The organism is Flavobacterium sp., assembly GCF_027490375.1.
Classification (GTDB): Bacteria; Bacteroidota; Bacteroidia; order Flavobacteriales; family Flavobacteriaceae; genus Flavobacterium.
In genome coordinates this window covers 1-45374 of sequence record NZ_JAIXYH010000048.1, presented here as the reverse complement: position 1 = coordinate 45374, position 45374 = coordinate 1, and the positions used below count along the sequence as shown (strand labels likewise).

Below are 45374 nucleotides of genomic sequence, written 5' to 3'. Positions count from 1 at the left end.
CCTTTAAGATCGAAATAATCTGTTCCTCTGAAAATTTTGATGTCTTCATACTGTTTTTCTTTTAAAAGGTTAATTTAACTCTATTTTTAACCTGTTCAAAAAAACCAGCCACTTACCGAGGCTATTATTCAAAAAGAGTACACCTCGATTCACAAAAGTGTCTATTGGAAATTTAAAAAGGAAGCCAAGAATTACTACTATTCGAGCAGTGCCCGCGAGGATTACAACTTTAAAGAAATTGTTTTTAAAGAAGTGTATCCGCTGTATGGACAAATCGATATTAAAGGATCGTCGGAGAATCGAATCAGTGCTATTGTTGCCGACTTAAAAGCACAGATTAATCAGATTATTCAAATTCTAGATGTGATAAACGCCGATCGGAAAATCAGTATCATTGAAAAGAAGCAATTCGAATTGACCAGCTTTTTAGAGGAACTCGAGCAGCCTTTTAAAAGCGAATTAGAACAAATCATTCATCATTATATTGAAACCGAAATTCATACATTTTTGCAGAATTCGGCTTCTAATCAAGAAATAAAAAGTCGGATTGAAGCGTATTTCGAGAAAATCGACGTAAAAACGGGAATCTTTTATCAAACTCGGAAAGATTTTGAAGATGCTATTATGAGCATCAACAAAAAAATGGCCGCCATTTTAGATGCCAAACAAGAACAAGCGCAAGAGATTTTTCCGCATTATTACGAACGTTTTAAAACCGATGGCGTTGAACACAATTTGTACATCGGCGCTTCGATTGAGCCTAACCGTGAATATAACGACATGTATCTGCAAAATCTTAGGTTGTGGCAACTCGAAACGCTCTGCGAAATGGAACTTGAGCATCACAAATTAAAAAGTTCATTACCTTATAATTTAGACGTAACCTCGCTGATTTTAGTTTTTAGTTCGCCGATTTCGGTACGCTTTAGGATGGATGAAAAACGCTTTGACGTTGATGGATCTTATAATGCACGCTATGAAGTTGTTAAAAAGCGAATCGACAAAGCGTATGTAAAAAATTCGAATGAACGAATTACCCAAAAAGAGAAAATCACAATTGTGTATTCCAACGCTGCTGAAGAAAAAGAATACATCAAATACATCAAATATTTACAGCACAAAAATATTCTTGAAGCCGACATTGAAAAATTAGAAGTCGAAGATTTACAAGCTGTTACCGGTTTAAAAGCACTACGCGTTAAAGTAAAACACCAAGAAAATACACTTGTTCAAGAAACCGAAGTATTTGTAACTAACTTACTTAAAGAACGTCTCGACTCTAAATTCTCCTATCACAATTTAGAACATACTAAAAATGTAGTTGCGGGTATAGAAACGCTTTGTAAAGCCGAAGATTTAGATCCCAAAACAACAACTATTTTGCTACTAGCAGCTTGGTTTCATGATGCTGGCTATGTTGAGTGCACAAAAGGACACGAAGAGAAAAGCGTTTTACTAGCGCGTGATTTCTTACAAGACAAACAAGTAACAAACGATATTTCCGACAAAGTAGCCGACCTTATCATGGCAACGCAATTTGATTATACACCAACAAACCAACTGGAATACATTATTAAAGATGCCGATAATATGCATCTCGCAAATCCGGATTATCCGCATACGTTAGAGTTGCTGCGAAACGAGTGGGAACTGTCTGGAGATAAAGCATTTTGCGATAGAGATTGGTATCGTTTAAACGTGGATTTTCTGAAAAATCATCAATACTATACGCCCTACGCTCAAGCCAATTGGCAAAAGTTAAAAGAACTAAATTTAAACCTCATACAACGACAACTAAAAAACTACTCAACACATGGAAGTCACTAATCCGCACGATAAAGCAACATCATCGGAAATTTCAACGGAAAACGATAAAGGCAAAAAGAAAAATAAAGTACCGAAAACAGAACGAGGCATTGATACGATGTTTCGAACAACGCTAAACAATCACAACAACCTCAGCGGTTTAGTGGATAATAAAGCCAATATTTTACTCTCGGTTAATGCCATTATTATATCCGTTTCGCTCACTACCATCATTCCTAAACTCGACAATCCATCCAACGCACATTTAATCATTCCTACCTTAATTCTCATAGTATCAAGCGTTATCGCTATAACTTTTGCGATTTTGGCCACACGCCCCACAATAACTGGCGGAAGTTTCACTAGAAAAGAAGTATATGAGAAAAAAGTAAATCTGCTTTTTTTCGGAAATTTCTATAAGATGTCCTACGAAGATTACAGTTGGGCCATGAACGAATTGATCAAAGACAAAGATTACGTTTACAATTCGATGATTAAAGATTTGTATCATCTAGGTATCGTTTTGGAAAAGAAATACCGATTGTTACGCATCGCCTACACCATTTTTATGTTTGGTATTATAATTTCTGTTATTGCATTTTTAATTGCATTCCAATCGAGATAACGCCACTTTTATGAAAAAAGTTATCCTGATTCTTTCATTGCTTTCCATACTAATTCAAGCTTGTGCCACGTACCAGCCGCAGTTTAATGCGAAATACATTCAAGATGTAAGTAAAGAAAATGAAAAAATAGCCCATACGTTCTTCCTTGTTGGCGATGCAGGGAATGGTTTGTTGAAAGACAGTTTACCTAGCGTAAATGCGCTAATCTCTCGGTTAAAAAAAGCCGACAAAAACAGCACGCTTATTTATCTGGGCGACAACATTTATCCCTTGGGCATGCCCGCAGATACTGCTGTCGCGAGAAAAGATGCAGAAAACAAACTTCAAGAGCAAATTGATGTCACGCACGCATTTCAAGGAAAAACGGTATTTATTCCGGGAAACCACGATTGGTACAGTCAAGGAAATGAAGGTTTAAAAAGACAGCAAGAATATGTTGAAAAACAACTCGGAAAAAAATCGTTTTTACCCAAGAACGGCTGTCCGTTGGAAAGCATCGATATCACCGACGACATCACCCTAATAATCGTCGATTCTCAATGGTATATCACAAATTGGGATAATTACCCAACGATCAATGAAAGTTGTGAAATAAAGACTCGAAATCAGTTTTTAGATGAATTTAGAAGCGAAATAAAAAAAGCGCGCGGCAAAACCACCATCGTTGCCATTCATCACCCGATGTTCACCAATGGTTCTCACGGCGGAAAATACGCTTTCAAAAGCCATCTTTCTCCCATTCCAATTCTCGGAAGCTTGAAAAACCTGCTTCGCAAAACAACCGGAGTAAGTAATGCCGATATTCAAAACACGCATTACAATGAACTGAAAAAGCAATTGGTTGCCGCCGCACAACAAAACGAAAATGTTGTCTTTGTTTCCGGCCACGACCATAATCTGCAATACCTCATCAAAAACGATATTCCACAGATTGTCAGTGGATCTGCTTCAAAAGTATCGCCAGTAAAATTAAGCGATGGTGGAATCTACGGACACGGAGTACCTGGATTTGCTGTTTTACAAGTCTTTGAAAACGGACGTTCGGAAGTACAATTCGTAAACGCAAAAAATAATACCGTTGAATTTCAAACAACCGTAATTAAACCAAAGCAACAATCGTACACAGTTAACGCAGTTTCGAAGTTTCCAGATTCTATACAAACAGCAATTTACACGGAATCCGAAACAGCAAAAAGCGAGTTCTACCACTTTCTTTGGGGAAATCGTTACAGAAAATACTACAGCAAACTTATTACCGCAAAAGTAGTAACGTTAGACACCTTGCTTGGCGGATTAACGCCCGTGCGGAAAGGTGGAGGAACACAATCGCGATCGCTACGCTTGAAAGCCAAAGACGGCAAACAGTATATTATGCGTGCGCTCAAAAAAAGTGGTGCACAGTACATTCAAGCGTCGCTGTTTAAGAATCAATACGTTCAGAAAGATTTTGAAAATACAGCTTCCGAAAATTTGGTAAAAGACGTTTTCACAGGTGCGCATCCGTTTGCGCCGCTCGTAGTAGCCGAATTATCTGAGTCGTTGAATATCAGTAAATTAAATCCTAAATTATACTACATTCCCAAACACGAAGCGCTGGGTGCTTTTAGTGCAGAATTTGGCGATGAACTGTATCTGTTTGAAGAACAAGCCTCCGACGGTAATCTTTCCATAAATGATCCGAACTTTACAGGCGCCGTTTACAGCACTTACGACGTGTTTGAGAAAATTCACGAGAATGAAAATCAGATGGTCGACGAAAAGGAATACATCAAAGCCCGACTTTTTGATATGTTAATCGGCGATTGGGATCGACATCAAGATCAATGGCGTTGGCTCGAATTTAAAGAAGCTAACAAAATCGTTTTTAAACCTTTACCTCGCGATCGAGATCAGGCTTTTTCAATCATGTCCGACGGTTTTGTACTCGGCGCAGCTGTTCGTTTAATCCCGATGGCCAAGCTTCTACGAAAGTATGAAGCCGATTTAACAGACGTTAAAGGCTTTAATTTAGAACCATTTCCGCTCGATAAAGCATTTATCCGCCATCTGAACAAAAACGACTGGAATGAGCAAGTAGCGATTATTCAAAATTCGATTACCGACGAAGCTATCGATGAAGCATTTTCAGCCACTCCCAAAGAACTAAACGACGAATCGGTATCCAAATTGAAAGATTTATTGAAAAAGCGTCGAGCCAATTTGCAAAAAATAGCCGATCGTTACTTTCAATTTCTTAGTCGTTACGCTGTCATTATGGGAACGAACAAAAAAGACATTATCCGCATTCGCAGTTTGAACAATTCTGAAGTCGAAGTTTCTTTGCAACGAAATAAAAAAGATAAGAACGGAGAAACGTACTTTAAAGAAGTTTTTTCGGCAAACCAAACGCGCGAAATTTGGATTTATGGTCTCGACGATGACGATGTTTTTGAAGTAATTGGAAAGAGTAAGCAAATAAAAATCAGACTCATTGGTGGTCAGAATAACGACACCTATATTATTCCAAACGGAAAAAATGTGGTGATTTACGATTACAAGTCTAAGAAAAACGACGTCGATCTGGCAAAAAATGCAAGTCTGCGGCTAAGCGATTCCTACGATGTAAATACGTTTGATTTTAAGAAAGTTAAAAAATCTCAAAACCAGCTGATTCCGATTTTAGGTGCAAACCCAGACGATGGTTTAAAAGTGGGATTCAACAACACATTTACCAATTATGGTTTCGAACGCAACCCGTTTACAAGCCAACATCAACTCAAAGCAGCCTACTATTTTGCTACTTCGGGTTACGAAATCTTGTACCGATTCGAATTTGCAAACGTCATAAAAAATATAAATCTCGAAGTAAATACCGGATTGCAAAGTCCGAATTTTACCTTAAACTTTTTTGGCTACGGAAACGAAACGCCCAACTTTGACGATGATTTCGGGTTAAATTACAATCGGGTAAAAGTTCGGAGTTTACATGTCAATCCGCAGTTAAAGTGGAAAAGTCGTTCGGGCGTTGCATTAAGTTGGGGCGCATTATACGAAAATGTGGAAGTGAATAACACCAGAGGCAGGTTTGTGGAAAACAATTCGCAACTACCAAGCTATTTATTTGAAGAAGTACAGTTTTTGGGAACTCATTTTGCCTTTAATTTTGAGAATTACGACAACAATGCCTACCCAACTATTGGAATGAAAACCAGTGTACAAATCGGACACAAAAGCAATTTAGATAACAACAGCAGAAGCTACAGTTACCTAATTCCGGAGGTTAGTTTTACGCACAAGCTCGACGCCCAAGGAAGATGTGTATTGGCAACCAAATTAAAGAGTCATATTAACTTTGGAGACGATTTCGAATTTTACCAAGCGGCGTCTATTGGTGGGAACGACGGCTTGCGCGGATATAGAAATCAGCGTTTTATCGGAAAACAATCCTTTTATCAAGATACAGATATTCGCTACAGCTTTAGTTCGATGAAAACCCGACTCATTCCGATTCGACTAGGTGTTTTTACTGGATTCGATTACGGACGCGTCTGGTTTCCAGCAATCGATTCCGAACAATGGCATAACTCGTACGGAGGCGGATTTTTCATCAATGGAGCTGAACTACTTTCGGCAAACGTCGGATTATTTCATTCGTCAGACGGTTTTCGAGCCGCATTTTCATTAGGTTTTCAATTTTAAAGCTATGCATACCTTAAAAAATATCGTTTTACTCGCTGCGCTCACTGCGCTTCCTTCTTGTGAAACGAAAACCGAAGCTGTAGTGCTCAAACAAATAGCTCAATTACCCAAGGAACTTAAAGAAATTTCGGGAATTGCCTTTTCAAATCATAAACTTTATACGCTCGAAGACAGCGGAAATCCGAATGAAATTACCGTAATCGATACACTAGGTCGAATTTTACAAATAAGTCAGATAAAAAATGCTACCAATACCGACTGGGAAGATCTGACGTTTGATACCCATGGAAATTTGTACATCGGCGATTTTGGAAACAACGACAACGACAGAAAAGATTTGGCAATTTACAAGATTGATAAAAACGATTTGCAAAAGAAGGAAATAGAAACGTCGTATAAAGTATCTTTTAATTATCCCGAACAAAAGGATTTTCCGCCAAAGAAGAAAGATTTACTTTTTGATGTCGAAGCCTTTTTCGAGTATCAATCGCATTTTTATTTATTTACGAAAAATCGAAGTAAAGGATTCGACGGCAGCAGTTATGTATATAAAATTCCGAACACAGCCGGACATCACGAGGCCAAACTTATCAAAACCATAAAAACCTGCGGAGATTACCACAATTGTGCCATTACCAGTGCCGCAATTGCGCCCGACGGCTCCAAATTTGTACTCCTCTCCCACTCCAAACTTTGGCTATTCAACGCGTTTCCACCAGAAAATATAGCCGACGGAAAAATGACGGAAATCGACTTACGACATTACTCGCAAAAAGAAGCTGTTTGTTTTAAAAACAAGAGTCAAGTTTTCATAGCCGACGAGCGTGTCAAAAAAGTGGGTGGGAATTTATATGAGACTTCGCTAAAAAAATAAATAGAAAACACTGCTTAGTTGTAAATTTATTTCAAACTAGTAGTTGGGCGCTACCCGTCCCCTACCTACGCCCACCTTCGGGTCAGGCTTTACGTTACAACCCACTTGCTTGTTGGCGTTTGCGGAGCGTTGGCAATGGCTCATTTCAATCGCCAATTCCAACTGCCGCGCACAGCCAACAAACTGCGCGGGGTTTCCACTGCAATCCTTAGCGCGGGCAATCGTTACCGCAAGCATCCATTCTATTCATTTTTAGAACCAGGAATAAAATCGAGCGCAATCGAATTCATCCAGTAGCGCTTGTCGATAGATTCTGGGATGTATTTGATTCAATCAAAACAAAATAGAATGATTGCAATACGCAGAATTTGAATTCTATAAAACGTACAATTTTTACTTTTACTTGCTGCTAGAAATACTCTAATTGCAACTCGGCTTACTTTTCTGGCTTGTTTTCCTGCTCCAAACGATAAGTTTTTCCCCACTCACCCATCGACTGTAATATGGGAGCCAACGTAAACCCAAACTCGGTAATGGTGTACTCCACTTTTGGCGGAATTTCAGCATATACTTTTCGATGTATAATGCCATCTTCTTCCAATTCTCGTAATTGAGACGTTAACATCGATTGCGTGATTCCTTTAACCGATCGTTTTAACTCACCAAAGCGCGCTGGCGACGTTTGGTAAATAGCATTAATCAAAATCGGTTTCCACTTTCCTCCTATTACATGCATCGTTGCAGTAACGGGACAACTTTCTTCATCAAAAACAATATTTTTTTCATTCATAAATAACTGATTTTCAATATTAGTATTTTTTATATAGTATATTTTAAAAATAATAGTACTTGTACAAAGTATTATATGTATTTAATTTTGAAGTACAAATATAATTTGAAATAACATGATAAAACAAACAATTTTAATTACAGGAGCTAGCAGCGGTTTCGGATTTTTAACAGCAAAAACACTTGCACAACACGGACATACTGTTTTCGCTTCTATGCGTAACTCGGATTCTCAAAACAAAACAAAGAAGGATGAACTACTCACTTGGTCGAAAGAGCGTTTTCTGGACATTCGAGTTATTAACCTAGATGTTACCTCCGACTCAAGTGTAGCAGCAGCTAAGCAAGAGATTTTATCTCAAACTGATGGGAAAATTGATGTTATAATAAATAATGCAGGCATCTATGGCGGGGGAATTCAAGAAACGTTTACCATCGACGATCATAAATTGTTTTTCGATGTAAATGTTTTTGGTAGTGTGCGAGTAAACAATGCCTTCCTACCTGTACTTCGCGATCAAGGAAGCGGACTAATCATTCAGATATCAAGTGTGCTCGGCAGAACTATAATTCCGTTTGGTGGAGTATACGATGCTACTAAATGGGCGGTTGAAGCACTCTCAGAAAATTTGGCGTATGAACTAAAACCCTTAGGAATTGATGTTGCGATCGTCCAACCAGGTCCGTTTCCTACTGAGATTTTTCAGAAAAACTTTACTCCGGGCAATAGCTCTTTAATCGAAACTTATGGTAAGACTAATGAAATTATGATGGAGCTTTTTAATAATGTGACTGCAATGATGTCGTCTGAAAATGTGCCCAACAAACCGCAAGATGTTGCTAATGCTATACTAACTCTGGTAAACAAACCTACGGGTCAACGCCCGCTTCGAACCGTTGTAGATAAAATGATGGTTGGCACCGCCGAAATCATCAATGACACGGCCAGCAAAGTGCAAGCAGATATATTGCAAAATTTTGGACTTAGTGAATTATATCATTCCAATTAAAAAAAAATTTAATGAGCAATAAAATTTTAGTAACAGGTGCAAGTGGTAATTTGGGCAAAGCTACTTTGAATTATTTGGCAACACAAGTAGCCCAAACAGATCTTATTGGTTTGGTGAGAGATAAGGAAAAAGCAAAAGACTTACAAGAAAATGGAATTGAACTTCGTGTAGGTGATTATGACAACTACGATTCATTAGTAGCCGCTTTCACAGGCATAGACAAAGTTTTATTAGTATCTGCCGTAGCTTTTGTTGACCGCTTTGCGCAACATAAAAATGTTATCGATGCCGCTAAACAATCAGGCGTAAAGCATTTAGTTTTTACAAGTGTGCAACGTAGCAATAAGTTAGATTTTGTTATCGAGGGCAATACCCAAAGCGACATTGATACGGAAAATTATTTAAAAAAATCTGGGCTTAATTATACGGTACTTAAAAATGGATTGTATGCCGAAACTATTCCTCTCTACTTAGGTTTTGCTTTTCTTCAATCAGGAGCAAAAATAGCATTGAAAGAAGGTGATGGTAAAATTGCTTTTGCCACAAGGAATGACCTTGCTGAGGCCGCTGCCAAAGTTCTTTTAACCAACAACTATCATAATAGTGAGTTATTGCTCACAGGTGGAGAAGCGTTGACTTTTTCGGAGGTTACCAAAATTGCAAGTGTGGCAACTAATAAACAAGTATCCTATACACCAGTTTCCAAAGAAGATTATTTGGCTCAATTTGTGGCAAACGGCTTTCCTGAATTCTTAGGTCAATTTTTATATCGTTGGGTTCAATCTTTTGAAGCAGGAGTGTTCAGTGAAGTATCGCCTGATCTAGAAATGATATTAGGAAGAAAACCTACATCGGTTAAACAGTATTTATCTACTCTTTTTTAACTCTGAATAAATGAACAATATCGAAGTTGTAAAAAAGATGTATCAACTATTTGCAGAAGGCGATACAGAAAAAATCAAAGCAATTTTTGACGAAAACCTGAAATGGAATATGATGGTTGGGTTTCCTAATGGCGGACAGTACATTGGTATTGAGGCTGTGTTTGAAAATGTATTCGGCTATTTGTCAAAATATTGGGACACTTGGAAGGCTATAAGCACCAGATACATTGAGACCGAAGAGGGTGTTTTTGTAATAGGCCATTATGAAGGTACTTACAAAAAAACAGGAAAGGCGGTTAAAGCCGATTTTGCTTCTGAGTATAAAGTAAAGGACGGAAAAATCACTGAGTACAACCAGTATACCGACACTGCATTGGTAATTGATGCAATGAAACAAACAATTTAACAACAATTTACAGATGAAAGTAGCAATCTTAGGAACAGGAAATATGGGAACGGCTTTAGGAAAAGCCTTAGCCCCCAAACATCAAATTATCTATGGATCAAGAACTCCACAAAGTAAGCTAGAATGGGCTGCATCTATTGGCAAAAACGTACAAGTAGTTTCGCAACAAGAGGCCATAGATACTGCTGACATTACGCTTGTAACTTTAAACTGGCCTGGAAATACAGTGATAGAAACTTTAACATCGCTCAAAAATCTTAATGGTAAGATAATGGTTGATGTCACTAATGTTTTAAAACCCGATTATTCTCCTTTAAAATTTGAGAATAGCGATTCGGGCGCAGAAGAAATACAAAGGCATTTACCTGACTCAATTATAGTAAAAGCATTCAACACCGCATCCGGGTTTAGCATCTTAAACCAGTCTTTGCAATTTGGCGACAAAACAGTAAATGGTTTTTATGCTGGAGATAACCAAAAGGCGAATGCAATTGTTGCCGAATTACTTAAAGATGCAGGTTTTAATCCTTTGTACTCAGGTGGCTTAGCCAATGCCATTTTCTTGGAAAGTCTCGGTCAGTTTCTAATTGCTCTGGCTTTCCAACAGAACTTGGGAGTAGATATTGGTTGGACATTACTTACACGAACTTAAACAATATTTAATTAAGAGAATTTAAAAATTAAAATAATGAAAAGTTTAAAATCAACGATATTAATAGCATTTCTCACTTTAGTAAGCGGTTTAGTTGCAAATGCACAAAATGTGGTAGCTGTAAACTATAAAAAGGTAGAAGTAGATGGGTACAACATCTTTTACCGAGAAGCAGGGAGTAAAAGTAAACCTGCGATAGTATTACTCCATGGTTTTCCTTCTACATCTCACATGTATAGAGATTTGATAACCGATTTGGCAGACAAATATTATGTGGTGGCTCCTGACTACATAGGTATGGGGCAAAGCGATGCTCCGTCAGTAGACAGGTTCAATTACTCTTTTGAAAACATTGCATCAAATACTGCTAAGTTTATAGAAAAGATTGGACTTACAAAGTATTCTTTGTATTTATTTGACATTGGTGGCCCCGTTGGATTTAGAATTGCAGTAAACAACCCTGAAAAAATTCAGTCTATAATTGTTCAAAACACAACTATTTATCCTGAAGGTGCAGATGCTACTGTTGCAAAACCAGTATTTGACTATACCTCAAACCCTAATCCGGAAACCGAAAATGGAGCAAGAGCATTTTTCCAATTAGAAGTAATCAAATCTCTCTATGTAGGTTGGGCTGCAAATCCTGAAACGGTAAGTCCCGACAGTTATCTTCTTGATTACTATTATGTATCTAAACCTGGTGCTGACCTTATTTTATTGTCAAATTTAAGGGATTACAAAAGTAACTTTGACTTCTTTCTAAAAGCACAAGCCTACCTTAAAAAGTATCAACCAAATTTATTGGTTATTTCAGGTAAACGCGACAAAATATTTATCGAATCGGGTAATAAATATTTCTTAAGAGATGTTCCCACAGCTCAGATTAGCCCAATAGATGCAGGACATTTTTTGTTGGAAGAAAAACACGAGGAAGCCGCGAAAATTATCAAAACTTTCTTAATAAAACGTAGCATTAAATAACAAAGAACATGAAAATAACACTCACAGGTGCCGCTGGTAACATTACCAAACCCTTAGCAGAAAAATTACTAGCACAAGGCCATAGCGTAACTGTAATTGGTCGTAATGCCGAAAATTTAAAACCTTTAACTGATATCGGTGCCGAGACAGCTATTGGTAGCATTGAGGATGATGCTTTTATTGCAAATGCATTTAAAGGAGCGGATGTAGTTTACACCATGATACCCGTACCCTACCACAGAACAGATTGGGTGGAATATGGCGAATTAATTGGAGAAAATTACAGAAATGCAATTGCAGCCAATGGAATAAAAAAAGTAGTAAACCTAAGTACATACGGAGCTCATAAATTGGAAGGCATTGGTGCCATCAATTCTATAGGTCAGCTTGAAAAATCGTTAAACAAGTTGAATAATATAGAAGTCATTCATTTAAGAGCGGGGTATTTCTATAGTAACCTGTTTCGTCAAATTGATACCTTAAATGCAATGGGCGTAATAGGAGCCAACTATGGATCAGCAGATGGTAAAATGATATTTGTTCACACGCAAGACATTGCAGACGTTGCTTTTGAAGCCATTACTAATTCAGCATTCCCATCTAATGAACCTTACTATGTTGTGAGCGACATTAGAACATGGCATGAAGCTGCTAAATTAATTGGCAAAGCTATTGGCAAAGACTTGAACTGGACCGTTTTTAGTGATGAACAATTTGGGGCAGGCGCCAAACAAGCGGGATTTCCTGACTTTATGATTGCAATTTTAATTGAAATTGGTCAAGGTATTGCTACGGGTAAATTTACGGAACACTATTTCTCACTTAACAGCAAGCCTGCACTAGGTAAAACCAAATTAGAAAATTTTGCTAAAGAGTTTGCAGTTCTTTACAATTCATAAAAAATAAATCAAGAACCTCACCCTGATTATTTATCGGGGTAAGGTTTTTATGTAAACGCATCATGATACAAAATTTGCTAATCACAACTTCAATCCGTAATTGGGATGAACAAAATAAACGGTTATTATCTTTGGTGAATGTGCTGAATGAAGACCAACTAGAAAAACATATTGCACCAGGAAGAAACTCCGGAATGTATTTACTTGGGCACTTAACAGCGATCAATTATAATATGATTTCACTCTTTGGTCTAGGCGAAAATCCTCAAGCTGAGTTAGATACTATATTTCTGATTAATCCAGACAAAACCATTCCTCATAACTACAGAACGGATGGGCTGAAAGAATTACTAATAGACAGTATTCAACTATTGGAAGAGAAAGTTAAGGTCCTAACAGAGGCGGACTGGCTCGACAGGCACAGTAACGTTTCGGCAGCCGATTTCAAACTACAACCACATCGCAACAAAATAAATGTGCTAATCAATAGAACACTGCATTTGGCCTACCACTATGGGCAATTTTCTCTTTTAAAATAATGCCTAAAATAAGTACAATTACATATCCTTCTTGATCAAAATTTTATCTTTTATTAACTGCCAGGTAAAAGAGTTACAACGAAAGAACAATTTTTAAACTAATTTTAAAGAAATTAATTCATATCAATATTTGCAATGAATATGCTCATATAGCTTTAATTCCACTGAATATTGAAATCTTAAATGTATTCTAAAAAAAAATTAATTACCTGTCCAATATTGAAATAGTCGATCGTCATTAAGACATAAAATAAAATTTTAACCATAAAAACAACATTATGAAAGAATTTATGATGATTTTCGGAAGCGAAATAAACGAATCGTTTGGACCTTCACCTGAACAAATGCAAGCAAACATTCAAAAATGGATGGATTGGTTTGGTGGTATTGCAGCACAAGGGCGCATTGTAAATGCCAATCGTTTAAGTTTTGAGGGAAAAACATTGAAATCTAATAATGTTATTTCTGATGGCCCTTATGCAGAAGTAAAAGAAATTATTGGTGGTTACGTAGTTGTTAAAGCTGCTAACATTGATGAAGCTATGAAATTGGCAGAAGGCTGTCCGATTCTTGATCACGGTGGGCACGTTGAAGTAAGAAGTATCATACCAATGAAGGGTTAATTTGAACGAGGCGGCATTAATTCCACAACTTTTTAAAACAGAGTACAGAAAAATAATTTCAGTACTCTGTAAGTTGTTTGGTATTGTTCATATTGAAATTGCCGAGGATATTACAAATGATACTTTTTTATTAGCAGCAGAAACTTGGGAGTTAAAAGGTATTCCCGAAAATCCAACCGCCTGGCTTTATGCTGTTGCTAAAAACAAAACCAAAGACTACTTTAAACGACATAAAACATTTTCTGAAAAAATAGTTCCTGATTTTACTTCTAGACAAAACAAAACAGTAGATTTTGATGTTGATTTATCTCCTAAAAACATCACTGACAGTCAATTGCAAATGATTTTCGCTATTTGCAATCCAATAATTCCGGCAGAGGCACAAATTGGTTTAGCTTTAAGAATCCTTTGTGGTTTTGGAATTGAAGAAATTGCCCAGGCATTTTTAACCAATAAAGAAAGTATCAATAAACGCTTGTATAGAGCAAAGGAGAAACTACGAGCAGAGAATATTAAAATTGAACTACCAAGTGAAGACGAAGTTTACTCGAGACTAGAAACCGTACTCACAACTATATACTTGCTTTTTAATGAGGGGTACCATTCAAGTACGCAGAAAACTTATTTGCGAAAAGAGTTATGTTTGGAAGCAATGCGTTTAACTTATTTTTTGATTGAAAATGAAATAACAAACAAACCAAATGTGAACGCTTTAATGGCGTTAATGTGCTTTCACGCTTCGCGTTTTGAAGCAAGAACAGATCTGGTAGGAGAGCCAATTTTGTACGAAGAACAAGACAGAAGTTTATGGAATGAAGAACTTATTGCAAAAGGAAATTTCTACTTAATACAAAGTGCTCAAGGCAACGAATTAAGCAAATTTCACCTAGAGGCAAACATTGCCTACTGGCATAGTAGTAAAATTGAAAACCCAAAAAAGTGGGACTCTATTTTACAAGCCTATAATCAACTTTTGTTAATTGAATATTCACCAGTAACAGCACTAAACAGAACGTATGCGTTGGCACAAGTGAAGGGCAAAAAAGCTGCAATTGCTGAAGCAGAAAAGTTGAGTCTAAATGACAATCATTTCTACTTTTCCTTACTTGGTTATCTGTATACAGAGCTTGATAATAAAAAAGCTATTTCGTTTTTTGAAACTGCTCGGCACAAAGCCAAAAATGAAATTGACAAATCATTATTAACTAGAAAATTAAAAGACCTCGAAAACAGAAGCAACAACTAATGGAGATGTTACCATTATCGAGGTACCATACCGTATTAACCGCTAAATTGCTTCTTACGAGCTTAAAACTCCCTTTGTGATTTAGTGCTGAAAATCGTCGCAAAGCGTAAAAACGAGTATGACCCTTGTGAAGTAACCTGCGACATTTACAATTTAGTTGCCTTATTAATCAAACAGTAATGAACGTTGCTTTAGATTAATCCGATCGGGATAGTAGTTCATCACGAAAAATGAAGCGTGCATGGCAGTAATTGAACCGCTTTTTTTTCTCTTAATCGTTCTCCAAAAAAAGCTACAAAAGATCTTCAAAAAAAATAATTCAATTTTTTGTCCAATTATTAAAAAGTCAATCGTAATAGAATTGTTACTAGCAATTAAACATTTAAAAAAACAAAAACAATGAAAAATCTAAAAGCATTTCTATTTACGGTAGCAATCATGACTATGACTACGATTGGCAGTTTCGCACAATCAAAGGACTACGGAAAAACGGAAAAATTTATGTTGGTTTTCAGAGGCGGTAATACTCACCCTCAAAACGCCTTTTCAAAAGAAGCTAAAGAATACATTCAATACTGGATGACATGGATGCAAGATCTTGGTGAAAAAGGGATCCTTGTAGGCGGTGAAAATCTTGAGCGCACTGGTAAACAGGTAAGCGGAAAAAGTAAAGTCGTGACAGATGGTCCTTTCATCCAAGACAAAGAAATGATTAATGGTTATCTTATCATTAATGCAAAAGACATTAACGAGGCTATAGAGATAGCAAAAGGGTGCCCTATTTTTAAAGAGAACGGAAAAGTAGAAGTTCGTCAAGTTCATAAATTGGATAACTAACATCAGTCTAGATTTCCTTATACCCACAACTCTTTGGTATAACTAAGAAAAATAAACAATTAAATCAAAAAAAATGGAAAAGTTTATGTTTTTATTCAGAGGCGGTGACACTCATATTTCCACAGCTAATTCACAATCCGCAATGGACATCATTCAAACGTGGAATGATTGGATGCAAGGACTTGCAGAAAAAGGAATTCTTGCTGGAGGCGATGCACTTCAAGTATCTGGCAAGCATGTGAAAGGTTCAAAAAAAGTAGTTTCGGATGGTCCTTATGCTGAAGGAAATGAAATGGTTGGCGGCTACTTAATCGTAAATGCAAAAGACATTAACGATGCCGTAGAAATTTCAAAGGGGTGCCCAATTTTTAAGGAAGATGGTAGCTTAGAAGTTCGTCCAATTCAGAAACAAAATTAATATGCGATTATCAATCCAAATACTCAAAACTCATACTTTATTAGCTAATCATTCACAAAACAATTAAACAAAAATTAAAATGGAAAAAATCTATGAAGCAGAAGTGACAACTTTAGCAGGTCATAATGGTCACGCAAAATCATCAGACGGATTATTAGATTTAGATGTACGATTCCCAAAAGAAATGGGCGGAGCTGGTAATGCTACCAACCCAGAACAACTTTTCGCAGCAGCTTGGTCGGCTTGCTTTGGCACTAGCGTTAGCGTTGCCGCCGGAATGGAAAAAGTTCAAATAGGTTCAGTTCATGTAACTGCAAAAATCGCGGTTTTACAGGAGAACGGAAATTTTGATCTCGGTGCACAATTGCTCGTAAAAATTGACGACGTGGATTACAATACGGCAAAAAGATTGGTAGAAACTGCGAAATCAATTTGTTCCTACTCTAAAGCAACAAAAGGAAACATAAATGCCACTTACGAAGTGGTAGCAAACTAATCGAAAACACAACAAAACCATGAAACAAATAATTGTAAATGAATTTGGAGCGCCTGAACAATTAGTCCTCCACGACGTACCAATGCCCACTGCTGGCGACGGACAAATAGTTATTAAAGTAGAAGCCGCGGGAGTGAATTTCTCCGACGCCATGCAAAGAAGAAATCAATATGTCTTTCCTGTTCCTTTACCTTATTTACCAGGTTTTGAAGTAGCAGGAACTGTTACCGAGCTCGGAACCGGTGTCGAAAATATTTCTATAGGTGATCGCGTTGTAGCCATGCTTCCAAACGGCGGTGGTTACGCGGATTATGCAGTTACCGCTTCTTATTTAGCAGCAGTAATTCCGCCTAGCATTTCCTCACAAGAGTCATTGGCGTTACAAGTTCAAGGATTAACTGCGTTTTTAATGTTGAAAAACAGAGCGAAACTACAAGCCGGACAAACCGTACTTATTCATGCCGCGGCCGGTGGCGTAGGAACACTACTGGTTCAAATTGCAAAAGAAATGGGCGCAAGCAAAATAATTGCAACCGCAAGTACGGCTGAAAAATTAGCCCTAGCCAAATCATTGGGAGCCGACGTACTGATAAATTATACAGAAGATAACTGGCCGAAAAAAGTACTGGAAGCCACCGATGCTATAGGAGTTGATTTAATAATCGATTCAACAGGAGGTGAAATTTTGAGAGCTAGTGTTGGTTGCCTCGCACCTTTTGGCAAGCTGATTAATTTTGGAAATCCAAGCGGTGGGTCTACAACAGTTCAAGCATTTACACTTGTAAATCACAATCAATCGCTGCTCGGTTTTGGTTTAGCTAGCTACTTTTCGAAACCCGATTTAATGCAGGAAGCCTACCACTATCTGTTTTCCCAAACGGCTGTGGGAAAACTAAAAGTACACATCGGACAAACCTTTTCTTTAAAAGATGCTGCCGAAGCGCATCATAAGTTAGAAAACAGAAAAACGACCGGGAAAATTGTTCTTATTCCCTAAAAAACTAAAGTAAAACAACTTAATCTTAATAAATATGGTAACTACATTAAATTGGTTTGAAATCCCAGCAACAGATTTCGAAAGAGCAAAAACTTTTTATGCAAAAGTTCTAGATGTGCAAATTCACGACGACCCGAACCGGCAATACGCCTATCTGCCCGCTGATCCTCAAACAGGCGGATTTGGCGGAGCAATCGGTATCGGAGAAAACTTTGTTCCTTCCACAACGGGTACAACTATTTACCTTGACGGCGGAAACGACCTTTCCATACCGTTAAACAGAGTAGAAAGTGCCGGCGGAAAAGTAATTTTACCGAAAACTGCCATAGGTGGCAACGGCTTTATTGCACTTTTTATCGACTCAGAAGGAAACAAAATTGGTTTTCATTCCATGGGATAAGACAAACTACTTCTCTGTTTTAAACTAAAGCTGATAGGACTGTTTACAACACTTCTATCAGTTTTATGGTTTTATCTGGGATAGAAATTCACAGTTCGTTTAAAACATCCTAATCGAAAATACGACTTCTCATAATTTATTTCTTAGAAAAATCTAAGATGCAGGTATTTGTCTTCTGCTCTATAAATTATCAAGCGAAAATCTTAATTCCAAAAAATTCGAAGCCAATTATTGAGTACATGATTTGTCATCGAATACATATATATAGCTTTTCTTCCCAGTACCATTTAGCTGTACCATTCGAAACAATGATTTATAGTGTTCGTTGCAGTTACCATAATTTTATTTGGGTTCATTTCAAAACCAATAAAAATCTCGACGCAAGCAAATACAAAACGAGAACAATTACACGGATAAAAATCCGAACGCAACTGCAACCAAAAATCTCCTTTGCATTTTTTCGATTTTATAGCTTCTTGGCTGCGTTTCGGGTAATCTTTTTAATGCGCTTTTTTAAATCATTCATTAACTCCAAAAGAGCACTTTCACACATAGGTAGCACTTCTTGTGGCTCAATCATCGGAACCATTCCGAGCGAAGTGGCGTTTTGCTTCGACCGTGCTCTTTCTCTAACAACAAATACCTTTTCACCTTCTTTGTTGTACAAAGAAATTCGAGTCGTAGCCAGCACCTTCATATTATAAACACCAGCAATTCCATACGTTCTGTCAAACGAAAAATCAACGTTAACAAATAGCACTCCATCAGCCTTATCCGCAAACATTTTTGCTACCGCCACCTCATTTTCTTTACCCATAAAGCCCTCATAAATATACTTGTAACCTTTTATGGTAACGGCAAAGTAATCAAACAACTTCTTAGATTCATACTTTGGCTGAAAGTTGATATAATCCGGATTCTCGACAACTTCATTCTCCGGAAGTAAATCAAAGGGGAAATCTGCTGCATACTCATTAAAAAATCGATCGTGGTACTGCTCTAAAATTGGAGCCAGGTTAAAATCCTTATTTTCATTTACATCTAAAATTTCCTTAGTAAGCAACTCTGTAGCTACATCAAATCCTAAATGAACCGATTTGTTTGTATAAAACGTAACTACAGCAACTTTCTTCTTTTGTGAGAAAATCGCCTGCGGAATGGAAGAAATTAAAATTAAGCAAAGAAAGATTAGCCTCATATTTTGTTTTACTTTTTCAGCAAATGACGTAATTATTTTTTAATCTCAAAACTATTCTTTTTCTTGATTTTGGGCGCTCCCCGACCCTGCCTTGAACCTGCCTCGGGTCAGGCTTTTCGTTTCAACCCACTTGTTTGTTGGCGTTTGCGGAGCGCTAGTAATGGCTCATTCCAATCGCCAATACCAACTGCCGCACACAGCCAACAAACTGCGCGGGGTTTCCACTGCAATCCTTAGCGCGGGCAATCGTTACCGCAATTGTGCTCTAAAAACGTTTATTACTGTTTTATATCGTACTCGCGCATCAATTCAAATCCATATTGCCGTAAAGCATCAATAATCACGATCGACTTTAAACCCCGTTCTGTAATCGAATACTCGACACGAGGCGGCACTTCGGCAAAAACTTCTTTGGTAATAAATCCATCGGCTACCAATTCCTTCAACGCTTTAGAAAGCATCCGATCGGAGGCATGCGCCAAACTACGCTGCAACTCGCTAAAACGCCACTTTTTGTCTTTTAACCGCCATAAAATGGGCATTTTATACGTTCCACCTATCTTACTCAGAGCAAACTCCACCGGATTGTGAAACAAGTGATTGTCTTTGATAAAATCGGGCATACTTACATCTTTGTTAGTTACTTACAAATATACGTAGTCGTAACTAACCATATAAATAGACTCTAACTTTGTTTTGCCTAATCACAATAAAATATCAAATGAAATTCCAAAAAGAGGTGTATAAATACGTGCATTATCACGGTGCACCATCCCAAGGTAAAATTCTCATGGTTGCAAGCTCGCCTTCAATTAGCGAACAAACGGGTTGGCCCATCGGGTTTTGGGCCGCCGAATTAACGCATCCTTTACACGTATTTCAGGAAGCAGGATACGAGATCGAAGTAGTTTCAACAAAAGGCGGAAGACTAGAAATGGATACTTACTCCAACCCCACCGACGCCAGTGGATATGCAGCACACGATATTATCACGTTGGGGTTTCTACAAAAAGAAACATTCAGCGCTATGCTTACTAACACCAAATCAATCGCAGAAGTTAATCCCAACGATTACGACGGCATTTTTCTTGTAGGCGGCCAAGGTCCGATGTACACTTTTCGAGCTAACCGCGATTTAGAACAACTGTTTGTTGCATTCTACGAAAGCGGAAAAGCAGCAGCGGCCGTTTGTCATGCAACTACACTACTACTTGAAGCTCGAAAATCGAATGGCGATTTATTAGTTTCGGGGAAATCGTGGACTGGATTTGCTGATGCAGAAGAAGATTATGCAGATCAAGCAGTTGGAATGAAAATTCAACCTTATCGTATTGAAACCGAAGCGCGAAAAATAACTGGAACTACTTTTAAAGTGGCCGCGCCGTTTAGTTCGTACGCCATTGCCGACGGAAATCTAATCACGGGTCAGCAACAAAACAGTGGTGCAGCAGCTGCAACACTGCTTGTAGAACTTCTTAATCAAAATCAACAAACTAATTAAAAATGAAATTAGCCTTTATCGGAATCGGAAATGTAGGCTTTGCATTAGCCAACCGGTTGCAAAAAGCGGGACATGATGTTGTTATTGCTGCAAATGAAATAACAGATTCGGTACAAAAAGCCGTAACGAATAATCCGCAGTTTACGGTTATGGAAATCCAAAAAGCGATAAATTACTCGGAAGTGGTATTCTTGGCCACGCCGTTTTCTGCAAACCAAGAAATACTAAAAAATGTACACTTTGCCGGAAAAACCTTAATCGATTGTACAAACCCCGTCGGACCCGGAATCACACACGGCTTACAAAGCGAAATATCTGGAAGCGAAAAAGTACAACAATGGGCACCTACCGCACAAGTAGTTAAGGCATTTACTATTTATGGATTTGAGAACTTTGCCAACAGTACGTACTCGAACTATAATGTAAAGCCTGTAATGCTGTTAGCTGGCAATGATAAAACTGCCAAACAAAAAGTAAGCGAATTATGTACGGATCTTGGCTTCGAAGCTTTCGACACAGGAAATATCGATCAAGCTTTACATCTAGAGCACTTAACTCTATTATGGGTAAAAATGGTACGACGAGACAAACATCACCCAAATTTCGTCTGGGCTAAGCTCGAAAAGTAACTATCACAAATTCGTACGGAATACTAGCCAATACGCTCGTGCGCTAATTGTAGAATAAGCTCAAATTGTTGTTCGCGAGATAAATTTGAATTATCAATTTCTATCGCATCGGCAGCTTTAACTAAGGGCGAATCACTTCTGCTGCTGTCGATGCGGTCGCGCTCCACCACATTCTGAAAAATCTCGTCGTAACTTACCTGTTCACCTTTCGCGGCAAGCTCGTCGTATCGGCGTTTCGCCCTAATTTCTGCCGAGGCCGTTACAAACAACTTCAGCTCTGCATCCGGAAATACCACAGTTCCAATGTCTCGACCATCCATGACAATCCCTTTTTCCTTGCCCATTTTTTGCTGCTGCGCCACGAGTAATCGGCGCACTTCCGATACGGCTGCAACCACACTAACCTGTGCACTTACTTCGAGTGTGCGAATTTGGTCTTCAACATTTTCGTTATTCAAATACATTTCAGCAAATCCGCGGTTTTCATTAAAAATAAACTTCAACGAAAGCTGATCTAATGTATTTACAAGTGCTTCTTTATCGAAAAAATTGGGCGTAATAAATCCCTTTTTCATGGCAAACAAAGCAACGGCTCGATACATCGCACCTGTATCCACATACACATAGCCCAATTCTTTGGCAAGTTGTTTCGCCATGGTACTTTTTCCCGTTGAGGAATGTCCGTCGATTGCAATAATGATTTTCTTTTTCATTAGAATTCTTCTCCGAGATTTATGGTTAAGCCAAAAAGCGAACTATTAGCCGCCAAGGTATATCGTGCATAGGAATAATCAAGTTTTAAGCGGCCCATTTTCAAACCAAAGCCTACAGAAAGTCCAGAGAAATTGCGTTGCTCCAGCAGTCGTAACTCCTCTGCTCTTCGGAAATTATAACCCAAACGTATATTGAAACCCTTTTGTGGAAACAATTCGGCACCCACAATTACATGTCGCAGTGCATTATTAAAGAACGATACTTTTTCGGGCGTGCTTCCGCCGTCGAGATTCCCTTCAGCTCGAGCCGGATTTGAAAAGGCAACTTCCCACTGTTGCAAATTCTCTAATGTTATGTGCCAACGAATCGGTACATTTTCAAGTTCTTGGGATATTCCGGCAATGATTTCAAAAGGCAGCGGCTCGCGAACGCCTGCGTAAGTTTGAAATTGCGTTCCAATATTTCGCAACGCCAACGCTAGGTTTAATTTTCGATCTTCAACAATATAAATTGAGCCTAAATCTACGGCACCTCCGATACTGTTGTACGATTCTAAAGTTGAAGTAATGAGTTTAGCATTGGCACCAATATACAATTCGGTAAACGGAACGTTGTACGCATAACCAAAACTCAGCGAAGCCTCGCTACCCGTAAAATCAGCTGTTCGCACGCCATTTTCATCGTAACCTTCAAAATTGCCGTAATTTATGTAGTTTATACCTGCGTGAAATGTCTGTACATGACGGTCGTATGTGTAGGCATAAGCAGCTGTTCCGTAGGCCACTTCGCCAAACAAATTACCGTAATTTAGCGCAAGCCGCTGGTCCATTTCGTCGTTAATAACCGCCGGATTAAAATGTGCTGCATTTACGTCGTAATCGCGGATGGTAATTATTTTTCCACCCAAAGCCGACTGTCGTGCGGAGGTTGTTAACCCTAAAAATTGATAGACCGCCTGCCCTCCTATTTGTCCGAAAGCTACAGCTTGAAAAAGCAGAAAAAATAAGCAAGCGTTTTTAGTCATATCAATTGTTCAATCCGTTAAAAACAGTAGATAAATCAACACTTTTTGTGCAAACTATCCGTAGTATAACGAAGTTGCGAAGATATTATTTTTGCGTGAAGCTCCGCGACAAATCTATAAACATAGCTACCAACAAATTCTGTGCAACATCGAATCGAATTCTTTAGAACAGCATTATCTTTCTACTAACCGACTAGCTATAAATCAGATTTTTAGGATTCTTTACTTTTTTGTCGGTTACGGCCAAGGCTACGACTTCGTGCATTTCTTTTACGTAGTGAAAATTCAGTCCCGCCAAATACGTCTGATTGATCTCATCCACATCTTGCTTGTTATCGATACAAAGAATAATGTCTTTAATGTTTGCTCGCTTGGCTGCTAAGATTTTTTCTTTAATACCTCCCACAGGCAACACTTTTCCACGAAGTGTTATTTCGCCAGTCATTGCCAGGCTTTTCATCACTTTTTGTTGTGTAAATACCGAAACCATCGACGTTAGCATGGCAATACCTGCACTTGGTCCGTCTTTGGGTGTAGCGCCTTCTGGGACGTGTATATGAATGTTATTTTGAGACAATACTTCCGGATTGATTCCCAAAATTTGCGCGTTCGATTTAATGAACTCCAAGGCAATTGTTGCCGATTCTTTCATCACCGAGCCCAAATTTCCTGTCATCGTTAATTTTCCATTTCCTTTCGTTACTAACGATTCAATGAAGAGAATATCGCCGCCAACGCTGGTCCACGCCAAGCCCGTTACCACACCTGCGGTATCGTTATCCTCCGCTTTGCTACGCTCTAAACGCGGTGCTCCGAGCGCTTTTACGATGTCTTCGTCGGTAATTTTTTGATTGTACGGCTCTTCCATAGCAATTGATTTTGCCGCAGAACGAATTACCTGTGCAATCTTATTTTCCAAGCCACGAACACCCGATTCGCGAGTGTAGCCTTCTACAATTTTTTCGATTTGCTTTTTGCCAATCGTGAGTTGCTTACTTGTCAATCCGTGTGCCGCCAACTGTTTTGGAAACAAATGCCGTTTCGCGATTTCGATTTTTTCTTCGATCGTGTAACCCGACATCTTGATGATTTCCATACGATCGCGCAAGGCGGGTTGTATGGTTTGTAAGGTGTTGGATGTGGCAATGAACATGACTTTCGATAGGTCGTAACCCAATTCAACAAAATTGTCGTAAAACTCACTGTTTTGTTCCGGATCGAGTACTTCGAGTAAAGCCGACGATGGGTCGCCTTGGTGGCTATTCGATAATTTATCGATTTCATCGAGCACAAATACGGGGTTGGATGTTCCCGCCTTTTTCAAACTTTGAATGATCCGACCAGGCATTGCGCCAATGTACGTTTTTCGATGACCGCGAATTTCGGCCTCGTCGCGCAAACCACCTAACGAAATGCGCACATATTGCCTACCTAAGGCCTGTGCAATCGACTTTCCGATCGAGGTTTTTCCCACACCTGGAGGTCCGGTTAAACACAGTATCGGCGATTTCATATCGTTACGCAATTTCAATACTGCGAGATGTTCGATGACGCGCTTTTTAACGTCCTCTAATCCAAAGTGTTCTTTATCGAGAATTTTCTGCGCCGCGTGTAGGTCGAATTTATCTTGAGAAAATTCGTTCCAAGGCAATTCGATTAGTAATTCGAGATAGTTTCGTTGAATACCGAAATCGGGTGATTGCGGATTCATGCGTTGCAAGCGGTTAAGCTCTTTTTCGAAGTGCACAGCCGTTTTTTCGTCCCACTTTTTCTCGCGGGCTTTGTTGCGCATTTCTTCGATTTCCTTGTCGTGTGCGCCTCCGCCCAATTCTTCCTGTATGGTTTTGAGTTGCTGATGCAGAAAGTACTCGCGCTGTTGCTGATCCATGTCGGAACGCACTTTGCTTTGAATATCGTTTCGAAGTTCGAGACGTTGGTACTCGAGATTTAGAAAGCGCAGCGTTTCGAAAGCGCGTTCTTTTAGGTCGTTTATAACCAAAAGTTGTTGCTTTTCTTTAACGGTCAGGTTCATGTTTGACGAAATGAAATTGACCAAGAACGATTGCGATTCGATATTTTTTATGGCGAAAGTAGCTTCGGTTGGAATGCTTGGACTTTCGAGTATGATTTGCGTAGCTAATTCCCGCAACGAATCGATTAAAGCCGAAAATTCTTTATCGCCTTTTTTGGGTTTGGTTTCCGGATATTCTTTGATGGTAGCCATCATGTACGGATTATCCTGCGTAATGGCGTCGATTTCAAAGCGCTTTTTTCCTTGCAGGATTACAGTTACGTTACCGTCGGGCATACGTAGAACACGCAAAATTCGGGCTACAGTTCCAATTTTATGGATGTCGGCCGGTGCCGGATCGTCGTCGTCTTCGTTAATTTGACTAACAACACCTATGACTTTTCCGTTAGCATTTGCGTCGTTAATGAGTTTTATGGATTTATCGCGTCCGGCGGTAATAGGAATAACTACGCCGGGAAACAATACGGTGTTTCGCAAAGGAAGAATAGGAACTTCGGCCGGAAGTACTTCTCTGGACATTTCTTCTTCATCTTCGGGAGAAAGCAGCGGAATCAATTCGGATTGCGAATCGAGATCGCTCAGTGACAAATTGTCAATACTTAAGATTTTGTGATTTGGCATATAAAAATAACGTCATTTTGTCAGCGATTGTTAAGGAACGAAAATTCGCAAGAAACAATCGGAGGCTTATAATATTGATTTAGTGTTAACTATCGAATATCTATCGATGTTTTCATTGCGAAAAGGGCAATGATTGTGCCAATTTACGACGATTTTTTGGAAACGACTGCCCAGCCCGGATTGAAGCGAAAAACCCGTAAAGCCAAAACGCCTGTTTTGCCGAAGGCAGTGGCGACCGAAGGAAGCCTGCTGCTGCACGGGGCAAAACAAGCGTTTTTGCTGCGGCTTTGTAGCGTAAAGCCGGAATAGCTGCCAAAAATTAATCGGTATTATCGATGTAAGTGACGTTGTTGAAGACACCTTCGGTTACGTCCATGGAACCAACTATGGCTCCGGTAAGATCCATTTTAAAGAGTTTAATTTGGAACGTACCCGAAATTTTATTTGCAACAACATCGTGGGAGGAAATTGTAATATTTCCCACAACAGCCGAAGGATTAAATGGATTTATACTACTGAAAACTCCGCTGGGGCTCGTGATTAATGGTGTGTACAAGATAGAAGCTTCGATGCCCGATATTGGGAAGGTAAATGAACTTGCGTTGTCATCGAAATCTAATGCCATTGATTTGTTATCGCCCATGCCAATGATGCGCAAACGCTTAGGCACGGTGGATGATAAGCCGTTTTCTAAGGTAGCAATGACGCTTGAAGCCGTAAAAAGCGATCCATCTAATTTTGCAGAAAAGGTTCCGCTGTTTGGCCCAGTATCGCCGGTTGTGTATGGAATATTGAAAACTCCAGAAGTTAGCGATTTAGGTTGGAACTCGTCGCCCGGATTGTCGACATCGTTTGAGTGAGCAATAAATTCGAAAGTTCCGCTAATCATCTGGGTGTTTTGATTGATGCTTAGAATTTTGAAAACACCGTTTATTTCGGGTCCGTTTGGTGTTTGCTCTAGATTAGTGAAGACAAATGCGACATCGTTTGTTGGTGCGTATGTGGCGAAAACTTCGCTAGAAAACGAGCCTGTTTGAGTAGATGAAATATTGATGGAAATAGTAGCATCGGAGGTATCAGAACCTGCGAAAATTGCTATCTGACCGTTTGAGATGACCGCGGTAGCATCGCTGGATTTGAATAGCTCGCCATCAACGTTTACTTGGAACGACTGTTGCGTTAGATTATCGAGAATTGCGGGATCAATAGGTTCAGTTTCACATCCGAGTAGGGCTACGAGAGCGAAGGTGATAAGCAAAAGCTTTTTCATAAAATTATGCTATAAAATAATAACGCAATATTAAGGAATTAAATTGTTCTTTTTTCTCGGTTTGCGAATGTTAAAATTACGATACCGATGAGGAAAAAGACAATTAAAAATAAGATTGCGTTTTGTACGCGACCGGTTTGATCAGTAACAAAACCGTACATAAACATACCGATTACAATACCTATTTTTTCGGCTACGTCGTAGAAGCTAAAGTAGGACGTAGTATCTTCGGTTTGAGGAAGCAATTTAGAATAGGTGGAGCGCGACAGGGATTGGATTCCGCCCATAACCAAACCAACGAAAGCGGCAACGATATAAAACTCGTTTGGTGTTTTCACGAAATAAACGGCGCTGCAAAGTATCAGCCAAAAAACGTTTATGCCGATAAGCGTGGGTATATTTCCGAATTTTTTGGAAGCACGTGCAGTGAGGACCGCTCCGACAACTGCAATTAATTGAATGAGAAGAATTGTAGTGATTAAACCGAATGTACGCTTGCTGTCTGATCCCCAATCGATTTCCTTTTCTCCGAAATAGGCCGCAGCAATCATAACCGTTTGAACACCCATAGAATAGACAAAGAAAGCAAGCAAATACTTTTTGAGTTTGTGTTGAGTTTGCAATTGTTGCCACACTTTTCGAAGCTCTTTAAAACCTGAAAAAACAACCGATTTGATAAGCTTTTTATCATTGGAAAAGTCTGGTAATTTTCGATATGAAATTTGTGCGAAGCCCAACCACCAAAAACCAACCAATAAAAACGATACACGCATGGCGGCCAATTCGTTTTCAAAGCCAAAAATATCGTACTTTAAAACCATAAACAAGTTGAGCAACAATAAGATAACGCTGCCTATATAACCTAAAGAATATCCTTTTGCACTGATTTTATCCTGCTGCGATTCGAGCGCTATGTCGGGTAAATACGAGTTGTAAAAAACTAAACTACCCCAAAAGCCAACAAGTGCCAACATGTACGTAAACAGTCCCAAGTAAACGTGTTCAAGCGAAAAAAAATAGAGCAACATACACGAAACTGAACCGATAAAACAAAACAATTTTAGGAAGAACTTTTTATTTCCGAGATAATCGGCAATACCCGACAAAATGGGAGAAATGAGCGCTACAATGAGAAATCCTATCGCGGTAACGTAAGAGATAACCGACTCGGATTTGACTACTTGTCCGCCTATTTCAATCCCATCTTTATGCGCAAGTCGGAACAACGCACCATAAAACAAAGGAAAGATGGAAGAAGTGATAACTAGCGAATAAACAGAATTTGCCCAATCGTAAAACGCCCAAGCATTAAGAACTGATTTCGAACCTTTTTCAAATGACATTTTCAATGGTTTTATCATCTATACTTACGTTTAGCGCGGTCGAAATTTCGGTCGCAGTATTGTGCGCATAGCTGTGATTTTCTGTGGAATATACTCGTATAATTTGATTGTCGAAAGATACTTGCACTAACAAATCGTTAATTTTATGTTCACTGCGATTTGCCATATTTTTAGCTGATTCGATAATCACTTTTTCTACGTTTACTAGCGTATGCCACTTTCCGAAATGAAAGTTTGAAATGGCAATGGTTTTGCGATAGCGCTTTTTAGCCACATCGAGTTGAACACCTTCGGTAGTAAGTAATACCCCGGCAATTGCAATATACAGAATGGATCTCCAACTAAAACCTTCGCTTAAGCGCAGAAAAAAGTTAACGAACAATAAAATTGCTAGTACGTTTGTAATGCCGTGCTTAGGTTTTGTATATGTATAAATCATACCTACGATTTTGACAAGTTGCTTTTTCTGTAACCGTAAAGGAAATAAATCACCAATCCGATTAACAACCAAATTCCAAACCAGGTCCAATTTGTTGCCGACATACCCGTAAGCAGGTAACAACATGAAAGTAAGCCCAATAGTGGAATTAACGATAAATTTTTAGTGAAGGCAATAGGCATCATAACAACCGTAAATAACAAGAAAACTACCATCGGAATTTTCGTATCGGCTGCTTCTGCTAGATTAAACGTATCGGCGTAAAAATCGGGAAGCAGCAGTTGTAAACCGATTAGTACGGCGATCATAAAAATCGGGTAAATATACTTGGAGTTGATGTATGGAATTTTGAATTTTCCGGCACGTGCTTCGAGTTCTTCTTTGCTTTGTGGCGAAAGCATTAACACGCCGCCGCACACAAGTACGAAAGCAAACAAAGTTCCGATACTAGTAAAATCGAGTACAAAATTCTCGTCGGTAAAGAAAATCGGCACTCCTACCACCAAACCAGTAATTAAGGTCGCAAATCCTGGTGTTTTATGTTTGGGATGTACTTCGGCAAATTTTTTCGGCATTAAGCCATCGCGCGACATGGTCATCCAAATGCGCGGTTGCCCCATTTGGAATACAAGCATTACGCTAGTCATCGCTACTACAGCGGCAATTGAAACGATAAATAACATCCATTTAACGCCTTTGAGTGCAAAAATTTCCGCGAGTGGATCGCTCACACCTAGTTGAGTGTAGCTTACCATCCCAGTAATAACCAATGCTAAAATGATATAAATAATGGTGCATGCCACCAGCGAATAAATCATACCTCGTGGTAAATCGCGTTGCGGATTTTTACTTTCTTCAGCTAAAGTCGAAACGGCATCAAAACCGATATAAGCAAAGAAAACTGCCGAAACGCCAGCCATAACGCCACCAAAACCGTTAGGCATAAAAGGTGTCCAATTGTCGATGTCGATATACCAGGCGCCTACGATAATTACCAAAACAATTATGGCCAACTTAATGTATACCATCAAATTGCTGAAGTTCTTGGATTCTTTAGTACCAATATATACCAAAGCCGTAATAATAACATTGATGACTACAGCCGGTAAATCGAAAATGATGCGCAAGCCACCAATAATGGGAGCGGTGTTCCATGCGGTAAGCCCCTCACCTACCTTATTTTCGGTGAACGCTAAATGTGCGGCATGGTAATTTATGGTTAAGTATTCCGGAATATGAAGTCCGAAACTACTCAATAAATTAGTGAAGTATCCGCTCCACGAAAATGCGATATAAATATTACCAATGGAATATTCCATCAGTAAAGCCCAGCCGATAATCCACGCGAAAAGTTCTCCAAAAGATACGTACGCGTAAGTATATGCCGATCCAGACACGGGAACTCGACTTGCAAATTCCGCGTAGCACATCGCTGTAAAGCCACACGCAATAGCGCAAATAACGTACAGCAAAACAACACCCGGGCCACCGCTAAAGCACGCATTTCCAATGGCACTAAAGGTTCCACCGCCTATAATGGCCGCGATTCCGAAGAAGGTTAAGTCTTTAACAGTTAAAACACGATTTAAGCCGCTGTGGTGCGAATCGTCGGTATTATCTTGTGCTGCTGCGAGCGGTTTCTTTCGAAATAAAGACTTAAAAGACATCGATTTTGGTTTACGGTTAGAAAACAAATATAGCTAAATACCTCTGTTTGTCAGATAATTTTTGGAAGTCCGCGTTAAGCCTGTAACCAATTGATTATGTGATTTAAATAGCTATTTGTATTCTCAACTACCTCACTTTAAAGCGTTGAAATCTGTGCACGTTTTACCCAAAAATCGTGTTTCATTCATAAAGTATTTATTTTTAAATTGTTCGGTAGCTAGCGAAATCGTTTCTTTTTAGTTTATAGCTAAACCTTATAGCTACATAATTTTATATCATAAACATCTATATTGAAAAGCAATAAACGCCGTACTTTTGCCATAGAAAATTAAACCATCATTTATATGTCATTAGTAGGTAAAAAATTTCCAAGTTTAGCAGTTGATGCGATCTCTTTCATGGGTGATAACATGAAGATCAACGTTTTCGAAGAAGCGGTAAACAACAACAAGAAAGTATTGTTATTCTGGTATCCAAAGGATTTTACATTTGTATGTCCTACTGAATTACATGCATTTCAAGCTGCTTTGCAAGAATTTGAGTCGCGCAACACTACTGTAATTGGTGCGTCTTGCGATACCAACGAAGTTCACTTTGCGTGGTTGAATACATCGAAAGAAAACGGCGGTATCGAAGGAGTTACTTATCCAATTTTGGCCGACACTGCGCGCAACTTGTCAAGCATTTTAGGTATACTCGATATCGAATCTAGCGAATACAACGAAGAAGTTGATTCAGTAATCATCGAAGGTTCAAACGTAACGTTCCGTGCAACTTACTTGATCGACGAAACTGGAAAAGTATTCCACGAATCGGTTAACGATATGCCTGTAGGAAGAAATGTAAAAGAGTATTTACGTTTAATAGACGCTTACGCACACGTTCAAAAATTCGGAGAAGTTTGTCCGGCAAACTGGGAAGAAGGCAAAGAAGCGATGCACGCGACTCGTGAAGGCGTTGCGTCATATTTAAGTCACTAATCATGTTAGTAGAATTAACAGCAGATAATTTATCCGAACTAGTTGCACAGAATTCGAAAGTCGTTGTGCAATACTCGGCGAGCTGGTGCGGAAACTGTCGCATCATGAAACCGAAGTTCAAAGTGATGTCGGAACAGCACACCGACAAAGTTTTTGCGATCGTGGATGCCGAGAAGTTTCCCGAAAGCCGAAAACTAGCAAACGTTTCTAATTTACCCACTTTTGCCACTTTCGTAGATGGCAAATTGGTTGATCAGATTCAAACCAATAAAGTAGAAGGATTGACGAACTTAGTTAATGAAATTTCGGTTGCCTCATGAAACTACCCGTCATAAAACACCTGACACAATTTATTGAAGATAACGATCGCGATTACGTCGTAGAAGCAATCGAAGTTTTGGAGAACCTAACAGAAGTTCCGAGTTTAAAAGACGAAGAACTCGATGTAATTGGAGAACTGATTTCCAATATGTACGGCGCTTTAGAAGTAGATGCTTTGGTTAAATCTGGCGTTGATCGCAAAGAAGCTTTAAATAGCTTCATGAGTCGAGTACTCGGCTCGATCGATAAATAATTTTGGAGTTTTTAGATTTTAGATTTTTTTTCAGAAATGCCTCGAATTCGTTCGGGGCTTTTTTGTTTTGAGCGCGAACATAATTTCTTACGTTTTGTTTTGTAATCGACTCACGCGCTCAATTTCTTTGCGAAGTTCTTGCTGGTCGTAGTCGCTCGTATCTTCAAGTGCCAGAGCTAAATCGGTGAAAGATATTTTTTTCAACAAATAATAATGAATCAAGGTGTATTTAATTGGATACATGTCGTATTGCGCGATGATTTCAAAATTTCTCTTAAGAAAATCACCCGAATGAAAAACTAATTTTAGCGTATTTGCCGTGCCTGTTGAAAGTTTAGGATTAAGAATATGTCGATCATTATTCATTAATTTTCCATAATAATCGCTGACCTGTAACTCTATTCGCTTTATGGATTCCAGTTCATATCGTTCTTCTTCAACTTCAATAAAATCATTTTCAAAAATTATAAACCCCGATAAAATACCTTTGAGCTTCTCGACTTCGAAAAACGACATTACCAGAACGTATAAACCCAAAAAAAACCAAATTACAATCACAAAAGTCATGATTTAACGCCAGTAATATCCCCAGTCTTGCGAATTAGCAAACAAGGGTAAAACTACAACTGAGCCTAAAAAAACAACTTTATTGTTTGTCCATCGAAAACCTGGTTTCGGATAAAATACGGCAAACTTCATTAATTTTAAATTGCGACTGTGTTTTTTATTTAAACAGCTGGTCCATTCCTGGTATCATCGGCATATCTACTTTCGCAACTTCTTCCAATACTTTAGATTCGTGGGCTTTCGCCACAGCAAGTGCCTTGTTTAAAGTAACTACCAGCAAATCTTCTACAATTTCTTTGTCTGCTAAAAGATCTTCTGAAATAGAAATATTTTTAATCAATCCGTTGCCAGTAACTACTACTTGTAAAGCACCATCGGCAGCAACCTCCGAAACTTCGAACAATTTTAAATCGGCTTTCGCCTTTTCCATTCTATCTTGGGTTTCTTTCAATTTACCCATCATTCCCATTAAATCGCCAAACATAATCGTTAATTTTAAAGGGCAAATGTACTAAATTGCAGCAGTCTTAATCGCACACTATGCAACAAGAACTTTCAATCAGCTGCTTATTTTTGATAAGCTGTTTTACATCCAATTTTGCACAAGAAAACAAACCCATAAAAATGAGTCAACCGCCTGTAGCTAAAGAAATTCCATTTACTTTAGAAAAACACAACGACGTCCGAATCGACCCGTACTATTGGTTAAACGACCGAGAAAATCCAGAAGTAATCGATTATTTAAATAAAGAAAACGCGTACTTCGAAAATGAAACAGCGCACACAAAAGACTTCCAAGCACGTCTTTTCGAAGAAATGAAATCGCGCATCAAAGAAGACGACCAGTCGGTTCCTTACAAATTTAACGGCTACTACTACATTACGCGCACTGAAAAAGGAAAGAACTATCCGATTTATGCTCGTAAAAAGGAATCGTTAACTGCCGCTGAAGAAATTCTGTTCGACTGTAATCAAATGGCCGAAGGTTACTCGTACTTTTCGTTATCCGGCGTAAGTATTTCACCCGACAATAAATACGCGGCTTTTTGTTTAGATGTGGTTGGCCGACGTATATACACACTCCGAATCAAAAATTTAGAAACGGGAGAAATTTTACCCGACGAAATCAAAAACGTAAATCCGGAAGTCGTCTGGGCAGCCGATTCTAAGACATTATTCTACACGACAAAAGACAGCGTTACTTTACGTTCAGATAAAATTTGGAAATACGTGCGCGGAAGTCAAACCGATTCTGCTGCACTTATTTACGAAGAAAAAGACGAAACTTTCGATGTAAGTATCGAAAAATCAAAGTCTAAAGAGTTCATTTACATCATTTCTTCCAGCACCTTAACTACCGAGTATCGTTTGCTTCGCGCAGATAATCCAGATGGAAAATTCAAAATCTTCCAGAAACGCAAACGAGGTGTCGAATACTCGATTTCACATTATAACAATATTTTTTATATTCTTACCAATAAAGATAAAGCAACCAACTTTAAACTGATGATGTGTTCGGTAGATGAGACCGGATCATATTATTGGAAAGAATTTATTGCACACCGAAATAATGTGCTTCTCGAAGGCATCGATGTATTTAAAGACTTCTTGGTAATTTCGGAACGCTCGAACGGATTAACACAAATTCGTGTTTTAGGACTGACAAAAAAAGCCGATTATTATCTACCATTCAAATCGGAAACTTATTCGGCATACACGACAACAAACATCGATTTCGACACGCCGTTACTGCGCTACAGTTATCAATCGATGCTTACACCGCCTTCAGTAATCGAATTTAACATGGAAACAAAACAAAGTAACGTGCTCAAAGAGCAAGAAGTGCAAGGCGGAAAGTTCGATAAAAACAACTACATCGAAGAACGTGTTTGGGCTACCGCAACCGACGGAACTCAGGTACCTATTTCGATGGTTTACGCTAAAAATCTGAAAAAAGACGGCTCCAACCCTACTTTACTATACGCGTACGGCTCGTATGGCGTCACGCTAGATCCGTATTTTTCAACGGTTCGACTCAGTTTACTCGATCGCGGATTTATCTACGCCATTGCGCACATCCGTGGAGGCGAAGATTTAGGTAGAGAATGGTACGAAAACGGAAAGTTACTCAAGAAGAAAAATACTTTTACCGATTTTATCGCGTGTAGTAATTTTTTGATAACGCAAAAATATACTTCACCACAACACCTCTATGCCGAAGGTGGTAGCGCCGGCGGATTACTCATGGGAGCAATCGTGAATATGGCTGGGGAATTGTATAACGGAGTAATCGCACAAGTTCCTTTTGTTGACGTGGTAACAACCATGCTAGACGACTCGATTCCATTGACAACAGGAGAATACGACGAATGGGGAAATCCGAATAAAAAGAAGTATTACGATTACATGAAATCGTACTCGCCGTACGACAATGTTTCTGCAAAGGCATACCCAAATATGTTGATTACAACTGGACTTCACGATTCGCAAGTTCAGTACTTTGAACCAGCGAAATGGGTTGCCAAATTAAGAAAATTGAAAACCAATCAAAACAAGTTATACTTTTACACCAACATGGATGCAGGACACGGTGGAGCCTCTGGAAGATACGAAGCACTTAAAGAGGTTGCTCGAGAATTCGCATTTTTGTTAGATTTAGAAGGAATAAGAAATTAGGATAAATAATTTTGCTACATTTGCAGATGTTTTCAAGACTGGTTTTTTGACATGATTTCCGGTTATTTTGAATTATAATTTATGAAAGAAGACATAAAAGCTTACGATAACGTATTGAGTTTAATAGGAAACACCCCACTTATTAAGCTGAATAAATTAACAAAGTCTTTTACAGGTAATTTTTACGCAAAGGTCGAAGCTTTTAACCCCGGTCATTCTACCAAAGATCGCATCGCCCTTTATATTATCGAGGAAGCCGAACGACAAGGAATACTTTCGCCAGGTGATACGATAATTGAAACTACCTCGGGAAATACAGGCTTTAGTTTGGCGATGGTTTCCATCATCAAAGGGTATAACTGTATACTAGCCGTTTCCTCAAAATCGTCTCGCGATAAAATCGATATGTTGCGAAGCCTCGGTGCCAAAGTTTACGTTTGCCCCGCACACGTATCTGCCGACGACGAGCGCTCATACTATAACGTCGCTAAACGCCTACACCAAGAAACTAAAGGAAGTATTTATATCAATCAGTACTTCAATCAACTCAACATCGACGCGCATTATAAATCTACTGGCCCTGAAATCTGGGAACAAACCAGCGGTAAAATTACGCATCTCGTTGCTTGTAGCGGAACCGGCGGAACCATCTCCGGAGCTGCTAAATTCTTGAAGGAAAAGAACCCAAATATCCGCATTTTAGGTGTCGACGCTTTTGGCTCGGTACTGAAAAAATACCACGAAACGAAAGAACTAGATCCAAACGAAATTTATCCGTACCGCATCGAAGGTCTTGGTAAAAACTTAATCCCAACGGCAACTGATTTCGATTCTATCGATCATTTCATGAAAGTAACCGATGAGGAAAGTGCACACATGACCCGCGAAATCGCCAAGCAAGAAGGTTTGTTTGTTGGCTATACCAGCGGAGCCGTGATGCAAGCCGTTAAACAATACGCCGAAGAAGGCGAATTCAACGAAAACAGTAACGTAGTTGTAATTTTCCCAGATCACGGATCGCGTTACATGAGCAAAGTGTTCAGCGACGAATGGATGAGCGATCAAGGTTTCTTCGATAGCGTAAATGCCGAAGAAGTTCAGAAGATAGAATTTATAAAGTAACTTTCTACCAAAAATTTCAAAGTCACAACTATGTGGCTTTTTTTTGATGATAAAGTTGCTTAGATTAGTTTTGAATCTTGACTAAAATTGTCTCGAGAACCGCAATATCATTAAGTTGTTTATCCGCAGTTAAGCAAGTAAGATGGTAAACAATCGAAGTTTCAGGTAAAATTTAATCCGCCCGTTTCAAATTATCTTTTTTCTTAACTCGCTAGTTTTGGCTTTAATTTTTAAATTCTAAATGCATTACGTTAAGGGATTTTTTGTTACGCTTTTTAGCGTCGTATTTCTTGTGGTTTTTCGATTGGTTTCAATTTTTTTCGGTCGCTTATATTTTAGAGATTTTTTTACGTTTTCCGAAAACCAAGAATTGATTACGATAACGTGGTATCGACTAGGATTTGAAGTATTTATTGAAATACTTTTAACGCTGGTTTCCTTATACCTCTTGCGATTCATAAGAAACTACAGCCAACTGTTTGGCATTCTAATCTTAACTAGTCCGTATATTTTTTTTATTAGTAATCTAGTCTTGAATCTTACATGCTTAAAATTTTTAAATGATATCGAGACGTTTTTCGTCTATACTCTGATAAAGTCGCCTTGTTTTTTTCTATGCGCATGGCTGTGTTACTCCAAAAAGGAGCTGTTTGCCGGATTATCTAAGTTTACGATTATTTGCTATCTGTTAACGATTGCTACGTACCTCATTGTAAAGCTCTTCATTGGCTGGGTACTTTAAGAAATCGAAAACATGGGTTAAAAAATGTTTGCTTTATAAGCCGCTAACGAATGTCCTCACCCATAAAATCAACACTCAACGAATTCACACAATAACGCGTTCCTGTTTCAGTCGGGCCGTCATCAAAAACGTGTCCTAAATGCGAACCACAACTCGCACAAAGAATTTCCGTGCGTATCATGCCATGCGAACGATCCTCCACATAAGCCACCTTACCTGGAATCGACGCATCAAACGACGGCCAGCCGCAATGCGCGTTAAACTTCGATGCGCTTTCAAACAAAGGCGTTTTACAAGCTCCGCAAACATACGTTCCCGATTCAAAATGCAAATTGTACTTGCCACTGTGCGGAAACTCCGTTCCTTTTCCTCTTAAAATTTTGTAGCGCTCGGGGCCCAATTCGGCGAGCCATTCTTGTTCGGTTTTATTTATTGGATAACTCATCGCTGTTTTTTTTCAGGTACAAATGTTATAGAAATCGAATTTGTGCAAAAACGTTTACCTGTTGTGTCGGTCGGTCCGTCGTCGAAAACGTGTCCCAAATGTCCGTCGCACTTCGCACAGGTAACTTCAGTGCGCACCATTCCGAAACTAGTGTCTTGTGTGTATTTCACACTGCCTTTAATCGCTTGATCAAACGAAGGCCATCCGCAATCGCTTTTAAACTTCGAATCCGATGTAAACAAGACATTTCCGCATGCCGCACAAGCGTAATGTCCTTTTTCAAAATGATCAACATACACGCCAGTAAACGGGCGCTCGGTGCCTTTCTCGCGTAAAACCTCGTATTGTTCAGGAGTCAGTACTTTCTGCCATTCAGCGTCGGTTTTTGGCAATTCAGACTTTGCGTCAACTGCTGGCTCTTCTTTTACAGCTGTTTTATTTTGTCCGTTGCAGGCGGTCAGTTGAAACAGCAAAACAAACATTAAAATGAATCTTTTCATAAAAAATCTTTTAGTTATCTATACGTAAAAAATCGGCTATTTGGTTGATAACGTCGGTATCACCTAAAATCTTGCGATGTCCCAAACGCTCGGTAATTAGCAAGGTTCCGTTTTCTAACTTTTCTGCAACAGCGTATGCACAAGTTACCGAAACATCATCGTCTTGCTTATCGTGCACAATCAGCGTTGGCTTTTTTACTTCAGCCGCTGCTACCGAAGCCGATAAATCGTGCATCTTCATCTGGTATTTCTTTTCAAAATAATTTTGCATACGCTTTGCGTAACTTTCGTCGAGTCCGAGCTGCTTCACAAAATCCAATATGATGTCGTAAATAACGTCTCCAGCACCAATCGTTACCAATTTTTCCACTTCCAAACCGCGAACGGCCGCGTTTAAAATCGACATACCGCCCAAAGAATGCCCAACGGCAGCGTAAAAACCACCGAATTCTTTCTGCAACTGCAAAATACTCGCAATAAATTCGATCATTAGCGTCGTTTTCCCGGTCGATCTGCCGTGCGACGGACCATCGAAGCTTACCACTCGAAAACCCATTTTTGTCAAACGTTCAGCAATTTTAAACAGTTGAGTACCGCGACCACTCCAACCGTGCGAAATCAGAATCGTTTGCGAACCGCTTCCGTAAACGTACACTTCGATTTCTTTTTGAATGGCATCTATATAAATACGTTGGTGCGTAGTCTTTCGGTCGTAGTCGAGTTCTCGTTTGGGAATGTCGTGTCGGAGCGGACTAATGAATAATTTCACTGCAAATCGAGTTGCCAATTTCGGTGAAATAACTGCTAATAATTTGGCGGAACGCCTTATGGCTATTGGAATTTTCAATGCAAAAATACGTTTAGTGAAATTCTTTGCTTTTTTCGCAAAACTTCACGCAAGTTACCGCATTATCGAATTTTTGCTAAATTTCCGTGTCATAAAAAAAACACAAAATGCGCAATCAAACCCGAATTATCATTGAAAACGTAAAACCACAACTCGACAACGGGGCATTTGCCATCAAACGCATTGTTGGGCAATACATTCACGTAACCGCTGATGTTTTTGGCGACGGTCACGATTTGATCGAAGTTGCATTAAAATACAAACACGAATCCGATAAAAATTGGTCGGAAGTACGCATGAAACCTACACAAAACGACGGCTATGAAGCTACGTTTCAAGTTGAAAAACAAGGTTTCTACACCTATCAAATCGAAGGTTGGGTCGATTATGCACTCAATTGGCAACACGGAACTGAACGTAAAATTCACGATTCGCAACACGTAAAATCCGAGTTACTCGAAGGCGCCGAATATGTGAAAGCCATTCAAAAACAAGCTACCAAAGAAGAAAAAGCTTATTTAAAAGAAGTCGAAAAGATTTTTAAGTCTGAAAAAGACTATCACGAAGCGATTCAACACGCAATGTCGCCCGAACTAACCGCAATTTTCAAAAAATATCCCGAACGTTTCCTTGCCAATACATCAGCCGAATTACAAGCCTACGTTGATCGTAAGAAAGCTTTGTTCAGTACTTGGTACGAATTTTTTCCGCGTTCAGCGTCACAAGAGCCAGGCAAACACGGAACATTTAAAGATTGCGAACGATTGCTGCCACGTGTCGCCGAAATGGGATTCGACACTTTGTACTTCCCTCCTATTCATCCGATTGGCGAAGTAAACCGTAAAGGAAAAAATAATGCAACGAATGCCGAACCAGGCGATGTGGGTTCTCCTTGGGGCATCGGTTCTCAATACGGCGGTCATAAAGCCACGCACCCCGATTTAGGAACTATCGACGATTTCAAAGCGCTCGTGCAAGCCGCGAAAGTTCTAGGAATCGAAGTAGCCATGGATTACGCCTTGCAAGCAGCTCCCGACCATCCGTGGGTAAAAGAACATAAAGAATGGTTTAAATGGCGTCCGGACGGAACTGTACAGTATGCAGAAAATCCACCAAAGAAATATCAAGATATTCAACCGATTTATTTCGAGTCTGCCGATTGGGAGAATTTGTGGAACGAACTTTTATCGACAGCGCTGTTTTGGATTGAAGAATGCGACATCAAAGTATTCCGCGTGGATAACCCACATACAAAACCGTTCTATTTCTGGGGTTGGTTAATTTCTGAAATTAAGAAAAAACATCCTGATGTATTGTTCCTTTCAGAGGCTTTCACGCGTCCGAAAATCATGAACGAGCTAGCAAAACAAGGGTTTACACAATCGTACACCTACTTTACTTGGCGTAACACCAAACAAGAATTGCAGCAATACGTTGAAGAACTTACTCAAACCGAACAGAAGGAATTTTACCGCCCGAATTTCTGGCCAAATACACCCGATATCAATCCGTTTGGCCTGCAATTTGCCAACGAAAGCAAACATTTACAACGCTATTTCTTAGCTGCTACGTTGAGTTCGAGCGTGGGCATTTACGGTCCGGTTTTCGAATATATGGTCTCCACACCTATGGCAGCCGGCAAAGAAGAATATCTAAATTCCGAAAAATACGAAGTGTATCACTGGGATTGGAACCACAAAAACAAACTGATTATGTTGATCACGCGTTTAAACTTCCTACGTCGTGCACACGAATCGCTACAACAAACCAATAACATTATTTTCTGCGACACAGGAAGCGACAGCGTAATGGCGTACATCAAGTACAACGACAATTTCTCTGATCGCACTTTAATGGTTGTTAGCCTGAACGATCAGTTTCCGATTCAAACCAGCGTGCGCATTCCGATAGAAAAAATCGGAAGTAATCCGTTGCAACTCACCGATCAAATCACAGGAAATACCTATTGGTGGGATAAAGAATGGAATTTTGTTGAGTTGAAACCCGAATTGCCTTTTCATTTGTTTAAAATCGCATAACCATGAGCGAAAGCAAACTCAATCTGGAAGAATATCAAAATCCGTTTGTTTTCAAAACCGACTGGAAAACAGCTTTTGAAGATGCCGAATTTGTCAAAGTATTTTCGTCTGATATTCTCGAAAATTACATCATCAATAAACGTTGGTACGGCGGAAAAGCAAGCACGTTGAAGTATATCGAAGTAGTCGAGCACTTTAAAATAACGAGCAAGAAGAACACGTACTACGGCGTACTGTTAGAGGTTAACTTTAAGGAAGCATTCTACCAGCATTATTTCATGCCTATTTCATTTATGGCCGCCGAAGAATTGGATACCAGCACCATAATCGCGCCCGTAAAAATGAATGGCTTGGAAGGATTTTTAGTTGATGCATTACATCAAGAAGACTTCCGTAAATTACTGTTCGATAGAATTTTAATTGGTAAAGATAAAGAATCGTCTAAGGTTGAATTCCATCGTGGCGAAAAGTTAGAAGAAGCCGCCTACGAATCGTCGCGCTTTATGGGCGTCGAACAATCGAACACCTCGATCATCTTCAATAACAAATTAGTTCTGAAGATTTTTCGACGCATTTACATCAGTACAAATCCAGATTACGAAATCAGTCGTTTTCTTACCGAACGCATGGATTTCAAGAGTTCGCCTGCATACTATGGCTCTATAAGTGTTGGCTTAATTGAAGGCAACATCACCTTAGGACTCATGCAAGAATTAGTTCCAAATCAAGGTGATGCTTGGCAATTTATGCTAGATGAATGCGATCGTATTTTCTCCAATTTAGCGATTCGCAAAATTAAAACTGCAAAGCTTCCAGAGATAGAGCTTTTCAAACGGCTGAAAATCAACGAAGTTCCTCATGAAATCATCGATTGGGCTGGGCTATCCATTTTCCTTCGCATTCACACACTAGCCACACGAACTGCCGAAATGCACATCGCGCTTGGCGGCGATATCCACGATACCGCTTTCACTCCTACCACGTACAACGGCGATTATACCGTTTGGCTCAAAAACCGCCTCACATATCAGTTCCAAAACCGATTAAATATACTAGAGAACAATTTGCACAAACTCGACGGCTTGGCGCTCGAATTGGCCAATCAGTTTCTCGATAACAAAAAGGAAATCCGTAAAGTCTTTTTAGATTTCGATTGGACGAAAATGAAATCGGAACGCATTCGTATTCACGGCGATTACCACTTGGGTCAGGTGTTGGTAAACGGCGAAGACTTCTATTTACTTGATTTTGAAGGCGAACCAGAAAGCACTATTCGCGATCGTAAGGTAAAACAACCGCCGTTGAAAGATGTAGCCGGAATGTTCCGCTCCTTTCATTATGCGATTTATGCAACAATTTTCAACAACAAAGATAAATATCCGTATTCGCAAGAAGAGCTTTTCCAAGCGGGAGAAGTATTGTTTAACTACTTTGTGGGCGTATTTTTGCAAACCTATACCGAAGTAGCGCAAGCGGGTAACTTAAATATTGGCTATAAAAAAGAAATCGACTTCCTTCTAAAATACTGCATACTCGAAAAAGCGGTCTACGAACTGGGTTACGAACTCAACTCGCGTCCGCGTTGGGCTGTGATTCCACTTAGCGGAATTGCTAGTATTATGCATTTTAACAACTAAAAAACTATGAACCAAACACGAGCTTTTTCCCTATTTACAGACTTCGACATCGATTTATTCAAAGCCGGAAAACACTTTCAGTTGTATGAAAAATTGGGAGCACATCCGCTAACTGTCGATGGTGTAGAAGGCGTTTACTTTGCCGTTTGGGCACCAAGTGCACGAACTGTTTCGGTAATTGGCGACTTCAATTATTGGGTTCAAGGAGAAAATCAACTTTTCGTTCGCTGGGATTCATCAGGAATTTGGGAAGGATTCATTCCAAACGTAAAAGCCGGAACACGCTATAAATTCAAAATCCAGTCGCATAACGGACTCATAACCGAAAAAGCCGATCCGTTTGCGTTTTATTGTGAAATGCCACCCAGTACAGCATCCATAATTTGGAAACACAATTACAAGTGGAAAGACGATGCCTGGATGAAAAAACGCGCAAAAGTCAACCAACTTAACCAGCCGTTTTCAGTGTACGAAGTGCATTTGGGCTCGTGGCGCCGACCTGGAGATGGCAGAAAATTCCTGAATTACGAAGAATTAGGCGATCAGCTTGTAGAATACGTGCTCGAAACCGGATTTACGCATGTCGAATTCATGCCGGTTATGGAATATCCGTACGATCCGTCTTGGGGTTATCAATTAGTAGGCTATTTCGCGCCGACGTCGCGATTCGGAAATCCAGACCAATTTGCACTTTTAGTTGATAAATTACACCAAGCAGGTATTGGTGTGATACTCGATTGGGTGCCCTCACACTTTCCCGACGACGCCCACGGTCTCGGTTTTTTCGACGGATCACACCTTTACGAACATCCCGACCGACGAAAAGGATATCATCCCGATTGGAAAAGCTTGGTTTTCAACTACGGACGTAACGAAGTACGCTCGTTTTTAATAAGCAACGCCATTTTCTGGTTACAGCAGTTTCATGTCGACGGACTCCGCGTGGATGCCGTTGCCTCGATGCTCTATCTCGATTATTCCCGAAAAGACGGCGAATGGGAACCCAACATCTATGGCGGACGCGAAAACCTCGAAACCATCAGCTTTTTGAAAGATTTTAACGAAGCCGTATACTCGAATTTCGACGGAGTTCAAACAATAGCCGAAGAAAGTACGTCGTTTCCAATGGTGAGTCGCCCTACTTTTGCCGGCGGTCTCGGCTTTGGTATGAAGTGGATGATGGGCTGGATGCACGACACTCTGCAGTATTTCAAAAAGGAAACCGTGTATCGAAAATACCATCAGAACGATCTTACGTTTTCCATGACGTATGCGTTTTCAGAGAACTTTATGTTGCCGCTTTCGCACGACGAAGTGGTGTACGGAAAGCACTCCATTTTAGGTCGTATGGTTGGCGACGAGTGGCAGCGATTTGCCAATTTGCGCTTGTTGTACGGCTATATGTTTACGCATCCGGGAACAAAATTATTGTTTATGGGCGCCGAGTTCGGACAAAGTTCCGAGTGGAATTTCGAAGGAAGTTTAGACTGGCATTTGCTTCAATTTGGCTACCACAGCGGCATAAAAGCTACCATTACGGCACTAAATAAACTCTACAAGTCGGAGCCAGCACTGCACGAAAAGCAGTTTAGCCCCGAAGGATTTGAGTGGATAAACTATTCCGATCATCAAAATGCGGTTTTGTCGTACATCCGTAAAGGCGAAAATGCTAAGGATGATTTGGTGATTGTCTGCAACATGACTCCTGTAGTCCGCCCTGGTTACCGCATTGGCGTTCCCGCGAAAGGAAAGCTAAAGGAGCTTTTTAATTCCGATCAGTTGGCGTATGGCGGCAGCGGCGTAGTAAACGACAAAGCCATAAAAATCGACGATCAAGCTTGGGACGGTCGCGCACAGTCGGCTTCGGTAAACTTACCACCCTTGGGAGTCGCCGTTTTTAAAATAAGTAAATAAGCTACGGTCGACATAAACATCGAATTCACGTTAATGAGTTTTTGGGCGTCCCGGCGGGTCGTGCCTCCGGCGCCGTCGGGCTATTCGCGGCAATTCAAGTGTGCCGTTTGGGCGTTTTTTCAAGCTGTAAATCGGCTTCTTGGGTCGCCGCTTCACCGCTGCAAAAACTGCCCACGGCGCACCTTCATTTCTGCTGCTATCCCTAACGCAAAACAAACTGTGCCCAGAATTGAGATTCGCCATCCGACGTTCGTTCGTTGGAAAACCTATTCAAGCTTCAATCCGAATAGCTGATTTCGCAACTTTATGTTTCATTATTCCGCCCTAATCCACTTATCGTCGGAGCCTGAGCCTGTCGAAGGCTGAGTGCAAAGACTTTTTTAGTATTAAGACTTCGTTGAGTTCACCACTGCACGTTTCGTTTTGCTCACCTGAAGCCACAATTCGTTGGTGCCTGAGCTTGTCGAAGGATGGTACGGTTTTTTGGTGGCTTGACACGTTCTGTGTTTTCCTCAACGGTAGCATATTGCGCAAAATTCTGTGAGGTTCAGTGTATTCTGTGCGGTTAAAAAGCTGGTACGTGAGCGGGTCGAAGGCAAACATGGTGTCCATTGTGAAAAACTTCGTGGAACATTGTACTCCATCGGTCCGCAAGCTTGTTGAATGCTTAACCGCAAAGAACGCGAAGATTTACGCAAAGTTCGCAAAGACGCTTTTTTAGTATCAGGATT

The 45374-nt window shown here is 39.6% G+C and carries 44 protein-coding genes; 29 read left to right on the top strand and 15 right to left on the bottom strand.

The window, feature by feature from the left end; genetic code table 11:
- The first annotated feature begins 252 nt into the window (after positions 1-252).
- The 4 genes from Q0064_RS06015 to Q0064_RS06000 are packed head-to-tail and all read left to right on the top strand — an operon-like array spanning position 253 to position 6984.
- The gene (locus tag Q0064_RS06015) at positions 253-1827 is read left to right on the top strand and encodes an HD domain-containing protein (RefSeq protein ID WP_298145782.1); all 1575 of its coding nucleotides are present in this window, start codon (positions 253-255) and stop codon (positions 1825-1827) included.
- Positions 1814-2431 (top strand): Pycsar system effector family protein, encoded by a 618-nt coding sequence (locus tag Q0064_RS06010; protein ID WP_298145780.1) that lies wholly within the window; start codon positions 1814-1816, stop codon positions 2429-2431. The genes Q0064_RS06015 and Q0064_RS06010 overlap by 14 nt, the downstream gene beginning before the upstream one ends.
- A 10-nt stretch (positions 2432-2441) precedes the next feature.
- Positions 2442-6110, top strand: coding sequence for a metallophosphoesterase (locus tag Q0064_RS06005; protein ID WP_298145777.1), 3669 nt, complete (start codon positions 2442-2444; stop codon positions 6108-6110).
- Between the two features lie 4 nt (positions 6111-6114).
- On the top strand, positions 6115-6984 hold the full coding sequence (locus Q0064_RS06000; protein WP_298145774.1) for a hypothetical protein: 870 nt from the start codon (positions 6115-6117) through the stop codon (positions 6982-6984).
- Between the two features lie 436 nt (positions 6985-7420).
- On the opposite strand, the gene Q0064_RS05995 is transcribed toward Q0064_RS06000, so the two are convergent.
- Positions 7421-7774, bottom strand: a complete 354-nt coding sequence (locus tag Q0064_RS05995) for a helix-turn-helix domain-containing protein (RefSeq protein ID WP_298145771.1) — start codon at positions 7772-7774, stop codon at positions 7421-7423.
- Positions 7775-7889: 115 nt separating this feature from the next.
- Between Q0064_RS05995 and Q0064_RS05990 the strand changes: the two genes are divergently transcribed.
- From Q0064_RS05990 to Q0064_RS05925, 14 genes are all read left to right on the top strand, one after another.
- The gene (locus Q0064_RS05990; protein WP_298145768.1) at positions 7890-8783 is read left to right on the top strand and encodes an SDR family oxidoreductase; all 894 of its coding nucleotides are present in this window, start codon (positions 7890-7892) and stop codon (positions 8781-8783) included.
- An 11-nt stretch (positions 8784-8794) separates the two neighbouring features.
- Entirely contained in the window at positions 8795-9667 is an 873-nt protein-coding gene (locus Q0064_RS05985; RefSeq protein WP_298145765.1) for an SDR family oxidoreductase, read from the top strand.
- Positions 9668-9677: 10 nt separating this feature from the next.
- A complete protein-coding gene (locus tag Q0064_RS05980) occupies positions 9678-10073 on the top strand; it encodes a nuclear transport factor 2 family protein (RefSeq protein ID WP_298145762.1) in 396 nt (131 codons plus the stop codon).
- Between the two features lie 13 nt (positions 10074-10086).
- Complete coding sequence (locus Q0064_RS05975) at positions 10087-10725, top strand: NAD(P)-binding domain-containing protein (RefSeq protein WP_298145759.1); 639 nt, start codon at positions 10087-10089, stop codon at positions 10723-10725.
- Between the two features lie 36 nt (positions 10726-10761).
- The gene (locus Q0064_RS05970) at positions 10762-11706 is read left to right on the top strand and encodes an alpha/beta hydrolase (RefSeq protein WP_298145755.1); all 945 of its coding nucleotides are present in this window, start codon (positions 10762-10764) and stop codon (positions 11704-11706) included.
- A gap of 8 nt (positions 11707-11714) precedes the next feature.
- The gene (locus Q0064_RS05965) at positions 11715-12605 is read left to right on the top strand and encodes an NmrA family NAD(P)-binding protein (RefSeq protein WP_298145752.1); all 891 of its coding nucleotides are present in this window, start codon (positions 11715-11717) and stop codon (positions 12603-12605) included.
- 62 nt (positions 12606-12667) lie between these two features.
- Entirely contained in the window at positions 12668-13144 is a 477-nt protein-coding gene (locus tag Q0064_RS05960; RefSeq protein ID WP_298145749.1) for a hypothetical protein, read from the top strand.
- A 278-nt stretch (positions 13145-13422) separates the two neighbouring features.
- Entirely contained in the window at positions 13423-13767 is a 345-nt protein-coding gene (locus Q0064_RS05955) for a YciI family protein (protein ID WP_298145747.1), read from the top strand.
- Between the two features lies 1 nt (position 13768).
- On the top strand, positions 13769-15013 hold the full coding sequence (locus Q0064_RS05950) for a DUF6596 domain-containing protein (RefSeq protein ID WP_298145745.1): 1245 nt from the start codon (positions 13769-13771) through the stop codon (positions 15011-15013).
- Between the two features lie 399 nt (positions 15014-15412).
- Positions 15413-15850, top strand: a complete 438-nt coding sequence (locus tag Q0064_RS05945) for a YciI family protein (protein WP_298145742.1) — start codon at positions 15413-15415, stop codon at positions 15848-15850.
- Between the two features lie 73 nt (positions 15851-15923).
- On the top strand, positions 15924-16268 hold the full coding sequence (locus Q0064_RS05940) for a YciI family protein (protein WP_298145739.1): 345 nt from the start codon (positions 15924-15926) through the stop codon (positions 16266-16268).
- Positions 16269-16347: 79 nt separating this feature from the next.
- Positions 16348-16764: an Ohr family peroxiredoxin gene (locus Q0064_RS05935; RefSeq protein WP_298145737.1), complete on the top strand. Its 417-nt coding sequence runs from the start codon at positions 16348-16350 to the stop codon at positions 16762-16764.
- 19 nt (positions 16765-16783) lie between these two features.
- Complete coding sequence (locus Q0064_RS05930; RefSeq protein WP_298145734.1) at positions 16784-17761, top strand: quinone oxidoreductase; 978 nt, start codon at positions 16784-16786, stop codon at positions 17759-17761.
- 34 nt (positions 17762-17795) lie between these two features.
- On the top strand, positions 17796-18161 hold the full coding sequence (locus tag Q0064_RS05925) for a VOC family protein (RefSeq protein WP_298145731.1): 366 nt from the start codon (positions 17796-17798) through the stop codon (positions 18159-18161).
- 466 nt (positions 18162-18627) lie between these two features.
- Here Q0064_RS05925 and Q0064_RS05920 read toward each other — a convergent pair whose 3' ends face one another.
- Both Q0064_RS05920 and Q0064_RS05915 read right to left on the bottom strand, forming a co-directional pair.
- On the bottom strand, positions 18628-19359 hold the full coding sequence (locus tag Q0064_RS05920; RefSeq protein ID WP_298145728.1) for a hypothetical protein: 732 nt from the start codon (positions 19357-19359) through the stop codon (positions 18628-18630).
- Between the two features lie 278 nt (positions 19360-19637).
- The gene (locus Q0064_RS05915; protein WP_298145725.1) at positions 19638-19982 is read right to left on the bottom strand and encodes a helix-turn-helix domain-containing protein; all 345 of its coding nucleotides are present in this window, start codon (positions 19980-19982) and stop codon (positions 19638-19640) included.
- A 98-nt stretch (positions 19983-20080) separates the two neighbouring features.
- On the opposite strand from Q0064_RS05915, the gene Q0064_RS05910 reads away from it, so the two are divergent.
- Positions 20081-20860, top strand: a complete 780-nt coding sequence (locus Q0064_RS05910; RefSeq protein WP_298145722.1) for a type 1 glutamine amidotransferase domain-containing protein — start codon at positions 20081-20083, stop codon at positions 20858-20860.
- A 2-nt stretch (positions 20861-20862) separates the two neighbouring features.
- A complete protein-coding gene (locus tag Q0064_RS05905; protein ID WP_298145720.1) occupies positions 20863-21489 on the top strand; it encodes an NADPH-dependent F420 reductase in 627 nt (208 codons plus the stop codon).
- Positions 21490-21512: 23 nt separating this feature from the next.
- Here Q0064_RS05905 and cmk read toward each other — a convergent pair whose 3' ends face one another.
- The 3 genes from cmk to lon all read right to left on the bottom strand — a co-directional run bounded on the left by cmk (position 21513) and on the right by lon (position 25880).
- Complete coding sequence (gene cmk, locus Q0064_RS05900; protein WP_298145717.1) at positions 21513-22202, bottom strand: (d)CMP kinase; 690 nt, start codon at positions 22200-22202, stop codon at positions 21513-21515.
- Entirely contained in the window at positions 22202-23227 is a 1026-nt protein-coding gene (gene porQ, locus Q0064_RS05895; RefSeq protein ID WP_298145713.1) for a type IX secretion system protein PorQ, read from the bottom strand. Before porQ ends, cmk begins: the two co-directional genes overlap by 1 nt.
- 193 nt (positions 23228-23420) lie before the next feature.
- On the bottom strand, positions 23421-25880 hold the full coding sequence (gene lon / locus Q0064_RS05890; protein ID WP_298145710.1) for an endopeptidase La: 2460 nt from the start codon (positions 25878-25880) through the stop codon (positions 23421-23423).
- 129 nt (positions 25881-26009) lie between these two features.
- Between lon and Q0064_RS05885 the strand changes: the two genes are divergently transcribed.
- Positions 26010-26189 (top strand): hypothetical protein, encoded by a 180-nt coding sequence (locus Q0064_RS05885; RefSeq protein ID WP_298145707.1) that lies wholly within the window; start codon positions 26010-26012, stop codon positions 26187-26189.
- Between the two features lie 10 nt (positions 26190-26199).
- Here the strand turns inward: Q0064_RS05885 and Q0064_RS05880 are convergent, their stop codons facing one another.
- From Q0064_RS05880 to Q0064_RS05865, 4 genes are read right to left on the bottom strand one after another with little or no spacing between them, the layout of a single operon-like run.
- On the bottom strand, positions 26200-27150 hold the full coding sequence (locus Q0064_RS05880) for a DUF6252 family protein (RefSeq protein WP_298145704.1): 951 nt from the start codon (positions 27148-27150) through the stop codon (positions 26200-26202).
- 38 nt (positions 27151-27188) lie between these two features.
- Positions 27189-28493 (bottom strand): MFS transporter, encoded by a 1305-nt coding sequence (locus Q0064_RS05875; protein ID WP_298145701.1) that lies wholly within the window; start codon positions 28491-28493, stop codon positions 27189-27191.
- Positions 28483-28932, bottom strand: a complete 450-nt coding sequence (locus Q0064_RS05870; protein ID WP_298145698.1) for a hypothetical protein — start codon at positions 28930-28932, stop codon at positions 28483-28485. The genes Q0064_RS05875 and Q0064_RS05870 overlap by 11 nt, the downstream gene beginning before the upstream one ends.
- 2 nt (positions 28933-28934) lie before the next feature.
- A complete protein-coding gene (locus Q0064_RS05865; protein ID WP_298145693.1) occupies positions 28935-30599 on the bottom strand; it encodes an amino acid permease in 1665 nt (554 codons plus the stop codon).
- A gap of 345 nt (positions 30600-30944) precedes the next feature.
- Here Q0064_RS05865 and Q0064_RS05860 point away from each other — a divergent pair, with 345 nt between their 5' ends.
- The 3 genes from Q0064_RS05860 to Q0064_RS05850 are packed head-to-tail and all read left to right on the top strand — an operon-like array spanning position 30945 to position 32154.
- Entirely contained in the window at positions 30945-31580 is a 636-nt protein-coding gene (locus tag Q0064_RS05860) for a peroxiredoxin (RefSeq protein WP_094485456.1), read from the top strand.
- Positions 31581-31582: 2 nt separating this feature from the next.
- Positions 31583-31900, top strand: a complete 318-nt coding sequence (locus Q0064_RS05855) for a thioredoxin family protein (protein ID WP_298145687.1) — start codon at positions 31583-31585, stop codon at positions 31898-31900.
- On the top strand, positions 31897-32154 hold the full coding sequence (locus tag Q0064_RS05850; RefSeq protein ID WP_094485458.1) for a hypothetical protein: 258 nt from the start codon (positions 31897-31899) through the stop codon (positions 32152-32154). Before Q0064_RS05855 ends, Q0064_RS05850 begins: the two co-directional genes overlap by 4 nt.
- A gap of 87 nt (positions 32155-32241) precedes the next feature.
- On the opposite strand, the gene Q0064_RS05845 is transcribed toward Q0064_RS05850, so the two are convergent.
- A complete protein-coding gene (locus tag Q0064_RS05845; RefSeq protein WP_298145683.1) occupies positions 32242-32721 on the bottom strand; it encodes a hypothetical protein in 480 nt (159 codons plus the stop codon).
- Positions 32722-32878: 157 nt separating this feature from the next.
- The gene (locus Q0064_RS05840) at positions 32879-33205 is read right to left on the bottom strand and encodes a YbaB/EbfC family nucleoid-associated protein (RefSeq protein ID WP_298145680.1); all 327 of its coding nucleotides are present in this window, start codon (positions 33203-33205) and stop codon (positions 32879-32881) included.
- Between the two features lie 140 nt (positions 33206-33345).
- Here Q0064_RS05840 and Q0064_RS05835 point away from each other — a divergent pair, with 140 nt between their 5' ends.
- Both Q0064_RS05835 and Q0064_RS05830 read left to right on the top strand, forming a co-directional pair.
- Positions 33346-35397, top strand: coding sequence for a S9 family peptidase (locus Q0064_RS05835; protein ID WP_298145677.1), 2052 nt, complete (start codon positions 33346-33348; stop codon positions 35395-35397).
- A gap of 81 nt (positions 35398-35478) precedes the next feature.
- Complete coding sequence (locus Q0064_RS05830; protein ID WP_094485462.1) at positions 35479-36519, top strand: cysteine synthase family protein; 1041 nt, start codon at positions 35479-35481, stop codon at positions 36517-36519.
- Positions 36520-37304: 785 nt separating this feature from the next.
- On the opposite strand, the gene msrB (Q0064_RS05825) is transcribed toward Q0064_RS05830, so the two are convergent.
- Genes msrB (Q0064_RS05825) through Q0064_RS05815 form a run of 3 tightly spaced genes read right to left on the bottom strand, consistent with a single transcriptional unit; the run spans position 37305 to position 38975 of the window.
- Entirely contained in the window at positions 37305-37706 is a 402-nt protein-coding gene (msrB, locus tag Q0064_RS05825; protein WP_298145670.1) for a peptide-methionine (R)-S-oxide reductase MsrB, read from the bottom strand.
- Positions 37703-38206 carry a peptide-methionine (R)-S-oxide reductase MsrB gene (gene msrB, locus Q0064_RS05820; RefSeq protein WP_298145667.1) on the bottom strand — a complete coding sequence of 168 codons (504 nt, stop codon included), beginning with the start codon at positions 38204-38206 and terminating at the stop codon, positions 37703-37705. The genes msrB (Q0064_RS05825) and msrB (Q0064_RS05820) overlap by 4 nt, the downstream gene beginning before the upstream one ends.
- A gap of 10 nt (positions 38207-38216) precedes the next feature.
- Entirely contained in the window at positions 38217-38975 is a 759-nt protein-coding gene (locus Q0064_RS05815) for an alpha/beta hydrolase (protein ID WP_298145664.1), read from the bottom strand.
- Positions 38976-39160: 185 nt separating this feature from the next.
- Between Q0064_RS05815 and Q0064_RS05810 the strand changes: the two genes are divergently transcribed.
- From Q0064_RS05810 to glgB, 3 genes are read left to right on the top strand one after another with little or no spacing between them, the layout of a single operon-like run.
- Entirely contained in the window at positions 39161-41092 is a 1932-nt protein-coding gene (locus tag Q0064_RS05810; RefSeq protein ID WP_298145660.1) for an alpha-1,4-glucan--maltose-1-phosphate maltosyltransferase, read from the top strand.
- A 2-nt stretch (positions 41093-41094) separates the two neighbouring features.
- A complete protein-coding gene (locus Q0064_RS05805) occupies positions 41095-42729 on the top strand; it encodes a trehalose synthase (RefSeq protein ID WP_298145657.1) in 1635 nt (544 codons plus the stop codon).
- Positions 42730-42735: 6 nt separating this feature from the next.
- Entirely contained in the window at positions 42736-44643 is a 1908-nt protein-coding gene (gene glgB / locus Q0064_RS05800; RefSeq protein WP_298145654.1) for a 1,4-alpha-glucan branching protein GlgB, read from the top strand.
- Positions 44644-45374: the final 731 nt, after the last annotated feature.

Bases quoted from the DNA above. Each gene is read 5' to 3' on its own strand.
- Q0064_RS06010 (WP_298145780.1), top strand. From the start codon at position 1,814: ATGGAAGTCACTAATCCGCACGATAAAGCAACATCATCGGAAATTTCA.
- Q0064_RS06005 (WP_298145777.1), top strand. From the start codon at position 2,442: ATGAAAAAAGTTATCCTGATTCTTTCATTGCTTTCCATACTAATTCAA.
- Q0064_RS06000 (WP_298145774.1), top strand. From the start codon at position 6,115: ATGCATACCTTAAAAAATATCGTTTTACTCGCTGCGCTCACTGCGCTT.
- Q0064_RS05995 (WP_298145771.1), bottom strand. From the start codon at position 7,774: ATGAATGAAAAAAATATTGTTTTTGATGAAGAAAGTTGTCCCGTTACT.
- Q0064_RS05990 (WP_298145768.1), top strand. From the start codon at position 7,890: ATGATAAAACAAACAATTTTAATTACAGGAGCTAGCAGCGGTTTCGGA.
- Q0064_RS05985 (WP_298145765.1), top strand. From the start codon at position 8,795: ATGAGCAATAAAATTTTAGTAACAGGTGCAAGTGGTAATTTGGGCAAA.
- Q0064_RS05980 (WP_298145762.1), top strand. From the start codon at position 9,678: ATGAACAATATCGAAGTTGTAAAAAAGATGTATCAACTATTTGCAGAA.
- Q0064_RS05975 (WP_298145759.1), top strand. From the start codon at position 10,087: ATGAAAGTAGCAATCTTAGGAACAGGAAATATGGGAACGGCTTTAGGA.
- Q0064_RS05970 (WP_298145755.1), top strand. From the start codon at position 10,762: ATGAAAAGTTTAAAATCAACGATATTAATAGCATTTCTCACTTTAGTA.
- Q0064_RS05965 (WP_298145752.1), top strand. From the start codon at position 11,715: ATGAAAATAACACTCACAGGTGCCGCTGGTAACATTACCAAACCCTTA.
- Q0064_RS05960 (WP_298145749.1), top strand. From the start codon at position 12,668: ATGATACAAAATTTGCTAATCACAACTTCAATCCGTAATTGGGATGAA.
- Q0064_RS05955 (WP_298145747.1), top strand. From the start codon at position 13,423: ATGAAAGAATTTATGATGATTTTCGGAAGCGAAATAAACGAATCGTTT.
- Q0064_RS05945 (WP_298145742.1), top strand. From the start codon at position 15,413: ATGAAAAATCTAAAAGCATTTCTATTTACGGTAGCAATCATGACTATG.
- Q0064_RS05940 (WP_298145739.1), top strand. From the start codon at position 15,924: ATGGAAAAGTTTATGTTTTTATTCAGAGGCGGTGACACTCATATTTCC.
- Q0064_RS05935 (WP_298145737.1), top strand. From the start codon at position 16,348: ATGGAAAAAATCTATGAAGCAGAAGTGACAACTTTAGCAGGTCATAAT.
- Q0064_RS05930 (WP_298145734.1), top strand. From the start codon at position 16,784: ATGAAACAAATAATTGTAAATGAATTTGGAGCGCCTGAACAATTAGTC.
- Q0064_RS05925 (WP_298145731.1), top strand. From the start codon at position 17,796: ATGGTAACTACATTAAATTGGTTTGAAATCCCAGCAACAGATTTCGAA.
- Q0064_RS05920 (WP_298145728.1), bottom strand. From the start codon at position 19,359: ATGAGGCTAATCTTTCTTTGCTTAATTTTAATTTCTTCCATTCCGCAG.
- Q0064_RS05915 (WP_298145725.1), bottom strand. From the start codon at position 19,982: ATGCCCGATTTTATCAAAGACAATCACTTGTTTCACAATCCGGTGGAG.
- Q0064_RS05910 (WP_298145722.1), top strand. From the start codon at position 20,081: ATGAAATTCCAAAAAGAGGTGTATAAATACGTGCATTATCACGGTGCA.
- Q0064_RS05905 (WP_298145720.1), top strand. From the start codon at position 20,863: ATGAAATTAGCCTTTATCGGAATCGGAAATGTAGGCTTTGCATTAGCC.
- cmk (WP_298145717.1), bottom strand. From the start codon at position 22,202: ATGAAAAAGAAAATCATTATTGCAATCGACGGACATTCCTCAACGGGA.
- porQ (WP_298145713.1), bottom strand. From the start codon at position 23,227: ATGACTAAAAACGCTTGCTTATTTTTTCTGCTTTTTCAAGCTGTAGCT.
- lon (WP_298145710.1), bottom strand. From the start codon at position 25,880: ATGCCAAATCACAAAATCTTAAGTATTGACAATTTGTCACTGAGCGAT.
- Q0064_RS05885 (WP_298145707.1), top strand. From the start codon at position 26,010: ATGATTGTGCCAATTTACGACGATTTTTTGGAAACGACTGCCCAGCCC.
- Q0064_RS05880 (WP_298145704.1), bottom strand. From the start codon at position 27,150: ATGAAAAAGCTTTTGCTTATCACCTTCGCTCTCGTAGCCCTACTCGGA.
- Q0064_RS05875 (WP_298145701.1), bottom strand. From the start codon at position 28,493: ATGTCATTTGAAAAAGGTTCGAAATCAGTTCTTAATGCTTGGGCGTTT.
- Q0064_RS05870 (WP_298145698.1), bottom strand. From the start codon at position 28,932: ATGATTTATACATATACAAAACCTAAGCACGGCATTACAAACGTACTA.
- Q0064_RS05865 (WP_298145693.1), bottom strand. From the start codon at position 30,599: ATGTCTTTTAAGTCTTTATTTCGAAAGAAACCGCTCGCAGCAGCACAA.
- Q0064_RS05860 (WP_094485456.1), top strand. From the start codon at position 30,945: ATGTCATTAGTAGGTAAAAAATTTCCAAGTTTAGCAGTTGATGCGATC.
- Q0064_RS05855 (WP_298145687.1), top strand. From the start codon at position 31,583: ATGTTAGTAGAATTAACAGCAGATAATTTATCCGAACTAGTTGCACAG.
- Q0064_RS05850 (WP_094485458.1), top strand. From the start codon at position 31,897: ATGAAACTACCCGTCATAAAACACCTGACACAATTTATTGAAGATAAC.
- Q0064_RS05845 (WP_298145683.1), bottom strand. From the start codon at position 32,721: ATGACTTTTGTGATTGTAATTTGGTTTTTTTTGGGTTTATACGTTCTG.
- Q0064_RS05840 (WP_298145680.1), bottom strand. From the start codon at position 33,205: ATGTTTGGCGATTTAATGGGAATGATGGGTAAATTGAAAGAAACCCAA.
- Q0064_RS05835 (WP_298145677.1), top strand. From the start codon at position 33,346: ATGAGTCAACCGCCTGTAGCTAAAGAAATTCCATTTACTTTAGAAAAA.
- Q0064_RS05830 (WP_094485462.1), top strand. From the start codon at position 35,479: ATGAAAGAAGACATAAAAGCTTACGATAACGTATTGAGTTTAATAGGA.
- msrB (WP_298145670.1), bottom strand. From the start codon at position 37,706: ATGAGTTATCCAATAAATAAAACCGAACAAGAATGGCTCGCCGAATTG.
- msrB (WP_298145667.1), bottom strand. From the start codon at position 38,206: ATGAAAAGATTCATTTTAATGTTTGTTTTGCTGTTTCAACTGACCGCC.
- Q0064_RS05810 (WP_298145660.1), top strand. From the start codon at position 39,161: ATGCGCAATCAAACCCGAATTATCATTGAAAACGTAAAACCACAACTC.
- Q0064_RS05805 (WP_298145657.1), top strand. From the start codon at position 41,095: ATGAGCGAAAGCAAACTCAATCTGGAAGAATATCAAAATCCGTTTGTT.
- glgB (WP_298145654.1), top strand. From the start codon at position 42,736: ATGAACCAAACACGAGCTTTTTCCCTATTTACAGACTTCGACATCGAT.